This window comes from Ensifer sp. PDNC004 (assembly GCF_016919405.1).
In the GTDB taxonomy this organism is placed as follows: Bacteria; Pseudomonadota; Alphaproteobacteria; order Rhizobiales; family Rhizobiaceae; genus Ensifer.
Genome location: NZ_CP070353.1, coordinates 2,852,501 through 2,909,736, shown reverse-complemented (window position 1 = coordinate 2,909,736; position 57,236 = coordinate 2,852,501). Strand labels below are relative to the sequence as shown.

At 63.4% G+C, this 57,236-nt stretch carries 52 protein-coding genes (2 of these 52 running past the window's edge); 27 read left to right on the top strand and 25 right to left on the bottom strand.

Annotation, left to right across the window (positions count from 1 at the left end):
• From JVX98_RS22440 to JVX98_RS22400, 9 genes are all read left to right on the top strand, one after another.
• Positions 1-1,382, top strand: partial view of a UxaA family hydrolase gene (locus JVX98_RS22440; RefSeq protein WP_205237450.1) — the 3' portion only. Its footprint begins 124 nt before the window's first position; the window shows 1,382 of its 1,506 coding nt (coding positions 125-1,506); its start codon lies off the left edge, out of view; the stop codon is at positions 1,380-1,382.
• A gap of 34 nt (positions 1,383-1,416) precedes the next feature.
• Positions 1,417-2,436, top strand: coding sequence for an aldo/keto reductase (locus JVX98_RS22435; protein ID WP_205237449.1), 1,020 nt, complete (start codon positions 1,417-1,419; stop codon positions 2,434-2,436).
• 167 nt (positions 2,437-2,603) lie between these two features.
• Positions 2,604-3,593, top strand: coding sequence for an ABC transporter substrate-binding protein (locus JVX98_RS22430; protein WP_205237448.1), 990 nt, complete (start codon positions 2,604-2,606; stop codon positions 3,591-3,593).
• A 94-nt stretch (positions 3,594-3,687) separates the two neighbouring features.
• The gene (locus JVX98_RS22425; RefSeq protein ID WP_205237447.1) at positions 3,688-5,241 is read left to right on the top strand and encodes a sugar ABC transporter ATP-binding protein; all 1,554 of its coding nucleotides are present in this window, start codon (positions 3,688-3,690) and stop codon (positions 5,239-5,241) included.
• An 82-nt stretch (positions 5,242-5,323) separates the two neighbouring features.
• Entirely contained in the window at positions 5,324-6,301 is a 978-nt protein-coding gene (locus JVX98_RS22420; protein ID WP_043624277.1) for an ABC transporter permease, read from the top strand.
• Between the two features lie 26 nt (positions 6,302-6,327).
• Positions 6,328-7,350, top strand: a complete 1,023-nt coding sequence (locus JVX98_RS22415) for a zinc-binding alcohol dehydrogenase family protein (protein ID WP_205237446.1) — start codon at positions 6,328-6,330, stop codon at positions 7,348-7,350.
• A 333-nt stretch (positions 7,351-7,683) separates the two neighbouring features.
• Complete coding sequence (gene phaZ / locus JVX98_RS22410; protein ID WP_205237445.1) at positions 7,684-8,958, top strand: polyhydroxyalkanoate depolymerase; 1,275 nt, start codon at positions 7,684-7,686, stop codon at positions 8,956-8,958.
• A 146-nt stretch (positions 8,959-9,104) separates the two neighbouring features.
• Positions 9,105-9,524: a DUF2852 domain-containing protein gene (locus tag JVX98_RS22405; protein ID WP_043624293.1), complete on the top strand. Its 420-nt coding sequence runs from the start codon at positions 9,105-9,107 to the stop codon at positions 9,522-9,524.
• Between the two features lie 110 nt (positions 9,525-9,634).
• Positions 9,635-10,387 carry a M48 family metallopeptidase gene (locus JVX98_RS22400; protein ID WP_205237444.1) on the top strand — a complete coding sequence of 251 codons (753 nt, stop codon included), beginning with the start codon at positions 9,635-9,637 and terminating at the stop codon, positions 10,385-10,387.
• 25 nt (positions 10,388-10,412) lie between these two features.
• Here JVX98_RS22400 and JVX98_RS22395 read toward each other — a convergent pair whose 3' ends face one another.
• Positions 10,413-10,607: a YqaE/Pmp3 family membrane protein gene (locus JVX98_RS22395; RefSeq protein ID WP_034801662.1), complete on the bottom strand. Its 195-nt coding sequence runs from the start codon at positions 10,605-10,607 to the stop codon at positions 10,413-10,415.
• A 156-nt stretch (positions 10,608-10,763) separates the two neighbouring features.
• Here JVX98_RS22395 and JVX98_RS22390 point away from each other — a divergent pair, with 156 nt between their 5' ends.
• The 5 genes from JVX98_RS22390 to JVX98_RS22370 all read left to right on the top strand — a co-directional run bounded on the left by JVX98_RS22390 (position 10,764) and on the right by JVX98_RS22370 (position 15,962).
• Positions 10,764-11,438, top strand: coding sequence for a phosphoribosylanthranilate isomerase (locus tag JVX98_RS22390; protein WP_192451503.1), 675 nt, complete (start codon positions 10,764-10,766; stop codon positions 11,436-11,438).
• On the top strand, positions 11,435-12,655 hold the full coding sequence (gene trpB / locus JVX98_RS22385; protein ID WP_034801666.1) for a tryptophan synthase subunit beta: 1,221 nt from the start codon (positions 11,435-11,437) through the stop codon (positions 12,653-12,655). Before JVX98_RS22390 ends, trpB begins: the two co-directional genes overlap by 4 nt.
• A gap of 4 nt (positions 12,656-12,659) precedes the next feature.
• Positions 12,660-13,499 carry a tryptophan synthase subunit alpha gene (gene trpA, locus JVX98_RS22380; RefSeq protein ID WP_192451504.1) on the top strand — a complete coding sequence of 280 codons (840 nt, stop codon included), beginning with the start codon at positions 12,660-12,662 and terminating at the stop codon, positions 13,497-13,499.
• 50 nt (positions 13,500-13,549) lie between these two features.
• A complete protein-coding gene (gene accD / locus JVX98_RS22375; RefSeq protein WP_192451505.1) occupies positions 13,550-14,464 on the top strand; it encodes an acetyl-CoA carboxylase, carboxyltransferase subunit beta in 915 nt (304 codons plus the stop codon).
• A gap of 154 nt (positions 14,465-14,618) precedes the next feature.
• Positions 14,619-15,962, top strand: coding sequence for a folylpolyglutamate synthase/dihydrofolate synthase family protein (locus JVX98_RS22370; protein WP_043624311.1), 1,344 nt, complete (start codon positions 14,619-14,621; stop codon positions 15,960-15,962).
• 93 nt (positions 15,963-16,055) lie between these two features.
• On the opposite strand, the gene trxA is transcribed toward JVX98_RS22370, so the two are convergent.
• The 12 genes from trxA to chvI form a co-directional block, all read right to left on the bottom strand.
• Positions 16,056-16,379 carry a thioredoxin gene (gene trxA / locus JVX98_RS22365; RefSeq protein ID WP_034801674.1) on the bottom strand — a complete coding sequence of 108 codons (324 nt, stop codon included), beginning with the start codon at positions 16,377-16,379 and terminating at the stop codon, positions 16,056-16,058.
• An 86-nt stretch (positions 16,380-16,465) separates the two neighbouring features.
• On the bottom strand, positions 16,466-20,032 hold the full coding sequence (addA, locus tag JVX98_RS22360; protein WP_205237443.1) for a double-strand break repair helicase AddA: 3,567 nt from the start codon (positions 20,030-20,032) through the stop codon (positions 16,466-16,468).
• Positions 20,022-23,204 carry a double-strand break repair protein AddB gene (addB, locus tag JVX98_RS22355; RefSeq protein WP_246764933.1) on the bottom strand — a complete coding sequence of 1,061 codons (3,183 nt, stop codon included), beginning with the start codon at positions 23,202-23,204 and terminating at the stop codon, positions 20,022-20,024. The genes addA and addB overlap by 11 nt, the downstream gene beginning before the upstream one ends.
• 2 nt (positions 23,205-23,206) lie before the next feature.
• The gene (locus JVX98_RS22350) at positions 23,207-23,938 is read right to left on the bottom strand and encodes a nucleotidyltransferase family protein (protein ID WP_205237441.1); all 732 of its coding nucleotides are present in this window, start codon (positions 23,936-23,938) and stop codon (positions 23,207-23,209) included.
• Positions 23,939-23,948: 10 nt separating this feature from the next.
• On the bottom strand, positions 23,949-25,460 hold the full coding sequence (tsaE, locus tag JVX98_RS22345) for a tRNA (adenosine(37)-N6)-threonylcarbamoyltransferase complex ATPase subunit type 1 TsaE (RefSeq protein ID WP_205237440.1): 1,512 nt from the start codon (positions 25,458-25,460) through the stop codon (positions 23,949-23,951).
• Positions 25,460-27,940, bottom strand: a complete 2,481-nt coding sequence (locus JVX98_RS22340; protein WP_205237439.1) for a PAS domain-containing sensor histidine kinase — start codon at positions 27,938-27,940, stop codon at positions 25,460-25,462. The genes tsaE and JVX98_RS22340 overlap by 1 nt, the downstream gene beginning before the upstream one ends.
• A 306-nt stretch (positions 27,941-28,246) precedes the next feature.
• Positions 28,247-29,647, bottom strand: a complete 1,401-nt coding sequence (gene ahcY, locus JVX98_RS22335) for an adenosylhomocysteinase (RefSeq protein WP_034801698.1) — start codon at positions 29,645-29,647, stop codon at positions 28,247-28,249.
• 166 nt (positions 29,648-29,813) lie between these two features.
• On the bottom strand, positions 29,814-30,104 hold the full coding sequence (locus JVX98_RS22330) for an HPr family phosphocarrier protein (protein ID WP_043624332.1): 291 nt from the start codon (positions 30,102-30,104) through the stop codon (positions 29,814-29,816).
• Positions 30,104-30,505 carry a PTS sugar transporter subunit IIA gene (locus tag JVX98_RS22325; protein ID WP_034801684.1) on the bottom strand — a complete coding sequence of 134 codons (402 nt, stop codon included), beginning with the start codon at positions 30,503-30,505 and terminating at the stop codon, positions 30,104-30,106. The genes JVX98_RS22330 and JVX98_RS22325 overlap by 1 nt, the downstream gene beginning before the upstream one ends.
• A 156-nt stretch (positions 30,506-30,661) precedes the next feature.
• Positions 30,662-31,120 carry an HPr kinase/phosphorylase gene (locus JVX98_RS22320; RefSeq protein WP_205237438.1) on the bottom strand — a complete coding sequence of 153 codons (459 nt, stop codon included), beginning with the start codon at positions 31,118-31,120 and terminating at the stop codon, positions 30,662-30,664.
• Complete coding sequence (locus JVX98_RS22315; RefSeq protein ID WP_246765060.1) at positions 31,117-32,850, bottom strand: sensor histidine kinase; 1,734 nt, start codon at positions 32,848-32,850, stop codon at positions 31,117-31,119. Before JVX98_RS22315 ends, JVX98_RS22320 begins: the two co-directional genes overlap by 4 nt.
• A gap of 239 nt (positions 32,851-33,089) precedes the next feature.
• A complete protein-coding gene (gene chvI, locus JVX98_RS22310) occupies positions 33,090-33,815 on the bottom strand; it encodes a two-component system response regulator ChvI (protein ID WP_043626797.1) in 726 nt (241 codons plus the stop codon).
• 323 nt (positions 33,816-34,138) lie between these two features.
• Between chvI and JVX98_RS22305 the strand changes: the two genes are divergently transcribed.
• From JVX98_RS22305 to JVX98_RS22285, 5 genes are all read left to right on the top strand, one after another.
• Complete coding sequence (locus JVX98_RS22305; RefSeq protein WP_192451514.1) at positions 34,139-35,749, top strand: phosphoenolpyruvate carboxykinase; 1,611 nt, start codon at positions 34,139-34,141, stop codon at positions 35,747-35,749.
• A gap of 203 nt (positions 35,750-35,952) precedes the next feature.
• On the top strand, positions 35,953-36,387 hold the full coding sequence (gene arfB, locus JVX98_RS22300) for an alternative ribosome rescue aminoacyl-tRNA hydrolase ArfB (protein WP_192451515.1): 435 nt from the start codon (positions 35,953-35,955) through the stop codon (positions 36,385-36,387).
• A gap of 78 nt (positions 36,388-36,465) precedes the next feature.
• On the top strand, positions 36,466-36,939 hold the full coding sequence (gene lysM, locus JVX98_RS22295) for a peptidoglycan-binding protein LysM (RefSeq protein WP_205237436.1): 474 nt from the start codon (positions 36,466-36,468) through the stop codon (positions 36,937-36,939).
• 2 nt (positions 36,940-36,941) lie between these two features.
• On the top strand, positions 36,942-37,379 hold the full coding sequence (locus JVX98_RS22290) for a hypothetical protein (RefSeq protein WP_246764932.1): 438 nt from the start codon (positions 36,942-36,944) through the stop codon (positions 37,377-37,379).
• A gap of 12 nt (positions 37,380-37,391) precedes the next feature.
• Positions 37,392-38,003 (top strand): alpha-ketoglutarate-dependent dioxygenase AlkB, encoded by a 612-nt coding sequence (locus tag JVX98_RS22285; RefSeq protein ID WP_205237435.1) that lies wholly within the window; start codon positions 37,392-37,394, stop codon positions 38,001-38,003.
• A gap of 15 nt (positions 38,004-38,018) precedes the next feature.
• Here JVX98_RS22285 and coaA read toward each other — a convergent pair whose 3' ends face one another.
• The 7 genes from coaA to hisB are packed head-to-tail and all read right to left on the bottom strand — an operon-like array spanning position 38,019 to position 42,646.
• On the bottom strand, positions 38,019-39,011 hold the full coding sequence (gene coaA, locus JVX98_RS22280; protein WP_192451518.1) for a type I pantothenate kinase: 993 nt from the start codon (positions 39,009-39,011) through the stop codon (positions 38,019-38,021).
• Complete coding sequence (locus tag JVX98_RS22275; protein ID WP_205237434.1) at positions 39,008-39,331, bottom strand: phosphoribosyl-ATP diphosphatase; 324 nt, start codon at positions 39,329-39,331, stop codon at positions 39,008-39,010. Before JVX98_RS22275 ends, coaA begins: the two co-directional genes overlap by 4 nt.
• Before the next feature lie 15 nt (positions 39,332-39,346).
• Entirely contained in the window at positions 39,347-40,123 is a 777-nt protein-coding gene (gene hisF / locus JVX98_RS22270) for an imidazole glycerol phosphate synthase subunit HisF (RefSeq protein ID WP_205237433.1), read from the bottom strand.
• A gap of 3 nt (positions 40,124-40,126) precedes the next feature.
• Positions 40,127-40,864, bottom strand: coding sequence for a 1-(5-phosphoribosyl)-5-[(5-phosphoribosylamino)methylideneamino]imidazole-4-carboxamide isomerase (hisA, locus tag JVX98_RS22265; RefSeq protein WP_192451521.1), 738 nt, complete (start codon positions 40,862-40,864; stop codon positions 40,127-40,129).
• Positions 40,865-40,892: 28 nt separating this feature from the next.
• Positions 40,893-41,543: an imidazole glycerol phosphate synthase subunit HisH gene (gene hisH, locus JVX98_RS22260; protein WP_205237432.1), complete on the bottom strand. Its 651-nt coding sequence runs from the start codon at positions 41,541-41,543 to the stop codon at positions 40,893-40,895.
• Positions 41,543-42,013: a DUF2628 domain-containing protein gene (locus JVX98_RS22255; RefSeq protein ID WP_205237431.1), complete on the bottom strand. Its 471-nt coding sequence runs from the start codon at positions 42,011-42,013 to the stop codon at positions 41,543-41,545. The genes hisH and JVX98_RS22255 overlap by 1 nt, the downstream gene beginning before the upstream one ends.
• Before the next feature lie 24 nt (positions 42,014-42,037).
• Positions 42,038-42,646 carry an imidazoleglycerol-phosphate dehydratase HisB gene (gene hisB, locus JVX98_RS22250; RefSeq protein WP_205237430.1) on the bottom strand — a complete coding sequence of 203 codons (609 nt, stop codon included), beginning with the start codon at positions 42,644-42,646 and terminating at the stop codon, positions 42,038-42,040.
• Between the two features lie 227 nt (positions 42,647-42,873).
• On the opposite strand from hisB, the gene hslV reads away from it, so the two are divergent.
• The 5 genes from hslV (at position 42,874) to JVX98_RS22225 (ending at position 47,856) form a co-directional block, all read left to right on the top strand.
• A complete protein-coding gene (gene hslV / locus JVX98_RS22245; RefSeq protein ID WP_051659613.1) occupies positions 42,874-43,431 on the top strand; it encodes an ATP-dependent protease subunit HslV in 558 nt (185 codons plus the stop codon).
• Positions 43,421-43,945: a GNAT family N-acetyltransferase gene (locus JVX98_RS22240; RefSeq protein ID WP_192451523.1), complete on the top strand. Its 525-nt coding sequence runs from the start codon at positions 43,421-43,423 to the stop codon at positions 43,943-43,945. The genes hslV and JVX98_RS22240 overlap by 11 nt, the downstream gene beginning before the upstream one ends.
• The gene (gene hslU / locus JVX98_RS22235; protein ID WP_043616115.1) at positions 43,942-45,249 is read left to right on the top strand and encodes an ATP-dependent protease ATPase subunit HslU; all 1,308 of its coding nucleotides are present in this window, start codon (positions 43,942-43,944) and stop codon (positions 45,247-45,249) included. The genes JVX98_RS22240 and hslU overlap by 4 nt, the downstream gene beginning before the upstream one ends.
• A 194-nt stretch (positions 45,250-45,443) precedes the next feature.
• Positions 45,444-46,388, top strand: coding sequence for a DUF1402 family protein (locus tag JVX98_RS22230; protein WP_192451524.1), 945 nt, complete (start codon positions 45,444-45,446; stop codon positions 46,386-46,388).
• Positions 46,389-46,461: 73 nt separating this feature from the next.
• Positions 46,462-47,856 (top strand): cytochrome P450, encoded by a 1,395-nt coding sequence (locus JVX98_RS22225; protein WP_205237429.1) that lies wholly within the window; start codon positions 46,462-46,464, stop codon positions 47,854-47,856.
• Here JVX98_RS22225 and JVX98_RS22220 read toward each other — a convergent pair.
• A complete protein-coding gene (locus tag JVX98_RS22220; RefSeq protein ID WP_205237428.1) occupies positions 47,810-48,439 on the bottom strand; it encodes a hypothetical protein in 630 nt (209 codons plus the stop codon). The genes JVX98_RS22225 and JVX98_RS22220 overlap by 47 nt on opposite strands.
• Before the next feature lie 150 nt (positions 48,440-48,589).
• On the opposite strand from JVX98_RS22220, the gene JVX98_RS22215 reads away from it, so the two are divergent.
• Complete coding sequence (locus tag JVX98_RS22215; RefSeq protein ID WP_205237427.1) at positions 48,590-50,593, top strand: hydantoinase/oxoprolinase N-terminal domain-containing protein; 2,004 nt, start codon at positions 48,590-48,592, stop codon at positions 50,591-50,593.
• A 205-nt stretch (positions 50,594-50,798) separates the two neighbouring features.
• Positions 50,799-52,970, top strand: coding sequence for a malate synthase G (locus JVX98_RS22210; protein WP_205237426.1), 2,172 nt, complete (start codon positions 50,799-50,801; stop codon positions 52,968-52,970).
• 128 nt (positions 52,971-53,098) lie between these two features.
• Here JVX98_RS22210 and JVX98_RS22205 read toward each other — a convergent pair whose 3' ends face one another.
• Positions 53,099-53,788: a L,D-transpeptidase gene (locus JVX98_RS22205; protein WP_192451529.1), complete on the bottom strand. Its 690-nt coding sequence runs from the start codon at positions 53,786-53,788 to the stop codon at positions 53,099-53,101.
• A 182-nt stretch (positions 53,789-53,970) separates the two neighbouring features.
• On the opposite strand from JVX98_RS22205, the gene JVX98_RS22200 reads away from it, so the two are divergent.
• Positions 53,971-54,495 (top strand): MmcB family DNA repair protein, encoded by a 525-nt coding sequence (locus JVX98_RS22200; RefSeq protein WP_205237425.1) that lies wholly within the window; start codon positions 53,971-53,973, stop codon positions 54,493-54,495.
• Between the two features lie 57 nt (positions 54,496-54,552).
• On the opposite strand, the gene JVX98_RS22195 is transcribed toward JVX98_RS22200, so the two are convergent.
• From JVX98_RS22195 to hrpB, 3 genes are all read right to left on the bottom strand, one after another.
• A complete protein-coding gene (locus JVX98_RS22195) occupies positions 54,553-55,137 on the bottom strand; it encodes an ActR/PrrA/RegA family redox response regulator transcription factor (protein ID WP_034802128.1) in 585 nt (194 codons plus the stop codon).
• An 82-nt stretch (positions 55,138-55,219) separates the two neighbouring features.
• Positions 55,220-56,527: an ActS/PrrB/RegB family redox-sensitive histidine kinase gene (locus JVX98_RS22190; protein WP_205237424.1), complete on the bottom strand. Its 1,308-nt coding sequence runs from the start codon at positions 56,525-56,527 to the stop codon at positions 55,220-55,222.
• Positions 56,528-56,561: 34 nt separating this feature from the next.
• Positions 56,562-57,236: the 3' portion of an ATP-dependent helicase HrpB gene (gene hrpB, locus JVX98_RS22185; protein WP_246764931.1), read on the bottom strand. 1,785 nt of this gene lie beyond the right edge of the window; the window shows 675 of its 2,460 coding nt (coding positions 1,786-2,460); its start codon lies beyond the right edge, outside the window; the stop codon is at positions 56,562-56,564.

Genomic DNA, 57,236 nt, shown 5'->3' with positions numbered 1-57,236 from the left:
ACAAGATCGCCATCCGCGCCATCCGCGCCGGCGAACCGGTCGTCAAATATGCCCAGGCGATCGGCCGGGCGACCGCCGATATCGCGCCGGGTGACCACGTGCACGCCCATAACATCGCCTTCGACAAGGACCGCCTGGCGATCAGCCCTCAAGGGGCGCCCGAAGCGGCAAGCGATGCCGACAGGGCGCGCACCTTCATGGGCTATCGAAGAGGTGACGGCCGGGCGGCGACGCGAAACTACATCGGGGTCGTCGCCAGCGTGAACTGTTCCACCACCGTCTGTCGCGCCATCGCCGAGGAGGCGAACAGGCGCATCTTGCCGAGGTACGAAGGCATCGATGGTTTCGTGCCGATCGTGCACGATCAGGGCTGTGGCATGTCCTCGACCGGCGACGGCATGGCCAATCTGCACCGCACGCTCGCCGGCTACGCCCGCCATGTCAATTTCGGCGGCGTGCTGATGGTCGGCCTCGGCTGCGAGGTCAACCAGTTGACGCTCTATGGTCAAAGCGGCGCCGGCGCGGAGAAGCGCCATTTCAACATCCAGGAAGCCGGCGGCTCGCGTCGTTCCGTCGAAAAGGCGCTGGCCATCCTCGAGGAAATCGCTACCGAAGTCGGCAAGGAACGTCGCGTCGCTATCCCGGTCAGCGAGATCATCGTCGGTCTGCAATGTGGAGGGTCGGACGGGCTTTCGGGCATCACCGCTAACCCGGCGTTGGGTGCTGCGGTCGACATCCTTGCGGCCGCCGGCGGCACGGCGATCCTCTCCGAAACTTCGGAAATTTATGGCGCCGAGCACCTGTTGCGCAGCCGTGCCGTCAACGACGCGGTCGCGGTGAAACTCGATGGGCTGATTGCCTGGTGGGAGAACTATGTGGCGCTGCATGGCGCTTCGCTCGACAACAATCCTTCGCCGGGCAACAAACGGGGCGGCTTGACCACCATCCTTGAAAAATCACTCGGCGCCGTCGCCAAGGGCGGTCGCTCGCCGCTGAAGGCGGTCTACCGTTATGCCGAGCGGGTGACAGAGCACGGGCTCGTTTTTATGGATACCCCCGGCTACGACCCGGTATCGGCCACCGGCCAGGTCGCCGGTGGCGCCAATGTCATTGCCTTTACCACCGGCCGCGGCAGTTGTTTCGGCTGTCGCCCCGCGCCGTCGATCAAGCTCACCAGCAACACGGCGCTCTACCGGGCGATGGAAGAGGACATGGATATCGATTGCGGCGTGATCGCTTCGGGGGAGGCGAGCATAGCCGGGCTCGGCCGCGAGATCTTCGACCTGATCGTCGAGACCGCCTCGGGCCGCAAGACCAAGAGTGAGCTTTTCGGCTACGGCGATAATGAGTTCGTGCCCTGGCATTTGGGCGCAACGCTCTAAATACCTAAGGCATCCTGGGAGGAGGAAACGGGGAATGCAGACGAGACGGATCGGTCGAACCGACCTATCGGTGACCGAGTTTAGCTTCGGCGCCGCCGGTCTCGGCGGACTCTACCGCGAATGCACCCGCGACTCCGCGATCGCGACTCTGGACGCTGCCTGGCAGTCGGGTATGCGCTACTTCGATGTCGCGCCTTTCTACGGCCTCGGTCTCGCCGAGCGTCGTGTCGGCGACTTCCTGAGCGACAAGCCGCGTGATCAGTTCGTGCTTTCCACAAAGGTTGGTCGTCTCCTGCATCCGGTGCCGGAAGACAAGGTGCCGGACTATTCCTACGTGAATCCGCTCAATTTCGACGTCACCTACGACTACAGCTATGACGGCATCATGCGCTCGGTCGAGTTCAGCTATGCCCGGCTCGGGCTCAATCGCATCGACATCCTCTATGTGCACGATATCGGCGTCTACACCCATGGAGCCGCTCGCAATGCGATCTACCTGCGGCAATTGCTGGAGGGCGGCCTCAAGGCGTTGGAGGCGCTGAAATCCTCGGGAACGATCGCGGCCTATGGCCTCGGCGTCAACGAGGTGCCGGTCTGTCTCGACGTCCTGCGTCAGGCCGATCTCGACTGCATCCTGCTCGCCGGGCGTTACACGCTGCTCGACCGGTCCGCTGTCGCTGAACTGCTGCCGCTCTGCGAGAAGAAACAGACTTCGCTCGTCGTCGGTGGGGTGTTCAACTCGGGCATCCTGGCGACGGGACCGGTCGAAGGTGCGCATTTCGACTACATGCCGGCGACGGACGATATCCGGCAAAAGGTTGCCGCTATGGACGCGGTTGCGCGCGGCATGAATGTGCCGCTTGCCGCACCTGCCATGCAGTTTCCACTAGCCAGTCAGCAGGTCGCCTCGGTGCTACTCGGTACCGCCAAGCCGCAGAGCCTGGCGCGCAACATGGCGCTCGCCGAGTACCGGTTTTCCGCCGCCGATTTCGCGGCTTTTGAACCGTTCACACTGGTCGCACCGGAGCTCGGAGACGAGCCGGTTCGCGTCTAACGGACGGCGCCAAAATGCCGTCCGAAATGCTGTTCCGGCAGCTTGCCAAGCCGGGATTGTCGTATTAGCATTCCAATATGTTTTTTATCGATAAAAGGTCGATGAGCCAGCACCTGCGATCGATCTCCAAGAAGTGGAACACGGTGCACCAAGAGGAGAAACCTGGGATGAGCATTCTGAAAAGCAGCCTGACCCGCCGCGCCTTTACCGCCTTGGCCGGCGCCGCGATGATCGCCGGCATGTCGCCGGTCGCCTCCTTCGCACAGGACGTGACGATCCCGATCATCGTCAAGGATACCACGTCCTTCTATTGGCAGATCGTGCTCGCTGGTGCCCGCGCCGCCGGCAAGGATCTCGGCGTCAACGTGCCGGAACTCGGCGCTCAGGCCGAATCCGACATCAATGGCCAGATCAGCATTCTCGAGAACGCGGTTGCCGGCGCACCAGCTGCCGTCGTCATCTCGCCGACGGAGTTCAAGGCGCTCGGCAAGCCGATCGACGAAGCGGCCAAGGCCGTGCCGATCATCGGTATCGATTCCGCAGCTGACTCCAAGGCCTTCTCGTCGTTCCTCACCACCGACAACGTCCAGGGCGGTCGCATCGCCGCCGATGGTCTTGCCGCAGCGGTCAAGGAAATGACCGGCAAGGAAGAGGGCGAAATCGCCATCATCACCAACCTTCCGGGCGTCGGCTCGCTCGACCAGCGCCGTGAAGGCTTCCTCGATCAGATCAAGACCAAGTATCCGGGCTTCAAAGTCGTTGCGGATAAGTATGCGGACGGCCAGGCAACCACTGGCCTCAACATGATGACCGACCTGATCACAGCCAACCCCAATCTGGTTGGTGTCTTCGCATCCAACCTGATCATGGCGCAGGGCGTTGGCCAGGCGATTGCCGAAAACAAGCTCGGCGACAAGATCAAGGTGATCGGCTTCGACAGCGACGACAAGACGGTCGGCTTCCTCAAGGAAGGCGTTCTGGCCGGCCTCGTCGTTCAGGATCCCTACCGCATGGGCTATGATGGCATAAAGACGGCGCTCGCCGTCTCGAAGAAGGAGAAGGTCGAGGCGAATGTCGATACCGGTGCCAATCTGGTGACCAAGGCCAACATGGCGGAGCCGAAGATCGACGCTCTCTTGAACCCGAAGGTCAAGTGACGACGGCTGCGGCGGGCGTTGGGCCTGCCGCACCCGCTTGCGGCCGGAACGAGGACCGGCCGCAAGCGATCTCTGCGATGGGAGGAATGCGCAGATGACCGACATGCAAGAGCCACGCGACATCAGGACCGAAGGACTGCATGTGGCGACACGCCACCCGGTTCCGAAAGGCGAGCCTATCCTGGAGCTGCGCGCCCTGCAGAAGAAGTATGGCGCCGTCGAAGCCTTGAAGCCTGCATCGCTGACCTTTCTGTCCGGTGAAATTCACGCGATCGTCGGTGAGAACGGTGCCGGCAAGTCGACGCTGATCAAGCTTCTGACCGGCGTCATCAAACGCACGTCCGGCGAAATCTTTTGGTGCGGAAAACCCGTTCAGCTCGGTACGCCGCAGGAGGCGATCGAGCGCGGTATCAATGCCGTGCATCAAGAGGTCGTGCTTTGCGCTCACCTGTCGGTCGCGGCCAATATGTTTCTCGGCGACGAGATCAATCGCAACGGCCTGATGCGCAAGCGCGCGATGACCGATGCGGCACAAAGCGTGCTGGATGATCTCGGCTTCAACCTGCCGGCCGGTGCCGTGCTTGGAAGCTTGACGATTGGGCAGCAGCAGCTCGTCGCCACGGCGCGTGCCGCCATGCGCGGCACGCAGTTTCTGATCTTCGATGAGCCGACCGCCTATCTCACCCGACAGGAATCGGCACAGCTCTTCCGGCTGATCCGAAGGCTGCAGGCCGAAGGCGTGACCATCGTCTATATCAGCCACCGCATGGAGGAAGTCTTCGAGCTTGCCGACCGTGTCTCGGTGCTGCGTGACGGCACTCATGTCGGCACCCGCAAGATCGGTGAGACCAACGAGGCGGAGCTGATCGCGCTGATGATCAATCGCACGATCGAGCAGATCTATCACAAGGAACATTTTCCGCCGGGCGCGGCCATCATCGAGACGCGCAACTTGAGCGGCCCCGGCTTCCAGGATGTGTCGCTGACAGTGCACGCCGGCGAGATCGTCGGCCTCTACGGGCTCATCGGCGCGGGACGCAGCGAGTTTGCGCTCGGCCTTTATGGCCGGCACCGGCCAACGGGTGGAGAGGTCTACTGGCAGGGCCGTAAGGTGGAGATCGCCAGCGAACGTAAGGCCATGGACCTCGGCATCGCGCTTGCGCCCGAAAGCCGACGTGACCAGGGCCTCTGCCTCAACTTGCCGATCGGCCTCAACATCAATCTGCCGGTTTTCAACCGGCTGACGCGCGGCCTGACGATCAACGGCCAGCAGGAGCGGGAAAACGCGGACCGGCAGATCCGCGACCTGAAGATCAAGACGCCGTCACGCCGCGTGCTGGCCTCCGCCATGTCCGGCGGCAACCAGCAGAAGATCGTCATCGGCAAGTGGTTGAGCCACGGCGCCAAGCTTTTCATCTTTGACGAGCCGACGGTCGGCGTCGATGTCGGCACCAAGGCGGAAATCTATCGCCTGTTCGCACGGCTTTTGGAGAACGGGGCGGGCATCATCTTGATCTCGTCCTATCTGCCGGAGGTCTACGAACTGGCGGACCGGCTGCATGTGTTCCGGCGCGGACGGCTGGTCGCCAGCCACGACTATCGTGCTGCCAGCCATGAGGAAGTGCTGACACAGGCGATTGGCGTTTGATCACACAGAGCGGGATGAGCATGAGCGGTTTTCCGCCCCCATCCGGCTTCAAGAAGTTTTAGGGGACGCAGGGAGGAAGACGATGAGTGCGGAGACGGCGGAGAGCGGTGCAAGTGCTGCACCAAGGAAAGGTGTGAGCATCCTTTTTGGTCTTACTCTACTCGGTTTGCTTCTGTTGCTCTGGGCGGCGCTGGGCTTCGCGACCAACAGCTTCTGGACGCCCAACAACATCAGCAACCTGCTGCGCCAGGGGGCGATGACGGCGATCCTGGCAGTTGGCCAGACCTTCGTCATCATCACGGCAGGCATCGATCTGTCGGTCGGTGCCGTGGTCGGCTTTACCAGTGTTATCGTCGCCTGGCTGCTGGCCGCCGGCGTTCCGCTCTGGATTGCCATCATCCTGACGCTCGCCTTCGGTGTCCTGATCGGCGCCTTCCATGCCTTCGGCATCGTGCGCATGGGTCTGCCGCCCTTCATCATCACGTTGGCAACGCTTACGTCGCTGCGCGGTATCGGCCTCCTGATCACCAATGGCTCGACCATCTCGATCACCAATGAGGCCTTCACCAATTTCTCGCGGGCGGATTTCCTGGGCGTTCCCAGCCTGTTCTGGATGGTGATCGTGGTGGCGATCCCGGCCTATGTCTTCCTGCATTTGAGCCGTTTCGGTCGCTATCTCTTTGCTGTCGGCTCCAACAGCGAGGCGGCGCGTCTTTCCGGCGTCAATGTGCATCGCACGATCTATCTCGCCTATATCCTGTCGTCGACCTGCGCCGCCTTCGTCGGCCTGCTGCTTGCCTCGCGCATCGGCATCGGCAACGCCACCCAGGCCGAAGGCTGGGAACTTCAGGCGATCGCCTCGTCGGTCATCGGCGGCACCAGCCTGTTCGGGGCGGTCGGCTCGGTGCATGGGCCGCTGCTCGGCGCGTTCATCCTCGCGACGATCAACAACGGCGCCAACCTCTTGAACGTCAACTCGTTCTGGCAGCGCATCATCACCGGGGTTTTGATCATCGTTATCGTCTATTTCGACCAATTGCGTCGCCGCAGCGCCCGCTAGGCGCTGCCGTATTCGAGAGAATTGCCATGAAAGCCGTGCTCTGCCCGCAACCCGGTCGGCTGGAGGTCGTCGACCGCACGCCAATCGAAACCGTGCCGGACGGTTGGGTCCACCTCGCCGTCAGCCATGTCGGCATCTGCGGTACGGACTACCATATCTTCGCCGGAAAACATCCTTTCCTCGAATATCCGCGGGTCATGGGCCATGAGATTTCGGCAACGGTGATGGCCGGCGGGAAAGGGACGACGATGGCGCCCGGCACGCCGGTCGTGGTCAACCCCTATCTCGCCTGTGGTGCTTGCGTTGCCTGCCGAAAGGGCAAGCCCAATTGCTGCACGGCCATCAAGGTACTCGGCGTCCATACCGACGGCGCGTTCTGCGAGGAGATCGTCGTGCCGGAGGGCAACCTTTATCCGGCGCAGGGCCTTTCGCCGGAGGCGGCCGCCACTGTCGAGTTCCTGGCGATAGGCGCCCACGCGGTCCGCCGTGCATCGACGGATGCCGGGTCGCGGGCGCTGGTCATCGGTGCCGGACCGATCGGTCTCGGCACCGCGATCTTTTCCCGCATCGCCGGCCATGACGTGGTGCTCGCCGACACCAGCGCGGAGCGGCTGGACTTTGCCGCCCGCAAACTCGGCTTTGCCAAGGGCATCGTCGTGGATACCGATACGGCGGCGCGCGTTGTCGCGGCGACGGATGGAGACGGTTTCGATGTCGTCTTCGACGCGACCGGGCATGGCGGCTCGATGCAGGCGGCCTTCGCCCACGTCGCCCACGGTGGCACCCTGGTCTTCGTCAGTGTCGTCAAGGACGATATCCGCTTCTCCGATCCAGAGTTCCACAAGCGCGAGATGACGCTGGTCGGCAGCCGCAACGCGACCCGGCAGGATTTCGACCATGTCGTCGCATCGATCGCGTCCGGCCTGGTACCGGTGGAGGCGCTGATCACGCACCGCACCACGCTGGACGGCGCGGTTGCCGATCTGCCGCGATGGGCGGAGGAAAAGACGGGCCTGGTGAAGGCTGTCATTCAAGTGACGGCCGCCTGAGTGATGGCGGGTTTGCTGCATCGCCACAGGGATGCGCACCCCATCTTTGCCGCTGAGAGGCGCCAATTATCCCAGAAAAGGCCAGGCATTGCGGCTCGACGCACGAAAATAGCGGAAAACGGCCAGTTTCGAGCAAGCTCGTTTGCAAATCCTCAGGAATCCGGATTCATTCTGGCTTCAGGCCTTGTATCGAGGCGAGACGGGTATATTTGTTGCACTGCACAAGAAAAGTGGTAGTCTGGCAGCGATTGCGGACACCAAGACAAACAATCGCAAGCTTGCGTCCGACCGGGAGCGGCGTTGTCGTTGATTGAACCAAGGGGTACGCTTCCCATGTTCTACCAGCTCTATGAACTGAACCACGCAATGATGGCGCCGTGGCGCACGGCAGCCGACGCCATGCGGCTCGCGTTCAGCAATCCGATGAACCCCGTCTCGCACACCTATTTCGGTCGCGCCGCCGCAGCCGGTCTTGAAGTGTTCGAGCGCTCCACCCGCCGTTATGGCAAGCCGGAGTTCGGTCTTCCCGAGACGGTCGTCGATGGTCAATCCGTTTCGATCTACGAACGCATCGTCTGGCGTGCGCCCTTCTGCAACCTCATTCATTTCGAGCGTGCAGTGCCCAAGGGGCGCACCCCCGATCCGAAGGTGCTCATCGTCGCGCCGATGTCCGGCCACTATGCGACGCTGTTGCGTGGCACGGTGGAAGCCCAGCTCCCGCATTCCGACATCTACATCACCGACTGGATCGATGCCCGCATGGTGCCGCTCAGCGAAGGCACCTTCGATCTCGACGATTACATCGACTACGTCATCCAGATGCTGCATTTCCTCGGGCCTGACACCCATGTGATCGGCGTCTGTCAGCCCGCGGTGCCGGTGCTTGCTGCCGTCGCATTGATGGAAGCTGCCGATGATCCGCTGTCGCCGGCGACGATGACGCTGATGGGCGGCCCGATCGACACCCGCATCAACCCGACCGGCGTCAACCAGCTCGCGGAAGAGCGTTCGATCGAATGGTTCCGTGACAATGTCATCATGCCGGTGCCGTGGCCGCAACCGGGTTTCATGCGCATGGTCTATCCGGGATTCCTGCAGCTCTCGGGCTTCATGTCGATGAACCTCGACCGGCACCTGATCGCCCATAAGGAGTTCTTCGCCCACCTGGTGAAGAACGATGGTGACGCCGCCGAAAAGCACCGCGACTTCTACGACGAATATCTCGCGGTCATGGACCTGACGGCTGAATTCTACCTGCAGACGGTGCAGGTGGTGTTCATACAGCATGCGCTTCCGAAGGGCGAGATGATGCATCGCGGCAAGCGCGTCGACACGACGGCGATCAAGAAGGTGGCGCTCCTGACGGTCGAAGGCGAGAACGACGATATCTCCGGTGTCGGCCAGACCCAGGCGGCGCAGACGATCTGCACCAACATCCCCGACCACATGCGCCTGCATTACATGCAGCCGGATGTCGGCCACTACGGCGTCTTCAACGGCTCGCGCTTCCGCCGCGAAATCGCGCCGCGCATCGTCGCTTTCCACCGCGAGCACGCGCGCCACGCAAAACCGGTGAAGCAGCTGATCAAGGGCGGCAAGTCGGCCTGATCTCGGCGGCGCGGCCGTTTTGACCGCATAGAGTCAAGGGTTTGTCCGATTCCGGGGGAGGGCGTCTTGCAGAGCCAAGAGCGCCTTCCCACATCGTTTTCATCGGGCCGCATGGGCGGCCCGGATGATTGCGAGGAATCCTGAAGATGAACCAATCTGCAATGATCCGTCCGGATTGGACGCCCGCGACCATCGCCCTGATGGTGCTTGGCTTCGTGGTCTTCTGGCCGCTCGGCCTGGCCATGCTCGCCTACATTCTCTTTGGCGAAAAGCTCAAGACGTTCAAGAAAGACGCAAACGATACGGTGGATGGCATGTGCTCGGCTTTCAAGCGCGGCGGCCGCCGTTCCAACTGGACGCATCGCACCGGCAACGTCGCCTTCGACGACTGGCGCGAAGCTGAACTTACCCGTCTCGACGAGGAACGCCGCAAGCTCGACGAGATGCGCGAAGAATTCGACAGCTATGCGCGCGAGCTTCGCCGCGCCAAGGACCAGGAAGAGTTCGACCGCTTCATGCGTGACCGCAAGAACGGCGGCTCGGGCCCGATTGTCGAAGCCCACTGACCTGACGAAACCGCTTCCGGCGTTTCACATGAAACGCCGGATCACTTTTGGCATGCACCCCAACCTGTGAACTGTAGGCGAAAGCCCCGCGAATCGGTTAGAAAGCCTGCATGTTCCCTTCCTTCAAGCGGCGCATTCAACCTGCACCACCCGCAACGACGCGGCAGATCGAGGTCGCCGGCAAGTCCCTGCCGCTGACGATCAAGCAGAACGCGCGCGCGACGCGCATGACGCTGCGCATCGAGCCGGGCGGCCGGGCTCTGAAGATGACCGTGCCGCAGGGCCTCCCCGAGCGAGAGGTCAACGCCTTCCTGACACGACACCAGGGCTGGCTGATGACCAAGCTCGCGCGCTTCTCTGGCGAGAGCCAGATCGAGGAGGGCGGTTCCATCCTCATTCGCGGCGTCTCCCACCGCATCGAGCGCACCGGCAAGATCCGCGGGCTCACGGAAGCGATCGTGATCGATGACGAACCGGTGCTGCGCGTCAGCGGCGGCGAGGAACACCTCAACCGGCGCATCGTCGATTTCCTGAAGAAGGAAGCCCGCCAGGACCTCGACCGGTTGGTGGCGATCTACACCGGCCGTATCGGCCGACGGGCAAAGTCGCTGTCGCTCAAGGACACGCGCAGCCGCTGGGGATCATGCTCGGCCGACGGGGCGTTGAGTTTCTCCTGGCGCATCGTCATGGCGCCGCCAAGGGTCATCGCCTATCTCGCGGCGCATGAAGTGGCGCATCTGCAGGAAATGAACCACGGCCCGAACTTCTGGGCGCTCTGCGGCAGATTGTGCCCCGATACGGAGGACGCCAAGCGCTGGCTCCGCCGCAACGGCACGATGCTTCACGCGATCGACTTCGATTGAATCCTGGAGGGCGATGAGCGGCTCGTTATGCGCGGTGGCGCAGCGCTTCGCGGATCTTCTCGTCGGTCTTGTATTGGCTGAGGGCATAGACCGACCAGATCGCCGCCGGTACCCAGCCGATCAGCGTCAGTTGCAGGATCAGGCAAATGAGGCCGGCAAAGGGGCGGCCGATGGTAAAAAACTGCAGCCAGGGCAGGATAAGCGCGAGCAACAGGCGCATCAGTCTCTCCGTTGTGGTAAAATGCATATGGTAAAAGCGCGCCTGCCGCGCAAGGGGCGCACACCCGGCGAAGGACGGGTGCAGGGGCGCTGAGTGACCGCTTTTGCGTCGGTTTTTGGCTCGACTCGCGCGGCATTTCATGCAAGGTCGCTTCTCATGAAAACCCAAGTGAAGATATGCGGGCTGAAGACCGCGGAAGCGGCGGAGCGTGCTGTCGCGCTCGGCGCATCCCATGTCGGCTTCATCTTTTTCCCGAAGAGCCCCAGGAACATCGAGCCCGACGATGCCGGCCGCATCGCCGACAGGATTCGCGGCCAGGCGAAGATTGTCGCCGTCACCGTCAATGCCGACAATGACGAGCTCGATGAAATCGTTTCGGCGCTCAACCCGGATATCCTGCAGCTTCATGGCAGCGAGGACGCGGATCGACTGCTGACGGTCAAGGCAATGTATGGCCTTCCCGTCATGAAGGCCTTTTCGGTGCGCGAAGCATCGGACCTTGAAAAGATCGATGCCTATATAGGCATCGCCGATCGCTTCCTCTTCGATGCCAAGCCGCCAAAAGGGTCCGAATTGCCCGGTGGCAACGGCGTTTCCTTTGACTGGAAGCTGCTCGATGCGCTTGACGGAAGCGTCGATTACATGCTTTCCGGTGGTCTTAACGCCGATAACATTGGCGAGGCCATGGCGCAGACCAGCGCGCGTGCCATCGATATCTCCTCCGGCGTCGAGAGCGCGCCGGGCGTCAAGGATCTGAAGCTCATGGAATCGTTTTTCAATGCCGTTCGCCAGGCAGAGGCGGACATGCCACGGTCAGGGAGCAGGACGTGAACCAGGCGCCAAAGTTGAATTCCTTCCGGGGTGGCCCGGACGAGGACGGCCGTTTCGGTATCTTCGGCGGCCGCTTCGTGGCCGAAACTCTGATGCCGCTGATCCTCGATCTCCAGAACGAGTGGGACAACGCGAAGAACGATCCGGCCTTCAAGGCGGAGCTGGAACATCTCGGCGCGCATTATATCGGCCGCCCGAGCCCGCTCTACTTCGCTGAACGGCTGACGGCGGAGCTTGGCGGCGCCAAGATCTACTTCAAGCGCGAAGAGCTGAACCACACCGGTTCCCACAAGATCAACAATTGCATTGGCCAGATCCTGCTCGCCAAGCGCATGGGCAAGACGCGCATCATCGCTGAGACCGGCGCCGGCCAGCATGGCGTGGCCTCGGCAACCGTCGCCGCCCGCTTCGGCCTGCCTTGCGTCGTCTACATGGGTGCGACCGACGTCGAGCGCCAGGCGCCGAACGTTTTCCGCATGAAGCTCCTGGGCGCCGAGGTAAAGCCGGTAACCGCCGGCAGCGGCACGCTCAAGGACGCCATGAATGAAGCGCTGCGTGACTGGGTCACCAATGTCGACAACACCTACTACCTGATCGGCACGGCTGCCGGCCCGCATCCCTATCCGGAGATGGTCCGCGATTTCCAGGCCGTCATCGGCCAGGAAGCCAAGGAGCAGATGCTCGCTGCCGAAGGCCGGCTGCCGGATCTCGTCATTGCCGCCGTTGGTGGTGGCTCCAACGCGATCGGCATCTTCCATCCGTTCCTCGATGACGAGAGCGTCAAGATCGTCGGCGTCGAAGCCGGCGGCAAGGGCATTGAAGGCGACGAGCATTGCGCCTCGATCACCGCCGGTTCGCCGGGCGTGCTGCACGGCAACCGCACCTATCTGCTGCAGGACGGCGACGGACAGATCAAGGAAGGCCATTCGATTTCGGCCGGCCTCGATTATCCCGGCATCGGTCCGGAGCACGCCTGGCTCAACGATGTCGGCCGCGTCGAATACGTGCCGATCATGGACCACGAAGCGCTCGAAGCCTTCCAGACGCTGACCCGTCTCGAGGGCATCATCCCGGCGCTCGAGCCGTCGCATGCGCTTGCCGAGGTGATCAAGCGCGCGCCGAAGATGGGCAAGGACGAGATCATCCTGATGAACCTCTCCGGCCGTGGCGACAAGGACATCTTCACCGTCGGCAAGTTACTGGGAATGGGGCAGTAAGATCATGACCGCACGCATGGACAAGCGATTTGCCGATGTCGCGGCCGAAGGACGTCCGGTCCTCGTCACCTATTTCATGGGCGGCGATCCGGATTTCGAGACGTCGGTCTCGATCATGAAGGCGCTGCCGAAGGCCGGCGCCGACGTCATCGAACTCGGCATGCCGTTCTCTGACCCGATGGCCGACGGCCCGGCGATCCAGTTGGCTGGCCAGCGCTCGCTGAAGGGCGGCCAGACGCTTGAAAAGACGCTCGAAATCGCCCGCCGCTTCCGCGAGGACGACGAGCGCACCCCGATCGTGCTGATGGGCTATTACAACCCGATCTATATCTACGGCGTCGACCGCTTCCTGACGGATGCGCTTTCAGCCGGGATCGACGGCCTGATCGTCGTCGACCTGCCGCCGGAAATGGACGACGAGCTCTGCATCCCGGCGCTGGAAAAGGGCATCAACTTCATTCGCCTGGCGACGCCGACCACGGACGACCGTCGCCTGCCGAAGGTGCTCGAAAACACCTCCGGTTTCGTCTACTACGTGTCGATGAACGGCATCACTGGATCGGCTCTGCCCGATCCGTCGTTGATCGGTGGCGCCGTCGGGCGTATCAAGGCACACACCAATCTGCCCGTTTGCGTCGGTTTCGGCGTCAAGACGGCGGAACATGCAAGGGCCATCGGAGCATCTGCCGATGGTGTGGTCGTCGGTACGGCGATCGTCAACCAGATCGCGTCGAGCCTGACCGAAGAGGGCAAGGCGACCGATGCGACGGTTCCGGGTGTCGAAGCGCTGGTGAGAGGGCTCTCGGCAGGCGTGCGGTCCGCACGTCTCGCAGCAGCCGAATAATTGCCTATATTAGCGCGCACAACCCGAAGGAAATCTTCAGGAGTTACTAAGTGAACTGGATCACAAACTACGTTCGGCCGAAGATCAACTCGATGCTGGGCCGCCGGGAAGTTCCGGAAAATCTCTGGATCAAGTGCCCGGAAACCGGCGAGATGGTGTTCCACCGCGATCTCGAGGAAAACAAGTGGGTCATCCCGCAGTCCGGCTTCCACATGAAGATGCCGGCCAAGGCGCGGTTGAAGGACCTGTTCGACGGCGGCATCTTTGAAGCGCTTCCGCAGCCTAAGGTTGCCCAGGATCCGCTGAAGTTCCGCGATTCCAAGAAGTACTCGGACCGTCTGCGCGACAGCCGTGCCAAGACCGAACTTGAAGACACGATCGTTGCCGGTCTCGGCCGCGTCCAGGGCGTCAAGCTCGTCGCCGTCGTGCACGAATTCAACTTCATTGGCGGCTCGCTCGGCATGGCTGCCGGCGAGGCGATCATCAAGGCCTTCGAACGGGCAATTTCCGAGAAGTGCCCGCTGGTCATCTTCCCGGCTTCCGGCGGCGCGCGCATGCAGGAAGGCATCCTGTCGCTGATGCAGCTGCCGCGCACCACGGTTGCCGTCAACATGCTCAAGGAAGCGGGCCTTCCCTATATCGTCGTGCTCACCAACCCGACCACCGGTGGCGTTACCGCATCCTACGCGATGCTCGGCGACATTCACATGGCCGAGCCGGGCGCTGAAATCGGCTTTGCCGGCAAGCGCGTGATCGAGCAGACGCTGCGCGAGAAGCTGCCGGAAGGTTTCCAGACGTCGGAATACCTGCTGGAGCATGGCATGGTCGACATGGTCGTCAAGCGCCATGATCTGCCGTCGACGCTCGCCCGGGTTCTGAAGATCCTGATGAAGAAGCCGGCGGAAGCCTCGAAGCTCAACGGCGGCACGCAGCCGGCCGCCTTGCCGGTCGCTGCCAGCGCCTGAAGCGCTGCGTCGGCTGAACTGTATAGAACAAAATGATGCATCTCCGCGATTTCTTGTGAGCGGGGATGCTGCAACTCAGGGCGTTACAGCGATCGGTAGACGGCCTATAGGGCGCGCCCTGTAGCAGCCGAGCGTGTCGGGGCGGGGTTAAGAGATGGCAGCGGTGGAAGCCAGCGAAGCGGGCTATGAGATCGAAAAACTTCTCGCCCTTCACCCCAAGGGCTTCGACTTGTCGCTGGACAGGATCACCCGGCTTCTCGCAGCTCTCGGCAATCCCCAGGACCGCCTGCCGCCGGTGATCCATGTCGCCGGTACCAACGGCAAAGGCTCGGCAACCGCGTTTTCTCGGGCGATCCTGGAAGCAGCCGGCCTCAGTGTTCACGTCCATACCTCGCCACATCTCGTCAACTGGCACGAGCGCTATCGCCTGGGCGTCAAGGGCGGCAAGGGGAAGCTCGTCAGCGATCCCGTTCTCGCCGATGCCGTGCGTCGCGTTGCTGAAGCCAATGGCGGCGAGAAGATCACCGTCTTCGAGATCCTGACCGCCGTTACCTTCGTGCTCTTTGCCGAGCATCCGGCCGATGTAGCGATCATCGAGGTCGGCCTTGGCGGTCGTTTCGATGCGACCAACGTCATTGCCCGTCCGGCCGTTTCGGTCGTCATGCCGATCTCGCTCGACCATCAGGCCTATCTCGGCGATCGGGTGGAGCTGATTGCCGCCGAAAAGGCAGGCATCATGAAGCGTGGTTGCCCTGTGGTGATCGGCCAGCAGGAGGAAGAGGCCGCCCGGGATGTGCTGGTCTCGACCGCCGAGCGCCTCGGCTGCCCGATGTTCGTCTACGGCCAGGATTTCATGGCGCATGAGGAGTTCGGTCGCCTCGTCTATCAGGACGAAGGCGGGCTCGCCGACCTGCCGCTGCCGAAGCTGCCGGGCCGCCACCAGTATGCCAATGCCGCAGCGGCGATCCGCGCGGTACGGGCCGCCGGTTTCGATGTGTCAGAAGCGGCGATCGAGCGTGGTCTTGCGGGCGTCGAATGGCCCGGACGCCTGCAGCGGCTGACCAGCGGCAAACTCACGCATTACGGTCCGGTTGGCGCGGAAATCTGGGTCGATGGCGGCCACAATCCCGGTGCCGGCCAGGTGATCGCCGAGGCGATGGCAACCTTCGAGGAGCGCGAATCGCGACCCTTGTTCCTGATCATCGGCATGATCAACACCAAGGAGCCGATCGGCTACTTCCGCGCCTTCCTTGATCTCGCTGAACAGGTCTTCACCGTTCCGATCCGCGGCTCCGATGCTGGGCTTGATCCGGTGGCGCTTGCCAGCGACGCCGCATCGGTCGGCTTCGAGGCGTCCGCGGTCTCGTCCGTCGCCGAGGCGCTGACGATCATCTCCAATCTGGTCGACGAAGACCCGGCGCCGCCGCGCATCCTGATCGGCGGCTCGCTCTATCTGGTGGGCGACGTGCTTGCCGACAACGGCACGCCGCCGAAGTGATCAAGGTCTGGCTCAGCCAGCCCGTTTCCGGATTGAAGACAAGAAAAAAGCCCGGCATGCCGGGCTTTTAATATTCTCAGCGGTGAATCCGCCTTATGCGACCGCCGTGGAGATCCACGAGGACAGAGCCGTCTTCGGAGCGGCGCCAACCTTGATGTCGGCCACTTCGCCGGCCTTGAACATGGCGAGCGTCGGGATCGAGCGAACGCCGTACTGGGCGGCCAGTTCCGGGTTTTCGTCGATGTTGAGCTTGGCAACCTTGACCTTGCCGGCGAGTTCGTTCGAGATTTCCTCGAGGCTCGGCGCGATCATCTTGCACGGGCCGCACCATTCAGCCCAGAAATCGACAACCACCGGCTCGGCGGAGTTCAGCACTTCCTGCTGAAAATTGGACGTATCGACCTTTACAGTAGCCATAGGCTGCTCCTTGCGTTCGGAATGTCAGTATCCAGATGTTGTGTCTCATGTGAGAAGGCACCGCTGGATTTTCAATATCGGGTATCTCACTTTGTCGCGAGGTCTTCAAGGCTCCTGTCGAGCGCTTGATCGGGAACGACGTGGATTGCCGGCCCCTCGGTGAAGATCAGCACGCATCGAAACGCATGCGCCGGATAAAGCGGCTGCAGGAGCGCCCGGTAGATTGCAAGCTGCGCCGTATAGGCGAAGGGAATGTCGCCAGGCGATGGCGGCACCTGCCGATTGGTCTTGAAGTCGGCAATCGTCACGACGCCATCGCCGACGGCCAGCCGATCGATCCGGCCGGAAACCGCGTGCTCGCGCTTGCCGAGCGTCAGCGTGCCCATGACCGAAACCTCGGCCCGGCTGCTCGCCGAGAACACTGCGCCGAGATCCGGATGGGCGAGCACCGTTTCGATGCTGGCGATCAGTGCGGCGCGCTGTGCCGGCGGCCAGCTGGGCACGGATCGTTCGAGATAGCGTTCGGCCGCGGCCCGGCGATCGTCTCCCGCCATCGAGGGCAGAACCTGCAGCAGGCGGTGCAGGATGGCGCCCCGCAGCATCGAGAGATTTGCCGGCGCCTTTTCCGAGAAAAGAGCCGAGCCGACGAGCGCATCGCCGTCATCCTCGTCGACCGCAATGCCGACGCCGGAAGGGGTGAGCGGGCGCGGTAGCCGCTTTTGCGGCGGCAACGGCGTCGAAAGCGCCTTCGGCAGCGTGGTGGTGGGACGGCCGGAATCGGCCGAGCGTGCATCGCCGGAGGGTAGATCGCGCTCAAGCTGTTTGTCGCGCCAGGCATGGCCGGACCATTCCTCGCCGCCGGCATGGAAGCTGGTCGGGTAGCCGCGGCTGCTTTCATCTCCGGCAAGGCTCGCCTGCACCATGGCATGCCATGTATCGGCAACGGCCCGCTGGCCGCGATAACCGCAGACGATCAGGCGGTCGGCGGCGCGGGTCATGCCGACATAGAGCAGGCGACGATATTCCTCCTCTGCCAGCGTCTTCAGGCGCTCGCCGTCGGCGCTGATGAGCGAGTTCGATTCCGCGCCCGGCGCGCGCCACACCGGAAGCGGCAGGACGGTGCCATCCCTCTGGGTCAGTTCCAGAAAGCGGAGAGAGGGCACATGCTGGTTGCTGAACGCCGCCCCGCCACCATCGGCGAGGAAGACGACCGGCGCTTCCAGGCCCTTGGCCGCGTGCACGGTCATGATCCGGACTTCGTCGCGTTCCTTGTCCTGCTCGCGCTTGACCGTCGGTGCTTCCATTTCCAGCGTCGAGACGAAGGCTTGCAGGCCGGGCAGGCCGCTTCGCTCCTGGTCGAGCGCGAAGGTCAGGAACTCGTCGAGAATGTCGCTGACCTCGGTGCCAAGGCGCGCGAGAAAGGCGGCGCGGCCGCCATGCATGCCGAGGACGCGGGCATAGAAGTCATGCGGCGCCAGTTGGCTTGCGAGCGCCATGTAGGATTTCAGCGTTCGCGCCGTCTGGTGAAACAGGATGCCGTCATCGGCTTCGTGCTGCAGCCGCTGCCAAAGGCTTTCGCCCTCGCCGCGCCGGGCCGCGAGTTCGAACAGCGCGTCCTCGCCGAGGTTGAACAGCGGGCTCTTCATCAGCGCTGCCAGCGACAGGTCGTCCTGCGGCAAAAGCACGAACCGCCCGAGGGCGAGCAGGTCCTGCACGGCAATATGCTTGGTGAGCACCAACCGGTCGGCGCCGGCGACGGGAATGTTGTTGCGGCGCTTGAGCGCTCTCGTCAGCGCGTTGACAAAGGCGTCGCGTTTGCGAACCAGCACGATGACGTCGCCCGGACGCATCGGCCGGCGAACTCCCTTCTCGACGATCGTCTCCTTGCCGATCCAGCTTTCCAGCGTGGCCGCGATCCGGCGGGCGAGGATATTGACCGGCGCGCTCTCCGGTGTCGCGTCGAAGGCGGCGGTCCATTCCTCGTCCGTATCCACCGGTTCGGCGGCGATCACGTCCCAGATGTCGACGGCGCCGGGATGGCCGATGCGGTTCGAAGCATGCACCACCGGCTCGCTGCGGGCGCTGAGGCCCCGCGCATGCGCCGGATTGGCAAAGACGGCGTCGACGGCCGACAGCACGTCGACGGTCGAGCGGAAGGAGAGCTGCAGGCGGATCGGCTCGAAAGCCTTGCCGCCGTCGCGCACCCGCCGTTCGGTCTCCTGGCTCTCGCGCGAAAAACGCTCCGGACGCGCACCCTGGAACGAGTAGATCGACTGTTTCTCGTCACCGACGGCAAACATCGTGCGGGCCGCACCGCGTGCGCTCTCGCCCGAGAAGAAATCCGAAGCCAGCGCTTGGATGATCGTCCACTGCGCCGGGCTGGTGTCCTGCGCCTCGTCGACGAGGATATGGTCGATGCCCTGATCGAGCTTGTAGTGCACCCAGGCGCTGACATCGCCGCGGGCAAAGAGTGCTGCCGTTCGGTTGATCAGGTCCTCGAAATCGAGCTGGCTGCGCCGCCGCTTCAGTTCTTCATAGTCGGCATTCAGGCGCTCGGCGAGCGTCAACGCCGCCAGCGTCGCCTCGAACATCCGGAGGATGCTGATGTGATCGATGCTGGCGACGACATGGCGGTAGGCCTCGTCCAAGAGGTCGATGAGATCGGGGGCAGCCTGCTGCATCGCCTTGTTGAGAAAGGCGGATTGCGCCCGCGGCTTGCCGGTGCCGGTGAAGAACAGATGACGCAGGCCGTCATAGCGCGCGCCGAGGTCCGTCATCTTCGAAACGGTCCGCAGTCCCTCCGCGAAGTCGAGCACCTTCGTGCCGCCGACGCTGGCGGCGAGCGAGAAGTACCGCTCAAGCGCCGCGCCGTTCAGACCCGCCAAGGGCCAGATCGTCGCCATGGCGCTGTCGACGCTTTCCCCCGGGACTAGCTTCAACGCCCGGCGCAGCTCGGCCTCCGTGCCGCCGAGCCCGTCGGCGTGTTCGAGGAAGACCTGGATCGCGGTTCGGTTTCCGACGATTGCGGCCAGCAGTTTTTCCAGGCCGGTATCGTCGGCGATGTCGAGTACGGTGGCAAAGGCGTGGGCAAGCGCCGGATCGTCCTTGGCCGCAGTCGCGGTCAGCAGCAGCCGGCGCGCATCGGCCAGCAGAACCGCAGCCGCGCGATCGTCGAGAACTGAGAAATGGCCGGCGACGTTGGCCTCCAGCGGGAACTGGTGCAGCAGCGCCTCGCAAAAGGCGTGGATCGTCTGGATCTTCAGGCCGCCCGGGGTCTCCAGCGCGCGTGCGAACAGGCGGCGCGCCTCCTGCAGCTTCAAACGCCCAGGCCGTTCGCCCTCGATCGCCTCGATCCGCTTTTCCAGCGTCGCGTCGTCGAGCGTTACCCATTCGGCCAGCCGTTCGAAGACGCGGTTCGACATTTCGGACGCCGCCGCCTTGGTATAGGTGAGGCAGAGGATCGCCGATGGGCGGCAGCCGGCAAGCAGCAGCCGGATCACCCGCTGGGTCAGCACATGGGTCTTGCCGGAGCCGGCATTGGCCGACACCCAGGCGGAGCGGTCCGGGTCCGAGGCCAGCGACTGCCGGCGCGAGGTCCAGTCGAGCCAGCCTTGCGGCGTCGCCTGCTCGGGGCCGAGGCTGTCATCCCTCATCGCCATCCTCCTCTTCGCTGTCGGCCGCCGACCATTCGGCTACGCGCGCCAAATGGTCGTATTCGCCGCCATAATCGCGCTCCTTTTGAACAATCACGCGCGAGGCAAAGCCATGTTTTCCGGAGAGCAGCGCAGCCAGCAGCTTCCTGAGTTCGGCAAGCGACTCGTCCGCAAGCTGATCGGCCGACTTCGTCTCCTTCGACTTGCTGCCTTCGTTGTTGACCGGTTCCGATTTGAAGCGCGCGCCGGGCTTGAGCCGGACATAGAGCAGTGACTGCGGATGGCTGGGCGGCATGTCCTTGAAGGCGCCGGCCTTGAGCGCGGCCGCTTCCAGCGCGAGCTGCGGGTCGAGCAGCACGCGCGCCTCCTTGGTCGATGGGCTGGAGCCGGTCTTGTAGTCGATGATCTCGACGCTGCCGTCGGTTAGCGTATCGAGCCGGTCGGCAATGCCGGTCAGCCGCATGTCGGCGACGCCGAGTTCCATCGATGCCGCGACTTCTGTGCGCGATCGGCGGATGAAGCGTGCGCGTTCGCGCTCCCATTTGATGAAGGCCAGACCGACGGCCGCGAAGCGTGGACGCCAGATCGTGTCGATATGGGTGGGCAGTCGCGCCTCGTTAAAAGCCTCGTTCAGCAGCCGGTGCATGATTTCTTCGGCCGACGGCGACATCAGATCGACGCCGGAGCGCACGAAACGCTCGACGATCTGGTGGTAGAGCGTGCCGCGCTCGGCCGGGCCGGGGTCGCTGTTGAATGGCAGCAGCGGGTGCAACCGAAGAATGCGTCGCGCATAGATCGCATAGGGGTCGCGCCGCAGTCGTGACACTTCGCTGAAGGAGTATTTGCGCGGCTGCAGGTCTGCCGGTGGCTTGGGGGCAGGGCGCTCGGCCAGCGGCTGGCGGCCGCCATCGTCCAGCATGCGGGCCCAGGCGAGATAGTCGGCGCCATTGGCATGCAGCACTTGCGTCAGCCGCTCGCCGCCGAGCGCCAGCAGCCGCTGCAGCCAGCGCGAGGCGACAGTCGGTGCAGCGCCCTGGCGCATCGAGCGGGTGAAGATCAGCCGCCGTGTGCCGCAGGCCATCTGGAAGTCGTGCGCAAGCTGGCCGATGCGTCGTTCGGGCGGCTCGAGACCGATGCCGGTCTTCATGGTGCGCGACAGGAAGGGATCGTTGGCGGTCTGGCCCGGCCAGTTGCCCTCGTTCAGGCCGCCGAGAACCACCAGGTCCATGCTCTGCAGGCGCGATTCCAACGCGCCGAAGATGAACACCCGCGGATGGCGCATGGAGCGCGGTTTGACCGAGGCGCTGGCCGACAGTGCCTCGACGACATCGCACCATTGCGGCCCGTCCGCAGTCATCTGGCCGTCGGTTTCGATGATGCCGCGAAGGAGGGTTGCGAGCGTATCGGCGGCCTCTCCGGACCAAAGCCCCCCGAGGTCGCCACGCTCGTCGGCTGAGGCTGCTTCCAGGGCCTCGCCGGTGCGCATCGCCCAGTCGGCAAAGGTAAATTCGTCCGAGAACACGCGGCTGCCGTCCCGGCTGCGCGTAAGCGCGGAGGCGAGCGGTGCCACCGCGAGACTGATCTTCGCCGCCACGTCGCGGGCGGCCTGAAGCGCGTCATCACCGATTCCGATGCGCCATTCCGGCGGGTGGCGATCGGCCCTGTGCCGGACGATCGCCACGTCGAGCACAGCTTCGAGGGCCAGCAGATCGACCGTCGCGGTGCTGCCGCGCAGTGCCATGCGTTCCAGCGCGTCGGCCCCTTCGCGCATCCTGTCGCGGGAAAGCCCGAAGCGGGCCAGCGGATGCTTGAGCAGCGCGACGAACGGCACGGGATCGCCGGGACGCAGGCATGCTTCCAGCAGCAGCCGCAGCAGGCTGCCCTGTGGCGTCGCGATGAGAGGCGTACCGGCGGAATCGTCGGCCTCGATGCCGAAGCGGGCAAGCTCGGCGCCGACCCGCCGTGCGAGATTGCGGTCCGGCGTGATCAGCGCCGCCTGGCTCTCGTCGCTGCCTTCGAGCGCGAGCCGCAAGGCGACCGCGATCGCGGCCGCTTCCTCGCGTTCGTTGGCGGTTTCGATGAGGGCTGCATCCTGGAAGGCTTGCTGCAGCAACGCGGGATCCAGTTCGCTACGCATCTCGGTCCAGGCATTGGTCGCCTTGGCCGGCAGAAGTGCGTGCGACAGGATCTCGGCCCGGAAGTCGAGATCGACCTCGGCGCTGGCCAAGGTGATTACGTCGGGCCGCAGAACGGCCATGCGCTTTAGCAGCCGGTAGAAGCCGTATTGCGGGTGGCTGCGGCTTACCGGGTCCGGCCTGCCGTCAAGGGCGGCATCAGCGACGATCATGTCCCATTCGGCCTCGCTCATAGTCTGGTCGAGGCCAGGCAGTACGATCGTGCCATTGGGCAGCTTCTGCACGGCGGCAATAAGTGCTGCCGTTGCGGGAATGGAGCCGGTCGAGCCGGCAATGATGATCGGGCCTTCGATCTTGCCGCCGGCGATGCGCTGCGTCTCGGCCTGCAGGATGGCGTTGCGGTGGCGCGCGGGCGAGGATTGTTTCAGCTCCTCGAGCCGCTCCGGCCAGTAGCTACGGGCGATCTTCAGGAATTCGAGCGTCAGCTGCCACCAGAGCGCGTGTTCGCCGGCATCGAGCTTGTCGAGCTTGTCCCAGTTGAGCTCTTCCGTCTCCATCGCGTCGATGAGGTCGGCAAGGTTGCGCGCAAGCCAGATCGCATCGGCTGGACTTGCCGGCGCTATCAGCGGGCTCTCCGCATGAATGTCGAGCACCACCTTCGGCAGCCGGTTGCGCCAGGCGAGGATCAGCCGGCCAAGCTCGATCAGGCGTGCGGTGCCGGGAAGGGGCGGAGCCAGGTCGAGGATCGCCGGCACCTCGGCATCGAAGAAGCCGCTGTCGTCTTCGGTCTCGCCGAGCGCCTTGATGGTGGGCAGGATGGTGGAGCGGCCGCCGAGCAGGTCGACGAACTCGGACCGGAGTACACGGGCCGAGCGCCGCGTCGGCACGAAGATCGTCACGCCCGCGAGCGGCAGGGGATCGGCCGGGTCGTAGCGGAAGTCCGGGGTCAGGCTACCGTCACAAAGCTTTTCGGCGAGCGTCTTCAGGAAGGGGAGGCCGGGCGGGATAGTGAAGACGTTGGACCGGCGGCCACGCACGCTCATCCCTCCGGCTGGTGGCGGCGGATCGCCGCCTCCGCTTCGTCGATCGCCTCGGGCGTTCCGACCGTCATCCAGTGACCATCGAGCAGCAGGCCGTAAAGACGGCCCTCTTCGGCGGCGCGATCGAAATAGATGTTGAGATTGAAGGCGTCGTCGGGCGCGTCGGCAAAGAGCCGGGAATGCAGCGCGATTGCGCCGGCATAGACGACCGGGTTCGGCAGGCCTTCGGCGTAGCGCGTGAGCTTGCCGTCGTCACCCAGCGAGAAATCCCGCTTGCCGTTGTGTCCGGTCGTATCCTCGTCGCGCACGCACAGGAGCAGCATATCCATGCGCTCCGCGTCGAAGGCGGCGGCGAGGCGCGTCAGGTTGCTCGGCTTGCCCTTGGGCTCGCCGACCCAGAAGAGATCGGCATTCATCACCAGAACCGGACCTTCCGGCAGCAGTTTCAGCCCCTTGGCAAGGCCGCCGCCGGAATTCATCAGTGCCTCGCGCTCGTCCGAGATCACGATCTCCGGGGCACTGCGTCGGCCGAGGTGGCCCTCCATCTGGTCGGCGAAGTGGTGAACGTTGACCACGGCCGTACTGACGCCGGCCTCCACCAGGAGGTCCAGGACGTAGTCGATCATCGGCTTGCCGGCGATCTCGACGAGCGGCTTCGGCATCGTGTTGGTGATCGGACGAAGACGGGTGCCGAGGCCTGCGGCGAGCACCATCGCATTGCTGATCGACATTGATTCTCTGTCAGTTCGCTGATTCGGAAACGAGGATTCCGGTCTTCATACACCAGTCGTGCAAGGGTTTCAGCGATTCATGTGAAAGCGCCGCCTTAAGATAGGCGAAAGTGCGCGGCATGTGCTTCATGTAGCCGGGCTTGCCGTCGCGCTGCATCAGCCGCACCCAGATGCCGACGAGCTTGCAGTTGCGCTGCGCCGACATCAGGTGCCAGTCGCGAAGGAACATTGCCTCGTCGAAGCTACCACCCGCGCGCCGTTCGGCGAGATAGGTCTCCATCATCCGGCTTGCGAGCGAAGGCGGGATGGTGACGCGGGCATCCTGAACCAAGGACGCGACGTCATAGGCGGTCGGACCGATCATTGCGTCCTGGAAATCGATGAGGCCGATCCGGTCCAGACCTTCGCGTTCCCCGCGCCAGATGATGTTCGGCGAGTGAAAATCGCGCAGCAGCAGGTTCGTTTCGGATGTCTGTAGGAGGTCGATCAGGCCGTCCCAGATCTCTCCATATTCGCGCTTCTCGTCGTCGCTTGCCGGCGCGCCGCGTTTCCAGGGCAGATACCAATCGGTCAAAAGCCGTGTCTCGATCTTCATCGCCGCCCGGTCGAAATCCGGAATGCGGTGGATCACAGTCGGCTCGACGCTGATCTCGGCCTCGGAGCGTTCCGCGTGCAGGCGGGCAAGCAGCCGCGCGCTCTCGATGTAGCGTTCGTCGATTGGTTCTCCGTCCGCATCGAGAACGCCCTCCGAGCCGAGGTCTTCGATCAGGAGGATGCCCTGGTCGAGATCGCGGGCGTAGATTTCGGGCGCTGCAAAGCCACGGGCAATAAGAATCTGGTCGATGGCAACGAAGGGAACGACATCCTCGGCGATGTGCGCCAGTTGCTGATAGTACTTTCCGTCCTGAAGGATCGGGCCCGACTTGTGCCGCGGAGAATCCATCAGAATCCGGCTAACGGAACCATCCGCCGGGTAAATGCGCTCATAGGCCCGGATCGAGGCGTCGCCGCTGAGGTGGCGGCGCCGCGCTTTCGAATGTCCGTTCGTATCGAGAAACGCGCGGTTCGCCAGCGTCCGGGCGATGCGCTGCAGCGTGTCGTCAGGCGCCGAAATTTCGACGCGTCGCCCGTCTTTCTCGTGGGTAATGGCCAGCGTAATGCGGCTTGAGGGCAGGGCGTCGTCCGCCCGTTCCGGCCATTCGACCAGGCAGATGCCCTGCGACAGGGCTTCATCGAAGCCCAGTTCCTCGAGTTCGCTGGAATCGGCCAGCCGGTAAAGGTCGTAGTGCGCGACGGGTATGCGCAGGTCGTAGCTCTGGACTAGGGTGAAGGTCGGGCTCGGCACTTCCAGGCCGTCGTCATCGGCGACGGCTCTGAGAAACGCGCGTGCCAAAGTGGATTTGCCGGCGCCGAGATCGCCCGAAAGGGCAACGCAGTCGCCAGGTTTCAGGGCGAGCGCCAGGTCTTCACCAAGCTCGATCGTTGCCGCCTCGTCTGCAAGATGGCGTTCGATCGCCGGCATTATTCGGCCGCGACGGTGGACGGCACGTCGGCCGAGGGAATGCGGCAGGTCACTTCCGTGCCTTCGCCTTCCTTGCTGCGGATCGCGACAGTGCCGTGATGCAGGCTGACGAAGCTCTCGACGATCGAAAGCCCGAGCCCGGCGCCGCCGCGTTGGCCATGGCTTTCGAAGCGGTTGAAGACGGTGTCGAGCACGTCCTGCGGAATGCCGGGGCCGCTGTCGGAGACCGAGAAGATGAAGTCGCTGCCCTCGCGGCGGCAGGCCAGTTCGATGACGCTGCCATCGGGCGCGAAGTTAGCGGCATTGGTGAGCAGCTTGACGAAGATCTGCTTCAGGCGCTGCTGATCGGCGACCATCCGGCCGAGATTGTCCGGTGCTGCGATCCGGAGCGTGACGCCACTCTCGATCAGCCGGTCGGCCATCTGATGGGCGATGTCGTCGAGGAAGTCCGTCAGGCTGATGTCGGCGAGGTCGAGCTGGACGATGCCGGCATCGACGGTCGCAAGATCGAGGATGTCGTTGACAATCGTCAGAAGCAGCGACGAGGACGTGGCGATATGGTCGACATACTCTGCCTGGCGCTCGTTGAGGTCGCCGAAAGCCGGCGTCTTCAAGAGATCGGCAAAACCGATGATGTTGGTGAGCGGCGAGCGCAGTTCATAGGAGACGTGGTGGACGAAGTCGTTCTTCAACGCATCGGCCTTGCGTAGCGCCTCGTTCTTTTCGGTGAGCGCGCGCTCGACCCGGACGCTGTCGGTAATGTTGACGAAGGTCAGCATCGTCTGGGCGTTCGGCAGCGGAATGACGGCGTAGTCGAGGATCAGCCCGGTTCGAAGTTCGAGGATGCCGCGGCTGGAGGGCCGCTCGTCGTCGAAGCTGGTGATGATGTGGGTGAAACGCTTCCAGCCGTCGGGCTGGTCGTAGGAGATCAGGCAGGCCTGCTCGATCGCCTTGATATGCGTACCGGGTTTGGCTTCAGCCTCGCTGATGCCCCAGATCGCCCGGAAGGCCGGGTTGGAGAGGCGGATGCGGCCGTCAGGCCCGAACACCGCCACGCCTTCGGCAAGATGGTCGATGGTTTCGCCCTGGACCTGGACGAGCGTGTTGTAGCGCGTTTCGAGATCGACCTTCTCGGTCAGGTTCTCGAACACCCAGGTAACGCCACCCTGCGGACGGGCCGTGGCAAAGACGCGCAGCGTCTGTCCGTTCGGCAGGTGCCAGAGATCGCTCTGCGTATCGAGCGCCTGATAGACCGACAGCGCGTTTGCCTTCCACTGTTTCCAGTTGAGCTGTTCCGGCAGCTGGCCGCCGGCGCGCAGCCGGTCGAGCACTTCGCCGTTGTCGGGTTTACGCTCGAGGAAGCCGACATCGAGGTTCCACAGGCGCTGGAAGGCCTGGTTGTAGAACTGCAGACGCTGGTTGCCGTCGAAGATCGCGACGGGCGTCGCCAGATGGTCGAGCGTTTCCGCATGGCTCTTGAGCGTGCGGTTGAGCTCTTCGCGCACGGCCTCGATGCCCGAAATATCGACTGCGATACCGGCCGAACCAGCAGCGCTGCGGGCGTCGACGACGTCGAAGAAGGTGCGGTTGCCGCGAACGACGGTCGAGACCTTGTCGTGGAAAGGCGTATCGAAGGTCGAGACCGACCGGATCTTTTCACGCGCGACCGTCGCAAGCAGTTCGCGCTTCTCCGCGACGGCGGTGGCGACATCGGGCGCCTCGACGGCGTCGGCATAGGCTTCGTTGACCCAGACGAGCGCGCCGTCGGTGCCGCGCTGCCAGACAGGCAGGTCGATGGCATCGAGGAGCGTGTGGAAGGAGCGAAGCGCGGCATTGAGCCGGTCGTGTTCGAGCTTCAACTCGGCGAGCTCCGCCCGCATGTTGTTGAGCGCGATGAAGCGCACGAAGGCGCGGCCGCCGGAAACGCGTCCCTGGGCCTCCAGCACCTCGTTGCGCTGTGTTTCAATGACGAGATCGAAGCTGCGGGCCTGGGTGCGAAGCGCCTCGATCGATTTTTCCAGCTCGCCGGCGGACTGCGCCTTGACCCAGCGGCCGAAGGCCAGAAAGTCGCGATCGTCGGAAGGCGCGCCGGTTTCCGCCGGCAGCTGGCCGAGCAGTTCGGCGCGTTCAAGCAGTCCGTCCCAGATGACGATCCGGCGGTTCTTGTCGGCGACCAGTGCCTGGTAGCGCGAGAGGCGTTGGTTGGCGTCGGAAAGGTCGGACCTAAGCTCGCGGTTTTCGGCCTCGATGTTGCCGCGCTGGCGGATCAGCCAGATCGCCGAGATCATCGCAGCGGAAATGACGCCGATCAGCACGGAAAAGGTGACGACTTCCGACGAGCCGAAGATGCCGGCCTTTTGCGGGACGACCTGAGCCAGTGCGTCCGTGGCGGTGAAAAGCGTGGTGCCGGCCAAAAGGCGGCGCAGGAATTTCGGACCCTTGCGGCGGATGGCCGGAAAATCTGTCTGGTCTTTGTTCATGGCGCTGCCATCCCCGTCTGTCCGAAGGGTGCTGCCGGCCTTGCTGCGCCTTGCACAGTTCCACCGGGGCCCTGTTCAAGGGTCCGCGTCAGTTCCGATTGCATCCCCGGTCTGTCTCCGTCTGTTTGCCGCTAATTCGACAAGACATCCCATCCGCGATGCCCAAGGTCCGCACCGGCATCACGAATCAATGGGTTAGAGCATACTTCCTAGTCGAATCGTCGGGAAGGGAGAGGCCCAAAAAAGCGGCCGCGCTCTCTTGTCAAGAACGCGGCCACAAGATGTTGTGGATTGCCCGGGTAAGGATTAGTACCGGTAGTGCTCAGCCTTGAACGGGCCTTGCGTCTTCACGCCGATGTAGTCGGCCTGCTCTTCGGAAAGTTCCGAAAGCTTGGCGCCGAGCTTCTTGAGGTGCAGGCGAGCGACCTTCTCGTCGAGCGCCTTCGGCAGGACGTAGACTTCGTTCTTGTACTTCTCACCCTTGGTGAAGAGCTCGATCTGGGCCAGGACCTGGTTGGAGAACGAGGCCGACATCACGAAGGACGGGTGACCGGTGGCGTTGCCGAGGTTAAGCAGGCGACCTTCCGACAGAAGGATCATGCGGTTGCCCTTCGGGAACTCGATCATGTCGACCTGCGGCTTGATGTTCGTCCACTTGAGGTTACGCAGCGCCGAGACCTGGATCTCGTTGTCGAAGTGGCCGATATTGCCGACGATCGCCATGTCCTTCATCTCGCGCATGTGGTCCATGCGGATGACGTCCTTGTTGCCGGTCGTCGTGATGAAGATGTCGGCCGAAGAAACGACGTCTTCGAGCTGAACGACTTCGAAACCGTCCATGGCAGCCTGGAGCGCGCAGATCGGGTCGATTTCCGTGACCTTGACGCGGGCGCCGGCGCCCGAGAGCGAGGCAGCCGAACCCTTGCCGACGTCGCCGTAACCGCAGACAACGGCGACCTTGCCGGCCATCATCACGTCGGTGCCGCGACGGATACCGTCAACCAGCGATTCCTTGCAGCCGTACTTGTTGTCGAACTTCGACTTGGTGACGCTGTCGTTGACGTTGATCGCCGGGAACGGCAGCAGGCCCTTGGCCTGGAGCTGGTACAGACGGTTGACGCCGGTGGTGGTTTCTTCGGTCACGCCCTTGATCGCGTCGCGCTGCTTGGTGAACCAGCCCGGCGAAGCTGCAAGGCGCTTCTTGATCTGTGCGACGAGGATTTCTTCTTCTTCCGAACCCGGGTTCGAAAGCACGTCCTCGCCGGCTTCGGCGCGGGCGCCGAGCAGGATGTACATGGTGGCGTCGCCACCGTCGTCGAGGATCATGTTGGAAACGCCGCCGTCGGCCCACTGGAAGATCTTGTCCGTGTAGGTCCAGTATTCTTCGAGCGTTTCACCCTTGACGGCGAAGACCGGAACGCCGCTGGCCGCGATTGCGGCTGCGGCGTGGTCCTGGGTCGAGAAGATGTTGCAGGAGGCCCAGCGCACGTCGGCGCCCAGCGCAACCAGCGTCTCGATGAGGACGGCGGTCTGGATGGTCATGTGCAGCGAGCCGGTGATGCGCGCGCCCTTCAGCGGCTTCGAAGCGCCGAACTCTTCGCGGCAGGCCATCAGGCCCGGCATTTCCGTTTCGGCGATCGCAATTTCCTTGCGTCCGAAATCGGCGAGTCCGATGTCGGCGACGATGTAGTCCTGAGTGGTGGTCATGGAGTTCTCCGGGCTGATCTCTTCAAGCCGCGCGGCCTTGGCCATCTCCGCGGCGCGATTATGCCTCCCACGCCTATACGACGCGGTGAGAGTGCGACCGATCTATCAGGATTCAGGGTGAAGAGCAACCGCGATATAAAGAAGTCTTTATATCTTTATATTGCTGTCAGATTTCTTCGCCGAACTTGTCGGCGACCAGAGCGTCAAGCGCATTCAGCGCCTCTTCGGCCTGTGCACCGCTGGCGGTCACGCAAACGCTGCAGCCGGTGCTGGCGGCCAACATCATCAGCCCCATGATCGAGGTTCCGCCAACGGTCATGCCGTCCTTGGAGACGGTGATCTCGGCGTCATAGGCCTCGACCGTCTGCACGAACTTCGCTGATGCCCGCGCGTGCAGGCCTCGCTTGTTGATGATCAGCAGTTCGCGCGTCAGCGACATGTCGGGGCGGTGATCCATTATTTCCCACTCAGGACGCGGCTGGCGACGTTGATGTATTTCCGCCCGGCCTCCGAGGCCTCGACCAGTGCCTTGTCCATGTCGCTCTCGCCGCGAACGCCGGCGAGCTTGATCAGCATCGGCAGGTTGACGCCGGCGATCACTTCGACGGTGCCGCTGCGCATCACCGAGATGGCGAGGTTGGAGGGGGTCCCGCCGAACATGTCGGTGAGGATGATGACACCGTTGCCTTCGTCGACATTGGTGACCGCGTCGAGGATATCCTGCCGACGCTGGTCCATGTCGTCCTCGGGGCCGATGCAGACGGTCTCTATAGCTTTTTGCGGACCGACAACATGCTCAAGCGCATGTCGAAATTCCTCAGCCAGCTTGCCATGGGTGACAAGCACAAGTCCGATCATGGGTATCTTCGCTCCAACTGCACACGCAATTCACTGATGGCCAGATATCGCAATGCAGCAATTTCGTCCACCTGTTGGGGAGGGCATCTTGGCAAGGAAAAGGGGAAGTGCAAGCCAAAAATGCCGAAAAACCGGTCGCGCTGACGGTAAATCGGGCTAGAAACCTATTTTTTCAGCGATGAGCGCCTGCAAAATATTGAGAACCTGCGCACCATCTTCAACGGGAACGCGAACAATCGGCAATGCTCGCCCGAGTGGCAGGGGCAATGTCTCGTCATCAGGCGGTAGGCGCGGGTCGAATGGGGCGCTGACGGGCAGCAAGGCCCAGTCCATCACCGCGCTGGGCACGGTTTCGATCGTGCCGATGCCGGCGCCGCGGATTTCGATAAGGCCGTGAATGGAGGGCGGGCAGCGCGCCACGATCCGGTCGTGTTCGTGCGCAAGATCGACCCGGTCATCGGCGACCAGCGCTGCAAAATGTCCGGCCTGCCGGGCGGCCGTGATGCAGGCGATCGCCAGTCTGGATTTGCCGGAGCCGGACGGGCCGGTAATCAGGAAGCCGCGCGTCCCGAGCACGATTGCAGTGCCGTGGACATTGGCGCGGGCTGTTGTCACGCGTGCGGCTCGGCGGGAAGGGACAGGATGAAGCGGGCGCCGGCGATACGGCCATCCGGTCCGGCGATGTTTTCGGCCTTGAGCGTGCCGCCATGGGCTTCGGCGATCTGCCTGGAGATCGACAGCCCGAGGCCGGAATTCTGGCCAAAGTCCTCGCCTTCCGGACGGTCGGTATAGAAGCGCTCGAAAATGCGGTCGATGTCTTCGGCCTGGATGCCGGGACCATTGTCCTCGATATAGACGAGGCAGCGTGAGCGCGAGCGCGTCAGGCGCACGACGATCCGCCCGCCGTCCTCAGGCACGAAGGACCGGGCGTTTTCGATCAGGTTGGTAATGATCTGGCCGATGCGCAGGTCGTAGCCGCTGACGGCAAAGCGCGCCTTGGGGCTGTCCTTTCGGTCGATGACGAAATCGAGCAGCACCGACTTCTTCTTGCTGCGGACCTGGCGCGAGATATCGACGAGGTCGCCGAGAAGTTTTTCGAGATCGATCGTCTTGGCGTCGCTGCGGGCAAGTTCCGCGTCGAGACGCGACGCGTCGGAGATATCGCTGATCAGACGGTCGAGGCGCCGGACGTCGTGCTGGATGACGTCCATCAGCCGCTTCTTCGATTCGTCGGTCCGCGCCAAGGGCAGCGTTTCGACGGCGCTACGCAGCGAGGTGAGGGGGTTTTTCAGCTCGTGGCTGACGTCGGCGGCAAAGTTCTCGATCGCGGCGATCCGGTCGTAGAGCGCGGTGGTCATTTCGCGCAGCGCGACCGAAAGATTGCCGATTTCGTCCTGGCGCGAGGAGAAGTCGGGAATTTCCTCGCGCTCCTTGGCGCCGCCGCGGCGCACGCGCACGGCGGCTGCAGCCAGGCGCCGCAGCGGATTGGCGATCGTTGACGACAGAAGCAGCGACAGGATGATGTTGACGAGGGCCGCGACGCCGAAGACGCGGATGATGGCGAGACGCTCGGCCTGGACGATCTTGTCGATGTCGCCGGCCTGGGTCGAAAGCAACAACACGCCGAGAACGGCGCGGAAGCGCTGGACGGGCACCGCCACGGAGACGATGAGCTCGCCCTTCTCGGTAACGCGTTCGACATAGCCGCGCACGCCCGTCAGCGCATTGGTGACCTCGGGATAGATCGAGCCGTTGCCACCCGGCGGTTCCTTGTAGAGCGGCAGGTTGCCCGGCTGCAAAAGCTTGTTCAGCCAGCTGTTGAGCTTTTCGCCGATGCCCGTCGATTCCGGCTCGATCGGCGGCAGGTCGAAGCGCAGCACCTGGCCGCCGCTATAGAGATGGCGCGAATCGAGCAGCAGGTCGGCATCCGCGTCGAACAGGCGGGCGCGGGTGCGCGTCGGCGAGATCAGCCGGCGCAGAACCGGCGCGACACGTTCCTGGATGATCGGGAAGTCGAGATCCTCGTCGCTCGGCAGCGGCGTGATGCTCTGGCCGGCTTGCAGTTCCAGCAGCTTTTCGGGATCGATAGTGATCGAATTGGTATCGACGGAAGCGGAAGCCGAGATCGCGCCGGCGATGATTTCGCCCTGGGTCAAGAGGCTTTCGACGCGCGCATCGATCAGCCCCTCGCGGAACTGGTTGAGGTACATGATGCCGCCGACCAGAACGACGAGCGCCACCAGGTTGAAGAAAACGATACGGCGGGTGAGGCTCGAGAAGACGGCATTGCCGAAGAGACGACGAATGAGCGTGAAGGGATGCGCCCAGCGGCGCTGGCCCTTCAGTGCCTGGGCACGCCCGTCATTGTCTTCAATGTCGCCCTGCAAGACTTCTACCAAATGTCCCGCTCCCGCGCGGACTGTCCTTCATAATCGTTCGATGGCGGCGGCGCTGCCGGCCGGTTGCGCCGCCTTCCATGGTTTTGATCCGAAGACGGCGGAGATCGTGTCGAGCCTCACAGGAGGCCATCACCATCGCGCCGCTTCAAATGCGCCACTCTGGGCGCGATGGCAAGCCCCGTGGCTCAGGCACTTTCCCGGAAACGATAGCCGACACCGTAAAGCGTCTCGATCATGTCGAAGTCGTTGTCGACCATCTTGAACTTCTTGCGCAGCCGCTTGATGTGGCTGTCGATGGTGCGGTCGTCGACATAGACCTGTTCGTCATAGGCCGCGTCCATCAGTGCGTCGCGGCTCTTGACCACGCCCGGGCGCTGCGCCAGCGAATGAAGAATAAGGAATTCCGTCACCGTCAGCGTCACCGGCTCGCTCTTCCAGGTGCAGGTATGGCGCTCCTGGTCCATCACCAGCTGCCCACGCTCGAGCGAGCGCGACGGCGCGTCGGTTGCCTTGACGGTATTGTTCGTGTTGGCGGCCGCCGCTTCGCGGTTGGCGGCGCGGCGCAGGATCGCCTTGACGCGTTCGACCAGCAGGCGCTGCGAGAACGGCTTGGTGATGAAGTCGTCGGCGCCCATCTTCAGGCCGAAGAGTTCGTCGATCTCTTCATCCTTGGAAGTGAGGAAGATCACCGGCAGGTCCGACTTCTGCCTCAGGCGGCGCAGCAATTCCATGCCGTCCATGCGCGGCATCTTGATGTCGAAGATCGCAAGCTGCGGCGGCCGGGCGAGCAGGCCTTCGAGCGCGGAAGCGCCGTCGGTATAGGTCTCGACCTTGTAGCCCTCCGCCTCCAGGGCGATGGATACGGACGTCAGGATATTCCGGTCATCATCGACAAGCGCGATGGTCTGCATCGTGTTCAACTCCGTCTTTTGAGGTGCCGGTCCCGTCCCCGAAACTCCGGCATTCGCGAGTCACGGGTGCGTTAGTGAGTATAAAGGTGGAACAAATTGTGGCGAAGCCCAAAAAGCACCTGTCGTAACGATAGGATAGGTCCCGTCAGATCGGTGTTCGGGATGTCGATTTCAACCGATTAAAAAAACGATAATTTTCTTTAAATCGATTAATATACTGAAATCATTATTCTTTTTTTGACGTCGCCTTGTTTTTGAGCGAGCATGCAAGTAAGGTCCGGCGAAATTCAACGCCAATGGCCAAACACGAAGGAAGCTTGACCATGGAGCAACTCGGCACTCGCAATCTCGCGAACGGCTTGGAAAAACTCGGCTTTATCGACCTGGATACGGTTCGGTACAACCTCGAAGCCGCAGAGCTTTATGGGGAAGCTCTTCGCCGCGGCGAGGCCGAACTGACGGCACACGGTGCGCTCGTCGCCCGTACCGGCCAGCACACCGGTCGCTCGCCGAAGGACAAGTTCGTCGTTCGCGATGCGAACACCGACGACCAGATCTGGTGGGACAACAACAAGCCGATGTCGCCGGAGCATTTTGCTCTGCTGCGCAAGGACATGCTCGAGCATGCCAAGGGCATGTCGCTCTACGTGCAGGACCTGGTTGGCGGCGCCGATGCCGACAACGCGCTCCCGACGCGCGTCGTGACCGAGTACGCCTGGCATTCGCTGTTCATCCGCAACCTGCTGATTCGTCCGGCCCGCGAAGCGCTCGGCGCCTTCCTGCCGAAGCTGACGATCATCGATCTGCCGAGCTTCAAGGCTGATCCGGAGCGCTACGGCTGCCGCACCGAGACGGTCATCGCCTGCGATTTCACCAACGGCCTGATCCTCATCGGCGGCACGTCCTATGCCGGCGAGATGAAGAAGTCGGTCTTCACCGTCCTCAACTACCTGCTGCCGAAGAAGGGCGTCATGCCGATGCACTGCTCGGCAAACGTCGGCCCGGCCGGCGACACCGCGATCTTCTTCGGCCTTTCCGGCACCGGCAAGACGACGCTTTCGGCCGACCCGACCCGCACGCTGATCGGCGACGACGAGCACGGCTGGGGCGAGCAGGGCGTCTTCAACTTCGAAGGCGGTTGCTACGCCAAGGCGATCCGCCTGTCGGAAGCGGCCGAGCCGGAAATCTACGCCACGACCCGCCGCTTCGGCACGGTCATGGAAAACGTCGTGCTCGACGAGCGCCGCGTGCCTGATTTCGACGACGGTTCGCTGACGGAAAATACCCGTTGCGCCTATCCGCTCGACTTCATCCCGAACGCCAGCGACACCGGCACCGCACCGCAGCCGCGCACCATCATCATGCTGACGGCCGACGCCTTCGGCGTGATGCCGCCGATCGCCAAGCTGACGCCGGAACAGGCGATGTACCACTTCCTGTCCGGCTACACCGCCAAGGTTGCGGGCACCGAAAAGGGCGTTACCGAGCCGGAAGCCACTTTCTCGACCTGCTTCGGCGCGCCGTTCATGCCGCGCCATCCGTCGGAATACGGCAACCTCTTGAAGGATCTGATCGCCAAGAACGGCGTCACTTGCTGGCTGGTCAACACCGGCTGGACCGGCGGCGCCTACGGCACCGGCAGCCGCATGCCGATCAAGGTGACGCGTGCTCTGCTCGCGGCCGCCCTTGACGGCTCGCTGAACGCTTCGGAACTGCGCACCGACGCCAACTTCGGCTTTGCCGTTCCGGTCTCGGTCCCGGGCGTCGACGACGGCATCCTCGACCCGCGCTCGACCTGGGCCGACGGTGCAGCCTATGACGCGCAGGCTCGCCGCCTTGTCGACATGTTCATCACGAACTTCGCCAAGTTCGAGAGCCATGTGGACGGCAGCGTCCGCGACGCTGCTCCGGGCACCAAGATCGCCGCCGAATAAACATTGTCGGCTATGATTCACGTGAAACCCGGTCCTTGTGGCCGGGTTTTTCGCGTTTGTGCCTGCTGTATTTCCCCTCGAAAGCTCTTCGATCAAAGGGGAGCCAAAGTGCTGTGGCGACCTTTGCGCCTCTGATGAGCCGCGCGGCGCCGCAGTGTTTTCAACGGGTTCGCTCTGTGCCATAGATCGGGCCGAGGTGAATCATGGCCAGCGACCCGCTCTACATAAACGACAATATCGTGATTGCCGGCTGGGAGCTGACGGAGCAATTCGTGCTGGCCGGCGGTCCGGGCGGGCAGAACGTCAACAAGGTGTCGACCGCCGTTCAGCTGTTCTTCAACGTCCAGGCGTCTCCGGCGCTTTCCGATCGCATCAAGGCCAATGCCCTGAAGATCGCCGGCAAGCGCGCCTCAAAAGAGGGCGTGCTGATGATCGAGGCGAGCCGCTTTCGCAGCCAGGAGCGCAACCGTGAGGACGCGCGCGAGCGGCTGAAGGAGCTGATCCTCAAGGCCGCCGAGCCCCCGCCGCCGCCGCGCAAGAAGACCAGGCCGACGCGCGGCTCCGTCGAGCGGCGTCTCAAGGAGAAGTCCGGGCGCGGGGAGATCAAGAAGCTCAGGGGCCGGCCTGGAGGCGATTGATTCTTTTTGCGGCTCCCTTGCCTTTTGGCCGGCAGCGCCCTCTCTTATCGAGCAGTGTTTTCGCTAAAGGAGATATTCATGGGTCTTTTCAGCTTTATCAAGAACGCCGGCAAGAAGCTTGGCATCGGCGGCGACGACGATGCTCCGGATGCCGAAAGCGTTCAGAAGGAACTTGCATCCCACGATCTCGGCACGAAGGACGTGCAGGTCGAAGTGGCCGGTGACAAGGTCGTGCTGAAGGGTGTCGTGAAGGACCAGAGCGTCTTCGAAAAGGCCGTCGTCGCCGTCGGCAACACGCTCGGCGTGTCCGCGGTCGAGGCCTCCGAACTCAAGGTCGCCGATGCCGGCGCAGCACCTGCCGCAGCAAAGGCGCCCGTCTTCTATACGGTCAAGAAGGGCGATAACCTCTGGAAGATCGCCGAGGCGCAGTACGGCAAGGGCAAGGGCGCCAAGCATACGGTGATCTTCGAAGCCAACAAGCCGATGCTGACCCATCCGGACAAGATCTATCCGGGCCAGGTTCTGCGCATTCCGGATCTGGATGCGGCCTGAGCGTGTCCTTCAGGCGGTCTCTTGCAATTGCCGCGCTGGCGAGCCTCTGGCTTGCCGGCGTTTCTCTGGCGCAGCCTTTCCGTGAACCCGCCAAGGGCAGCACCGAGCGTGCCGCCATCCTCGACGCGATCCGTCCCGCGGTCGAGGCCGAGATGCACGGTCCGGTCGAATTCGTCGTTACCACCATGCGTGCCGCGCCCAACTGGGCCTTCATGCAGGTCGAGCCGCAGCGTCCCGGTGGCGGATCGATCGAGCTGTCGCAAACCGGGTTGCGTGACGAGGCCGACATGATGGATGGTCTGACGGTGTTCGCACTCGTCAGTTTTCATAACGGCCGCTGGAACCTCGTCGATCACGTCGTCGGGCCGACGGATGTCGCCTATGCCGGCTGGCCGCTGCGCTATGGCGTTCCGGCGGCACTTCTCGGCCTGGAACAATAAGGACTGCCTCTCATGCAGGTGCTCCCGAAAGGGATCAGACATATTCCGGGCTATCTCGATCGTGCCCGGCAGGAGCAACTGGTGGAGACCATTCGGTCCGTCGTTGCCGAAGCGCCGCTCTTCGTGCCGGAAATGCCGAAGACCGGCAAGCCCATGTCGGTGCGCATGACCAATTGCGGCGCGCTCGGGTGGGTCACGGATCGCGATCGGGGCTATCGTTACCAGGCTCAGCATCCGGTGACCGGCCGTCCCTGGCCGGTCATGCCGGATATCCTGCTCGATATCTGGAATGCGGTTTCCGCCAGCAGCAAGGCGCCCGAGGCCTGCCTGGTAAACTTTTATTCCGAAGAGGCCCGCATGGGGCTGCACCAGGATCGCGACGAGCGCGACCTTGAAACCGCCGTCGTCTCGATCTCGCTAGGCGACAGCTGCCTCTTCCGCGTCGGCGGCAACACGCGCGGCGGCCAGACAATGTCTTTCCGGCTGGAAAGCGGCGATGTCGTGGTGCTGGGTGGGGAAGGGCGGCTCGCCTTCCATGGCGTCGACCGCATCTATCCGAGCACGTCGACGCTGCTGAAGAATGGCGGGCGGGTCAATCTTACGCTCCGCCGCGTCAATCCCTGAGGATGCACCGAAAGCTTAGAGCTTCCTGAGCGCCACCTTTTCGGTAAGATGGTTCGGGCCCTTTTGCAGGATCAGGTCGGCGCGCGGGCGCGTCGGCAGGATGTTCTGGTGCAGGTTCTTCAGGTTGATGTTGTGCCACAATCCCTCGGCGATGGCCCGGGCTGCATCCTCGCTGATCGTGGCGTAGCGGTGGAAGTAGGATTCGGGGTTCTTGAAGGCGGTTTCGCGCAGCCGCATGAAGCGGTTGACGTACCAGCTGTGGATCAGGCTTTCCTCGGCATCGATATAGATCGAGAAATCGAAGAAATCCGAGACCATCGGCACGATCTTGCCGTCGGCCGGCAGGTTGCGCGACTGCAGAACATTGATGCCTTCGAAGATCAAAATATCCGGGCGGTCGATCACCGTGTACTGATCCGGCAGCACATCATAGGTCAGGTGCGAGTAGCTGGGCGCCTTGACGTTCGGCTGGCCCGCCTTGATCGCCGACAGGAAGCGCAGCAGTGCGCCGACGTCGTAGCTCTCCGGAAAGCCCTTGCGGTCCATCATGTTTTCGCGCTGGAGCACGGCGTTCGGATAGAGGAAGCCGTCTGTCGTCACCAGGTCGACCTTCGGGCTCGACGGCCAACGCGCTAGAAGCTGTGCCAGGATACGGGCCGTGGTCGATTTGCCGACGGCGACCGATCCGGCGATGCCGATGACGAAGGGGGTCTTCGTCTCGGACATGCTGAGGAAGCGCTTGCGCTGCTCGAACAGCATCTGCGACGACTCCACATGGGTCGAAAGCAGGCGTGACAGCGACAGGTAGATCTGCCGCACCTCGCCGAGATCGACCGGGTCGTTCAGCGAGCGCAGCCGCTGTACCTCGTCGGCCGTCAGCGTCAGCGGCGTATCGGCGCGAAACCGCGACCATTCCTCGGCGGTAAAGAAGTGATACGGCGAATAGTCCCGCTTCTGCAGATTGTCCGGCAGGTCGGCCGCTTCGATGTCTTTCGCCGCTGTCGTCATGGGGTCTGCCGATTTGCCTTTTCCTGCAGGCCGGATTCGTTTGTCCGCCGCTGAAGTTCGTTGAGCACATCCTGCAACGGAACGTCGGCGATCTTCAATACGACCATTAGATGATAGATGAGATCGGCGCTTTCGGCGACGAGATTCGCGCGGTCGTTGCTGATCGCGGCGATCACCGTCTCGACCGCTTCCTCGCCGAGTTTCTTGGCCGCCTTCGGCTGGCCGCCGGCGACCAGCTTTGCCGTCCAGGATTGGTCCGGGGCCGCCTGCGCGCGTGTCGCGACGATGGCCTCGAGGTCGGAAAGTGTGAAATCTGCCATGGAAGATCCTGAAGCTCAGTCGAGGCGCATGGCGATGCCATGCTCGGCCATATAGCGCTTGGTTTCGCCAATGCTATAGGTGCCGAAATGGAAGATGGAGGCGGCGAGAACGGCGGTTGCATGACCGTCCCTGATGCCGGCGACCATGTGGTCGAGCGTGCCGACGCCGCCGGACGCAATCACCGGCGCGCGCACCGCATCGGCAACGGCGCGGGTCAGCGCGATGTCGTAGCCGCTCTTGGTGCCGTCGCGATCCATCGAGGTCAGAAGGATCTCGCCGGCGCCGAGATCGACCACCCGGCGGGCAAAATCGATCGCGTCGATGCCGGTCGGCTGGCGTCCGCCATGGGTGAAGATCTCCCAGCGATCCGCTCCGCCGTCCGTCGAGACCTTCTTGGCGTCGATGGCAACGACGATGCACTGGTTGCCGAACTTGTCTGCCGCTTCCGCGACGAATTCCGGGTTCTTCACGGCGGCCGTGTTGATCGACACCTTGTCGGCGCCGGCCAGAAGCAGCTTGCGGATGTCAGAAACCTGGCGAACGCCGCCGCCGACGGTCAGCGGCATGAAGCATTGTTCGGCGGTACGGGCGATGACGTCGAAGATCGTCTCGCGATTGTCCGAGGACGCAGTGATGTCGAGGAAGCAGAGTTCGTCGGCGCCGGCAGCGTCATAGGCGCGTGCCGCCTCCACCGGGTCGCCGGCGTCGATCAGGTCGACGAAGTTGACACCCTTGACGACACGGCCGTCCTTGACGTCGAGGCAGGGGATAACGCGGGCTTTAAGCGTCATGGTTCAAGCCTTTCTCGCGGCGCGGATCAGGTCCAGCGCCTCCTGCGGGTCGATACGGCCGTCGTAGAGCGCGCGGCCGGAGATGGCGCCTTCGAGCTTGCGTGCGTCCGGTTCGACCATGCGGCGGATATCGTCCATCGAGGCAAGGCCGCCGGACGCGATGACAGGAATGGAAACCGCGTCCGCCAGTTCCAGCGTCGAGGCCCAGTTGATGCCGGTCAGGATGCCGTCGCGGTCGATGTCGGTATAGATGATCGCCGAAACGCCAGCGCCCTCGAACTTCTTGGCAAGCTCGATCACGCCGAGTTCGGATGCCTCGGCCCAGCCTTCGACGGCCACCTTGCCGCCCTTCGCGTCGATGCCGACCGCGACCTTGCCCGGGAACTTGGCGCAGGCTTCGATGACGAGCGCCGGATCACGAACGGCGACGGTGCCGAGGATGACGCGGGCAAGCCCGCGCGACAGCCAGTTTTCGATATGGTCGAGTGTGCGAATGCCGCCGCCAAGCTGCACCGGGTTCTTGGTCGCCTTGAGGATGGCGTCGACGGCGGCACCGTTGACCGTCTCGCCGGCAAAGGCGCCGTTCAAGTCGACGACGTGCAGCCATTCAAAGCCCTGGTCTTCGAAGGCAAGGGCCTGGGCCGCCGGGTCGGGATTGTAAACCGTCGCCTGGTCCATGTCGCCAAGCTTCAGGCGCACGCATTGCCCGTCTTTCAGGTCGATCGCGGGAAAAAGGATCATGGGTCTGTCCAATCAGTCGTGCGAAAGCTCAGGGCTTCCAGCGCAGGAAATTCGAGATGAGGGCGAGGCCGAGCGCCTGGCTCTTTTCCGGGTGGAACTGTGAGCCGGCCTTGTTGCCATTGGCGACGAAGGCCGTGACCGGTCCGCCATAGTCGGCCTCGGCGACCACGTCGGCCGCGTTCTCGGCGGCCAGATGGTACGAATGCACAAAATAGGCGTGCAGACCGGCTTCGCCAACACGGATGCCGTCAAACAGCGGATGCTCGCGCTTGAGCTTCAGCGTGTTCCAGCCGATCTGCGGGATCTTCAACATCGTGTCGGCGGGCGTCATTTCGACGACATCGCCGGGGATCCAGCCGAAACCATGGGTGATGGTCTTCTCAAGCCCGCGCGACGACATCAGCTGCATGCCGACGCAGATGCCGAGGAACGGCCGGCCAGCCTGTTCGACCGCCTCTGTCAACGCTTGCTCCATGCCGTCGACGGCGGCCAGGCCGCGGCGGCAATCGGCATAGGCCCCGACGCCCGGAAGCACGATGCGGTCGGCGCTCGCCACCCGCTCCGGCTTGTCGGTAAGGTCGATCTCGGCTGCAATGCCGGCTTCGCGGGCGGCCCGTTCAAAGGCCTTGGTGGCCGAGCGCAGGTTGCCCGAGCCGTAATCGATAATGGCGACGCGCATCAGCGTTCTCCGTAGGAATCAAAAAGGCCGAGGCCAGGGCCGCCACTTGAGGGCTTGCGCACGGTCCAGTCGGCCGGGGAAGGGGCGGCGGGCTTGGTTTCGTTCGAAGCCAGGCTCGTGAAATAGATCTCTTCGGCCGCTTCGAGATTGGGCGCCGGCACGATGGAGCGTAGCGTCCAGTCACGGGCCGTCAGGCTGCGCGCCACCAGAACCGGTCCTTCGAGCGCCACCACCAGCCGAAGCGCGAGGTGCGCCAGGAGAGACGGCAGGAAGCCGCTCTCATGGTTCGACAGGAATATTAACGAGATCTGGAGAACAGCAACTGCGATGCCGATTGCCCATTGGCGCTTGGCCAGAAGCCAGAGCGCCGGGAAAAGGAAGGCCCACCAGGAAAAGCCGTCGGCGACGAAGCGTGCCCGCTCGTCGTTGGCGCGCGCACCCGGCGGGGTGAGGATCATGTAAGAAGCCATGAGTCAAAGCCAGTGACTGGCCGCTTAGGCAAGGGTCCCCTTGGTCGAGGGAACGCGGCCGGCCTGGCGCGGGTCGATTTCTGTTGCGGTGCGAAGCACGCGGGCGACGGACTTGAAGCAGGTCTCGGCGATATGATGGTTGTTGGCGCCGTGGATGTTCTGGATATGCAGCGTGATCCCGGCGTGCTGGGCGAGCGCCTGGAAGAATTCGCGCACGAGTTCCGTGTCGAAGGTGCCGATCTTCGGCGACGTGAAGGTCACGTTCCAGACGAGGAACGGCCGGCCGGAAACGTCCACCGCCGCGCGCGTCATCGTCTCGTCCATCGCGAGGTCGAGCGAGGCGTAGCGGGTGATGCCGCGCCGGTCGCCGAGCGCCTTGGCAATCGCCTGGCCGATGGCAATGCCGGTGTCTTCGACCGTATGGTGATCGTCGACATGCAGGTCGCCGTCCGTCTTGATCTCCATGTCGATGAGCGAATGTCGGGCGAGCTGGTCCAGCATATGGTCGAAGAAACCGACGCCGGTCGAAATCTTGGAGATTCCGGTGCCGTCGATGTTGACCGATACGGATACCGCGGTTTCGTTGGTCTTTCGCGAAACCTCTGCGGTGCGGCTGGACGTGGCTTCTGCCATCGGGCTCTCCTGTATACGCTGACGCGGCTCCTTATCAGGCAAAAGCTGAAATATCCAGAACTTGAACGGTCGATTCGAATCATCCGGTGCCAGCCGCCGAACGAAGATTGCGCCGGCGGCCTGTTGCCATTTGCAAACCTGTCTGCCGTACTTACATAGGCCTCAAGCAACCAGGCTCGAGTCACGAGCCGCAATGCCCCGCGTATCAGGGGCCCACGGGTAATTTGATGAGCGAACACAATCCCTACGGAACGATGCATGCGACGACCATCATCACGGTACGCAAGGATGGCAAGGTGGTGATGGCTGGCGACGGCCAGGTGAGCCTTGGCCAGACCGTGATGAAGAGCAACGCGCGCAAGGTGCGGCGGCTTGCCAAGGGCGACGTGATTGCCGGTTTTGCCGGCGCCACCGCCGATGCCTTCACGTTGCTGGAACGGCTCGAAGCCAAGCTCGAGCAGTATCCCGACCAGCTGATGCGCGCTGCTGTCGAGCTCGCCAAGGACTGGCGCACCAACAAGTATCTGCGCAATCTCGAAGCGATGATGCTGGTTGCCGACAAGTCGATCACGCTGGCGATCACCGGCAATGGCGACGTTCTCGAACCCGAGCACGGCACGATCGCCATCGGATCGGGCGGCAACTACGCCTTTGCCGCCGCCCGCGCCCTGATGGACAGCGACAAGTCGGCCGAAGACATCGCCCGCCGGGCGCTGCAGATCGCCGGCGACATCTGCGTCTACACCAACCACAATATCGTCGTGGAGACACTGGATGCCCAATGAGCCCGCGCATGTCAGTTTCGTGCCGGTGGCCGATAGCCACCTGCCGCTGCTGCATGCCTGGCTAAGCGAGCCGCATGTGCGGCAATGGTGGGGCGACCCGGACAAGGAAGTGGAGCTGATCCGCGAAGGCTGTGCGTCGGGAGAAGTGGAAGGCTTCATCTTCCACGTGGCCGGCAAGCCGGCGGGCTACATCCAGTCCTGGGTGCCGGCCCAGTACCCGGACGACGAGCCCTGGGCGAAGGACATGCCGGCCGATGTGCCCGGCATCGACATCTTCATCGGCCCGGCGGAACTGACGGGCAGGGGCGTCGCCTCGCTCGCGGTCCGGGCCTTTGCCGGGCGGCTCTTTGCCGCCGGCGCCCCCCGCGTCGTGATCGACCCCGACGCCGGCAACCGAAGGGCTGTCAGCGCCTACACCAAGGCCGGCTTCGTGCCTTACGCAGAATGGATTGATACGTCCGGCCGCACCCTCCTGATGGAGCTGACGCGGACCGAGTTTGAGAGGACTACATGAGTACGTTTTCACCCAGGGAAATCGTGTCGGAACTCGACCGTTTCATCATCGGCCAGAACGACGCCAAGCGCGCCGTGGCGATCGCGCTTCGCAACCGCTGGCGCCGCCAGCAGCTCGGCGATGAGCTGCGCGACGAGGTGATGCCGAAGAACATCCTGATGATCGGACCGACCGGTGTCGGCAAGACCGAGATCTCCAGGCGGCTTGCCAAGCTCGCCGGCGCGCCCTTCGTCAAGGTCGAGGCGACCAAGTTCACCGAGGTCGGCTATGTCGGCCGCGACGTCGAGCAGATCATCCGTGACCTCGTCGAAGTCGGCATCGGTCTCGTGCGCGAAAAGCGCCGCGTCGAAGTCAAGGCCAAGGCCCACCAGAATGCCGAGGAGCGTGTGCTCGACGCGTTGGTCGGCGCCACTGCATCGCCGGCAACGCGCGACAGTTTCCGCAAGAAGCTGCGGGCCAACGAGCTCGACGACAAGGAAATCGAGATCGACATCGCCGAGACCGGCGCACCGGGCGGCGGCTTCGAGATCCCGGGCATGCCGGGCGCAAATATCGGCGTGCTCAATCTTTCGGAGATGTTCGGCAAGGCGCTCGGCGGCCGCACCAAGAAGGTCAAGACGACCGTCAAGGCTTCCTATGCCATGCTGATCGACGACGAGTCCGACAAGCTGCTCGACAACGAGCAGATCCAGCGCGAGGCCATGAAGGCAGTTGAGGACGACGGCATCGTCTTCCTCGACGAAATCGACAAGATCGCCTCGCGGGAAGGCGGCATGGGCGCCGGCGTGTCGCGTGAAGGCGTGCAGCGAGACCTGTTGCCGCTCGTCGAAGGCACGACGGTCGCCACCAAATACGGGCCGGTCAAGACCGACCACATCCTCTTCATCGCGTCCGGCGCCTTCCATGTGGCAAAGCCGTCGGACCTGCTGCCGGAATTGCAGGGCCGCCTGCCGATCCGCGTCGAGCTGCGCGCGCTGACCAAGGAAGACTTCCGCCGCATCCTGACGGAAACCGAGGCGAGCCTCATCCGCCAGTACAAGGCGCTGCTGGACACGGAAGAGGTCAAGCTCGACTTCACGGACGACGCGATCGACGCGCTTGCAGATGTGGCCGTGCAGTTGAACGCCACGGTCGAGAACATCGGTGCCCGCCGGCTGCAGACCGTGATGGAGCGTGTGCTGGACGAGATCTCGTTCAATGCACCCGACCGTGCCGGCCACGAGGTGACGATCGACGCCGAATATGTGCGCAAGCATGTCGGCGACCTCGCCGCCAACACCGACCTGTCGCGCTACATCCTGTGACATTTCGGTCGTAGGGCCATGCAAACGCCCGCAACCCTGAATACGCAGGCCGCCTGTCTCTCGACAGGCGGCCGCATTTTTTCTAACACGGATGCGGTTACCGATCGTGGTCCGGGCATCTTTCCGACATGATCTTGGCGTAGGAGCGCCCCGCCGACCGAGGCAGCCTCCACCAGTCACAGGAAGAAGAGATCGTGCGTTTCACCGCCTGCATGCTCGCTATCGCCACGTTTTGCCTGACCGCAAGCCAGTCATTCGCCGCGACCGACGTTCCGCCGGGCAACCGCAACGTCGAGCAACCGGCGATCCCCGGCGCATCCGTGCGCCGCACCAAGGCCGGCCGCACGTCCTTTGACGCCAAGTTCGACAAGGTCCGCGATCTCCTGGCGACCGACAAGCAGCTGATCAGCAAGATCAAGTCCGTGTCGCGCGCCTATGGCATCGCGCCGATCCACATGGTCGGCGCCATCGTCGGCGAGCACACCTACAATGTCGACGCCTATGACCGGCTGCAGTCCTATTACGTCAAGGCGGCGGCCTATGCCGGCAACAGCTTCCAGTTCGGCTATGATGGCGAGACGGTCGCCGAATTCGTGGCTCGCCCGCAATTTTCCGAATGCGGCGCCAAGAAGGGCGCCTATGCGCTGTGGAGTTGCCGCGAGCGGGTCTGGGACAACGACTTCCGTGGCAAGTCGGTGGGCGGCAAGTCCTACCCGAACAACCGGTTCAGCGCCGTCTTCTTCCAGCCGTTCTTCGCCGGCCAGACCTTTGGCCTCGGTCAGATCAACCCGCTGACCGCGCTGATGTTGACCGATATCGTCGCGAAGACCTCGGGCTATGAGCGTCTGGACGAGAACAACGCCGCGGGCGTCTATGAGGCAATCATGGATCCGGACGTGTCGCTCGCCTATATGGCGGCCTCGATCCGCCACTCGATCGATGCCTACAAGTCGATCGCCGGCGTCGACATCTCCACCAACCCAGGCGTCACCGCGACGCTCTACAATGTCGGCAATCCCGATGGCCGCGCGGCCGCACTCGCCGCCAAGATCCAGAACGGTCAGGCGCAATGGCCGGAGGAGAACTATTACGGCTGGCTCGTCAACGACAAGCTGTCGGAACTCGAAAGCCTGCTGTGATTCACGTGAAGCACTTTCCTTGATTGCGCCGTAAAAACCTGAAATCCTGGGGCAATCGAGAAAGGCAATCACCATGGACATGCGTCCGGAGCCGTTCGAACCACCGGCTCCCGTTCCCCGTGTCGGCATTCCTTCCTACCTGAAGATCCTCAGGACCGTGCTGCGCAATCCGCTCGAACTGTGGGGCGAGCCGTCCTACACCTTGCCCTGGATCGAGACGAAGTTCGTCACCCAGCGCACCCTGATCGTCAACGATCCCGGTCTTATCCGCCACATCCTCGTCGATAACGTCGCCAACTACGAAATGTCGAAAGTGCGGCGGCTCATCCTCAGGCCGATCCTGCGCGACGGGCTGCTGACGGCGGAAGGTGAGGTCTGGAAGCGTTCACGCAAGGCCATGGCGCCGGTGTTCACGCCGCGCCACGCCAAGGGTTTCGCCGGGCAGATGCTGCGCAGTTCGGAAGCGTTCGTCGAGCGCTATGCTGGAGCCAAGAAGGCACCCTTTACCACCAATGTCGCGAACGACATGACGGAGCTGACCTTCGATATCCTGGCCGAAACGCTGTTTTCCGGCGAGGTCGCCGTTGAGCGCGAAGGCTTCGTCCAGAGCGTCGAGGAACTGCTGCACCGGATGGGCCGTGTCGATCCGATGGACATTCTGCTGGCTCCCGAATGGGTCCCGCGTCCGACCCGCATCGGCGGCAGGAAAGTGATGAACCGGTTTCGTTCGATCGTCTCGGAGACTATGGCGCTTCGCCGCCGCAAGATGGTGGAGGACCCGAAGGGCACGCCGCAGGATTTCCTGACGCTGCTTTTGGAGATCGAAGGCAGCCAGGGACTTTCGACCGCCGAGATCGAAGACAACATCCTGACCTTCATCGGTGCCGGGCACGAGACCACCGCCCGGGCACTTGCCTGGACGCTCTACTGCGTTGCCAATACGCCCGCCTATCGCGAGACGATGGAGGCAGAGATCGATGCTGTGATCGCAGGTGGTGCCGAGCCGGTCGAGTGGCTCGGCCTGATGCCGCATGTTCTCGCCGCCTTCGAGGAGGCAATGCGGCTCTATCCGCCAGCGCCGTCGATCAACCGTGCTGCGATCGAGGAGGACCAATGGACCTCGCAGTCAGGTGAACGCGTCCGTATACCTAAGGGTATCGCCGTGCTGATCATGCCCTGGACGCTGCATCGCCACGTTCTCTATTGGGAGAAGCCGCGCGCTTTCATGCCCGAGCGTTTCCTCCCGGAAAACCGCGAAAAGCTGCACCGCTACCAGTATCTGCCCTTCGGCGCCGGGCCGCGCGTCTGCATCGGCGCGACCTTCGCACTGCAGGAGGCGGTGATCGCGCTCGCGGTGATGATGCACCGCTACCGCTTCGATCCGACCGCGGAGACCAATCCCTGGCCGGTGCAGCGGCTCACTACTCAACCGCGGGGCGGGTTGCCGATGAGGGTTTCGGTTCGCTGAAGGTCTTGCCGGGGATCGGTGACTGTACCGAACGCACCGGAGAATCCGCCGGCTTCGGCTGCTGCAGCATCTTCGACGGTTTCTTGATCGTCTTGATCTGGGCGCAGGTCGCGTCGCCGACATTGTCGCAGGGTTTGTAGACGACGATCTCGCTGCCGGCGCCATCGTCCCAGACCGCCTGGATCGTCAGCGTCTGCGCCGTTTTGGCGGGTAGCGAGATATAGACATACTCAGCTGTCTCGTCGCCAGGCAGATTGAAAGGCAGCTGCGGATTGCACTTGGCCAGCGGGAAGCGTTGGTCGAGCGCGTCCGAATTGATCGAATAGCGGATTTCCGATAGCCGGCAATGCATCGTCTGCAATGCGGTGAAATAGATCAGTTGCCGCTCGTCATAGTCGCGAAACTGGATCCAGCCGGTCTGCTTGTTGGCATCGAGCATCGCCTTGTAAATCGCGACTTCGGGAAGCTGCGGCTTGTATTCTTCCTCGTCCGTGTCCTGGGCGTGCGCCGCGCCAGTCGTAAGGCCAAGGGAAATGGCTGAAAGCAGCCAAACAAGGGCGAGTGGACGGCGGCGTTGGTGCATGCGCTATGTCTCCGGCCTGCCTTTGTGTCGCTCGACAGATCATCGATGTCTGCGGCACGATGGTTTTCCCTTGAAATATGTCATATCACCGCATCGATCCCCATTGAACCCGGGGCCTCTGCGCCCCGCGCGAATTCCGGACTGCGCGAATTGACCTCCCATTTTCTTCTCGGCATCGACACCGGCGGGACCTACACCGACGCCGCCCTCTTCTCGGAGACGCAAGGGGTGGTCGCCAAGGCCAAGGCGCTGACGACCCGTCACGACCTCGCGGTCGGCATTTCCGGTGCGGTCGAGGCGGTGCTCGATCAGGCCAAGGTGCCGGTTTCGGCAATCAGCATGGTCTCGCTGTCGACGACGCTTGCCACCAATGCGCTGGTCGAGGGGCAGGGCGGTCGCGCCGGCCTCGTCATGATCGGTTTCGGCCCCGAGGATCTGAAGCGCGACGGTTTGCAGGAAGCGCTCGGCTCCGACCCGGTGATCTTCCTGCCGGGCGGGCACAATGTGCATGGCGGTGAGACGCCGCTTGACATGAGCGAGCTCGATGCCGTCCTGCCGACGCTTGCTGATCAGGTCTCCTCCTTCGCTGTTGCCGGCTATTTCGCCGTGCGCAATCCGGATCATGAAAAGCGCGTGCGCGATCGCATTCGCGAGGTCTCGCACCTGCCGGTCACCTGCAGCCACGAACTGTCCTCGAAGCTCGGCGGGCCGCGCCGAGCCCTGACGACGCTGCTCAACGCCCGTCTGGTCTCGATGATCGACCGGCTGATCGGCTCCTGCGAAGGGTTCCTCAAGGCGCGCGGCATCGACGTGCCGATGATGGTGGTGCGCGGTGACGGTGCGCTGATTTCGGCCGAGGAGGCGCGACTGCGCCCGATCGAAACCATTCTTTCCGGCCCGGCGGCGAGCCTCGTCGGCGCAAGGCATCTGACCGGCCTCGACAATGCCGTGGTCTCCGACATCGGCGGAACGACGACCGACGTCGCCGTGCTCGACGGCGGGCGACCGCGGCTCGACGCCGAAGGGGCCGTTGTCGGCGGCTTTCGCACCATGGTCGAGGCGGTGGCGATGCGGACCTACGGTCTCGGCGGCGATTCGGAAGTGCGCATCAACGATCGCGGCCTCAAGGCGAAGATCGACCTCGGCCCGCGCCGGCTGATGCCGCTCAGCCTTGCCGCAGCGCTCCACGGCGACGCGGTCATCGCCGTTCTTGAAAGACAGATGCGCGCCCAGCACACCGGACGCAACAATGGACGCTTTGCCGTCCGCACCGGCCTTCCGGATCATCTTGCAAGCGGCCTGCAGTCACAGGAGCAGGCGCTCTACGAGCGCATCGATAGCATCCCCGTGTCGCTGGAAACGCTGCTGGTCTCGACGCCGCAGAAGGCAACGCTCGACCGCCTGGTGGCCCGCGGGCTCGTCCATATCTGCGGCCTCACGCCGTCCGACGCCATGCACGTGCTCGGCCGGCAGTCGCAATGGAACCTGGAAGCGGCCGAACTCGGCATCCAGCTTGCCGCCCGCACCCGCGACGGCTCCGGCCAGCCGATCGCTTCTTCTCCGGAGGCGATGGCGCAGATGATCGTCGACCGCCTGACGCGGCAATCCTCCGAAGTCATCCTGCAGGCCTGCCTTGGCGAGGACGGTGCCGGCGCGATCGATCCCGCCGTGTCTCAGGCCGTCGATCGTGCGCTGACCCGGACGCCGGGCATCGTGCGCTTTTCGCTCGGTCTTGACCGCCCACTCGTCGGGCTTGGTGCTTCGGCGCCGGTTTATTACCCGGCTATCGCCGAGATGCTCGGAACCGAAGCCGCCATTCCCGAGGAGGCCGGCGTCGCCAATGCCGTCGGCGCCGTGGTCGGCCAGGTGAGCGCCACGGTCACCGTTTTCGTGACGATGCCGGAGGAGGGCATCTTCGTCGTCAACGGTGCCGGGGCCAGCGAACGTTTTCTCGATCAGGAAAAGGCGTTTGATGCCGCGCGCCGGCGGGCCGAGACGACGGCACTGGAAATGGCGCGCACCAATGGTGCCGATGAACCCGCTTCTTTGTTGCGCGAGGAAATCGATGCGCCGGAGGTCGAGGGCAACCGTAAGCTCGTCGAGGCCCGGTTCATTGCGTCCGCCAGCGGTCGTCCGCGCATCGCGCACAGCTGATCTTTTCCATTTCGGAAACAATTCTTCGCATCCTTGCAGAATTGACAGGGAATGAATTGATGAGAAACTGCGGCCGTTTCACGCGCGTATTGCGCATGGGCTGGTCCGCGACCCGCTTCAGGCGCAAGATCAACATGTTGGGGCGTTTTCATCGCATCCGTTCGGATCGGTGGCGCTCCTTACGTCTATTTCAAGGAGTTGGCAGATGGACCGCATTGAGACCTATGGATTGAAGATTGATGCGGGCCTCCATCGCTTCCTGGTGGAAGAGGCGATGCCGGGAACCGGCGTCGAGGCCGAACATTTCTTCGAGCAGCTTTCCGCCCTCGTGCACGACCTGGCCCCGAAGAACCGGGCTCTGCTCGCCAAGCGCGACGACCTGCAGGCCAAGCTGGACGCCTGGTACAAGCAGAACGGCGCGCCGAGCGACATGGAGACCTATCAGACCTTCCTGCGCGATATCGGCTATCTGCTGCCCGAGGGTGGCGCGTTCAGCGTTTCGACTGCCAATGTCGATCCGGAAATTGCAACCATCGCCGGCCCGCAGCTCGTCGTTCCCGTCATGAATGCGCGCTATGCGCTGAACGCCGCCAATGCGCGCTGGGGTTCGCTCTATGACGCGCTCTACGGCACGGATGCGATCTCGGACGCCGATGGCGCCGAAAAGGGCCGCGGCTACAATCCGAAGCGCGGCGCCAAGGTCATTGCCTGGGCGCGCGATTTCCTCGATGCCAGCGCGCCGCTGGAAAAGGGCAACTGGGCCGACGTCACGTCGCTCAAGGTCGCCGGCAATGCGCTGACGGTCGGCCTCAAGGACGGTTCGAGGACGACGCTTCGCAACCCCGCCCAGTTCGTGGGCCACAGTGGTTCGGAAGGCGGGCGCTTCGAGATCGTTCTCCGGCACAACAATCTGCATGCGATCGTCGTCCTCGACGCGTCCACGCCGATCGGCAAGGAAGATCCGGCCGGCATCGCCGACGTCATTCTCGAATCGGCGATCACCACGATCATGGACTGCGAGGATTCGGTTGCGGCCGTCGACGCCGAAGACAAGGTCGTCGTCTACCGCAACTGGCTGGGCCTGATGAAGGGCGACCTCGAAGAAGAAGTCGCCAAGGGCGGCAAGACCTTCATCCGTCGCCTCAATCCCGATCGCATCCACACAGCCACCGCCGGCGGCACTTTGTCTCTGCCGGGGCGCTCGCTGATGCTGGTTCGCAACGTCGGCCACCTCATGACGAATCCGGCTATCCTTGATCGAGACGGCAACGAAGTGCCCGAAGGCATCATGGATGCCATGGTCACCGCGCTGATTGCCCTGCACGATGTCGGCAAGGGGGGGCGCCGCATGAACTCCCGCGAGGGGTCCATGTATGTCGTCAAGCCGAAGATGCATGGCCCCGAGGAAGTCGCCTTCGCCAGCGAGATTTTCGGCCGTGTCGAAAAGGCGCTCGGCATGCCCGCCAACACCATGAAGATGGGCATCATGGACGAGGAACGCCGCACCACGGTCAACCTCAAGGAATGCATCCGCGCTGCCCGCGAGCGCGTCGTCTTCATCAACACTGGTTTCCTCGATCGCACCGGCGACGAAATGCACACCTCGATGGAAGCGGGCCCGATGATCCGCAAGGGCGACATGAAGCAGGCGGCCTGGATCGGCGCCTACGAAAACTGGAACGTCGACGTCGGGCTTGAATGCGGCCTGTCCGGCCACGCCCAGATCGGCAAGGGCATGTGGGCGATGCCCGACCTGATGGCAGCGATGCTGGAACAGAAGATCGCCCAGCCGAAGGCCGGCGCCAACACCGCCTGGGTTCCGTCGCCGACCGCAGCGACGCTGCATGCCACGCACTACCATCGCGTCAATGTCGCAGAGGTCCAGGCGAGCCTGAAGAGCCGCGCCCGCGCCAAGCTCTCCGATATCCTGTCGGTGCCGGTCGCCGTCCGTCCGAACTGGACGCCGGAGGAAATCCAGCGCGAACTCGACAACAACGCGCAAGGCATCCTCGGCTACGTCGTTCGCTGGGTCGACCAGGGCGTTGGCTGCTCGAAGGTCCCCGACATCAACAATGTCGGCCTGATGGAAGACCGCGCGACGCTGCGCATTTCCGCCCAGCACATGGCCAACTGGCTGCACCACGGCGTCGTCACCGAGGCCCAGGTCGTCGAGACGATGAAGCGCATGGCGGCTGTCGTCGATGGCCAGAACGCCGACGATCCGCTTTATGTCGCGATGGCCGGCAACTTCGACGGCTCGATCGCCTTCCAGGCGGCCGTCGAACTCGTCCTCAAGGGCCGCGAACAGCCGAACGGCTACACCGAGCCGGTCCTGCACCGTCGCCGCCTGGAGCTGAAGGCGCTGAGCGCCGCCTAAGCAACTTCTGGGAAGGCCGATCGAACCTGGCTGGCCGGCCGCTCTTGCGTCGATAAATGCAGACACTGAAAAAGAAAAAGGCCGCCGAGATGATTGGCGGCCTTTCGATTTCAGTCGATCGGACTTGTTTACTGCTGGACGACGACGCGGGCGCTCTTGCCGGGGCGAACGCGCGAATAGAGGTCGATGATGTCCTGGTTGATCAGGCGGATGCAGCCGGACGAGGCTGCGGTACCGATCGAGGACCACTCCGGCGTGCCGTGCAGGCGGAACAGGGTGTCCTTGCCCTGGTCATTGAAGAGGTAGAGCGCGCGGGCGCCAAGCGGGTTCTTGAGGCCGGGGCCCATGCCATCTTCGACATACTTGGCGACTTCCGGCTTGCGTTCCGCCATTTCCTTCGGCGGATGCCACATCGGCCATTCCTGCTTCCAGGCGATATAGGCTTCGCCTTCCCATGCAAAACCGGCCTTGCCGACGCCGATGCCGTAACGAACGGCCTTGCCGCCGGGCAGCACGTAATAGAGGAAGCGATTCGGCGTGTTGACGACGATCGTTCCGGGGCGCTCGCTGGTGGCGTAATCGACGATCTGGCGATGGAAACGAGTATCGACCTTGCTGATCGGGATGGCCGGCAGCGCGTAACCGTGGTCCTCAACTGCGCCATAATCGCCGTTAAAGATCTGATTCGTAGCAACCTGTACCGTTGCGGGCGCGGGTTCGTTCGCAGCCGTTTTGGGCTTGGACGAGGTCGTCGAGCAGCCGGCAACGGCGAGTGTCGCCGCGAGGCTGCACAAGAGGAAGGCATTGCGGAAGCGCATGGGAGTCTCTTAAAAAGAAGCGAAGTAAAACTGGGTCGCCGCGACCAACAGTGACTACGGTTATTTTCGATTAGTTTGAGCTATGCAAGAGATTGCGCGGCCACAATTTGGCTGAAAAGTGCAAATTCCATGACCCTTGTTTTTTTGCAACAAAATGACCGGCCCAAAGGGACACTGGACGCATGACGATCCTCTCCATCCATGGCGACAACCCCTTGATCGACGGCCGCCAATCGAATCGCGCGATGATGGTGCGCCGCGGCGTGCAGCGGCTTTTCGCCGATCTGCGCCATTCCGTCCTGCCGGAACTAACCTTGGCGAGTGGGCGGCGCGCCGATCTGATCTCCTTGTCGATGAAGGGCGAGATCTGGATCGTCGAGATCAAAACCTCGATCGAGGACTTTCGCGTCGACCGCAAATGGCCGGATTACCGCCAGCATTGCGACCGGCTGTTCTTCGCCACCCATGCCGGCGTGCCGCTCGATATCTTCCCGGAGGACTGCGGGCTGCTGCTGTCTGATGGTTATGAAGGCCACATCGTTCGCGAGGCGCCCGAGCACAAGCTGCCGCCGGCGACGCGCAAGTCGATGCTCCAGCTTTTTGCCCGTACGGCGGCGCAACGGTTGATGCTCGCGGAATGGGCGGCAGAGCGCAACGGCGAACTTGGCGATTCGATTGGCGACATCCTCTCCGGCGGTCGCGACTGAGCCTGGAGGGGAGACGACCGAAGCAGCGGTTTTGCGCCGGTCGCGGGAGCCGGTTGCTTACTTCGGCGCGCGCTTGGCGAGAATGCGCTGCAGCGTGCGGCGGTGCATGTTGAGCCGGCGTGCCGTTTCCGAGACATTGCGCTCGCACATCTCATAAACGCGCTGAATATGCTCCCAGCGGACGCGATCGGCCGACATCGGGTTTTCCGGCGGCTCGACGCGCTCGCCCTGGCGCTGCACGAGTGCCGCAAAGATGTCGTCGGCGTCGGCAGGCTTGGCGAGATAGTCGACCGCACCGAGCTTCACCGCATTCACGGCAGTGGCGATGTTGCCGTAGCCGGTCAGCATGATCATGCGCGTGTCGTCGCGCCGTCCGCGGATCGCCTCGATCACGTCGAGGCCGCTGCCATCGCCGAGCCTGAGGTCGATCACCGCGTATTTCGGCGGGTTGCCCTTGGCCTTGGCAATGCCTTCCGCGACCGATTCGGCGATGTCGACCGAAAAGCCACGGGCTTCCATGGCGCGGGCCAACCGTCTGAGAAAGGGCGCGTCGTCATCGACCAGGAGCAGGGTGCGGTCCGGCCCGATCAGTTCGGCGTCCTGTGCGGTGGTGCTGGGCGAAGCTGTCGATTTGTCGGTCATTCTCGCAATCCTTGAGCGAAAACAGAACGCTTTCGCCGAGATTATAGGTTTCTTCTGCTGTCGTTCAATAAACTGCGAAATGTCATTTCGCCAGTTTCGTATCCATCAGGGCGCGCGGCCATTCGACGCTGACCCGGGCGCCCGGGCTGTCCGGCCCGCCATTCTCGAAGCGCAGGCGCGCGCCCGAACGCTCGAGCAGCGTCTTGGCGATGAAGAGCCCGAGGCCAAGGCCGCCGGCGCTGTCATCCTTCTGCCGGCGCGTCACATAGGGTTCGCCGATCCGCTGCAGAATATCGGGAGCAAAACCGTCACCATCGTCGGCGATCGTGACGCGAACCCGATCCGCGGTGTGCTCGACGGTTACGGTCACTTGTTTCTTGGCGTAGTCGACGGCGTTTTCCAAGAGGTTGCCGAGCCCGTAGAGAATGCCGGCATTGCGGTTGCCGACCGGCTCGGCGGCACGGTCGCCCTTTTCGATGAGCTCGATGTGGATGCCGAACTCGCGATGCGGCGCCATCACCTCCTCTATCAGTGACGACAGCGGCAAAAGCCGCATGTGCTCCTCGCTCTCGGAGGACAGGGTCGTCAGCCGCTTCAGAATATCGCGGCAGCGTTCGCTCTGGCTGCGCAGCAGATGCACGTCCTCGCCGAAGCGCGGATCGTCGCCGAGTTCGCGTTCCATCTCCTTGGCAACGACGCTGATCGTCGCAAGCGGTGTACCGAGCTCGTGGGCCGCAGCGGCCGCAAGCCCATCGAGCTGCGACAGGTGCTTTTCCCGCTGCAGCACCAGTTCGGTCGCCGTCAGCGCCTCCGACAGCTCACTCGCTTCCAGAGACACGCGGTAGGTATAAAAGGCGGCAAAGGCGGTCATCGAGACGATCGCAAACCAGATGCCGGCGGTCAGCACCCGCGGCATCAGGAGAACCGTGCCCGGATACCAGGGCAGCGGAAAGGGCGAGAAGGCGAGTGCGGTGATGGCGATCACCGCAAAACCGGCGAGGATGATGCTGTGCGATTTCGGCTGCGACGCCGAGGAAATGATGACCGGTACGCAGAGCAGCGGCGCGAAGGGATTGGTGAGCCCGCCGGTGATGAACAGCAGCCCGGTGATCTGCGCGAGATCGAGGCCGAGAAGCGCGAAGGCGGCTGGCGGCTGCAGCCGGTGCGTCGGCGGATAGCGCAGTGTGACATAGGCGTTGACCAGCGCCAGGCTCGCGATCAGCACCAGGCAAGAAATCAAGGGCAGCGGAAACTGCAGCCAGAAGGCGGTGATGAGGACGGCGATCGACTGGCCGCCGACGGCCAACCAGCGCAGTCGCACAAGCGTCTGCAGACGCAGGCTGCGGTTGCTGGTCTGGTCGTTGTTGTGTTCGAGCGCAACAGTGGTCATTCGTGCCTGCATTCCAATTATCGATGCTTTCGTCTCATGTACCACGGGGCTTGGCCCGTGTCGTCGGCGACGCGTTGGCCGGATCCTCGGGCCAGGGGTGCTTCGGATAGCGCCCGCGCATGTCAGCGCGCACGTCGCGCCAGGAGCCCGCCCAGAAGCCGGGCAGGTCGCGCGTCGTCTGGATCGGCCGATGGCCAGGCGAGATCAGTTCGAGCAGCAGCGGCAGCCGCCCGTCGCCGATCGCCGGATGGGTCTTCAGGCCGAAGAGTTCCTGCACCCGGATCGACAGCAGCGGCTCGTCGCCGTCGTAGTGGATCGGGTGCCGCTGCCCGGTCGGCGCTTCGAAATGTGTCGGGGCGAGCTTGCCGAGTTCGCGTTGCCGCTCATGCGGGATGAGGGAGAGCAGACCGTCGGAGAGATTCGATGCCTTGATGTCGGCAATCGCGGTCACGCCGTGCTGGAAAGGCACGAACCAATCGTCGAGACGGTCGAGCAGCGCTTGATCGGAAACATCCGGCCACGGGTCGCCGATCGAACGATTGAGGAAGCCGATGCGGTCGCGCATCTGCATCGCCTCCTTGGAGAAGGGGAGAACGGCGAGCCCGAGTTGGCGCACGCCGTCGGCGAGCGCGCGCGCCGCCGACGAGCCGGTCGGTCGTGCAAGCGGCGCTTCCTCGAAGATGATGGCGCCGATCCGCGTCACCCGCCG

Bases quoted from the DNA above. Each gene is read 5' to 3' on its own strand.
- hslV (WP_051659613.1), top strand. From the start codon at position 42,874: ATGAGCGAACACAATCCCTACGGAACGATGCATGCGACGACCATCATC.
- JVX98_RS22390 (WP_192451503.1), top strand. From the start codon at position 10,764: ATGAAAACCCAAGTGAAGATATGCGGGCTGAAGACCGCGGAAGCGGCG.
- JVX98_RS22430 (WP_205237448.1), top strand. From the start codon at position 2,604: ATGAGCATTCTGAAAAGCAGCCTGACCCGCCGCGCCTTTACCGCCTTG.
- JVX98_RS22200 (WP_205237425.1), top strand. From the start codon at position 53,971: ATGACGATCCTCTCCATCCATGGCGACAACCCCTTGATCGACGGCCGC.
- phaZ (WP_205237445.1), top strand. From the start codon at position 7,684: ATGTTCTACCAGCTCTATGAACTGAACCACGCAATGATGGCGCCGTGG.
- chvI (WP_043626797.1), bottom strand. From the start codon at position 33,815: ATGCAGACCATCGCGCTTGTCGATGATGACCGGAATATCCTGACGTCC.
- hslU (WP_043616115.1), top strand. From the start codon at position 43,942: ATGAGTACGTTTTCACCCAGGGAAATCGTGTCGGAACTCGACCGTTTC.
- JVX98_RS22255 (WP_205237431.1), bottom strand. From the start codon at position 42,013: ATGGCTTCTTACATGATCCTCACCCCGCCGGGTGCGCGCGCCAACGAC.
- hisH (WP_205237432.1), bottom strand. From the start codon at position 41,543: ATGCGCGTCGCCATTATCGATTACGGCTCGGGCAACCTGCGCTCGGCC.
- JVX98_RS22285 (WP_205237435.1), top strand. From the start codon at position 37,392: ATGCAGGTGCTCCCGAAAGGGATCAGACATATTCCGGGCTATCTCGAT.
- JVX98_RS22340 (WP_205237439.1), bottom strand. From the start codon at position 27,940: ATGAACAAAGACCAGACAGATTTTCCGGCCATCCGCCGCAAGGGTCCG.
- JVX98_RS22425 (WP_205237447.1), top strand. From the start codon at position 3,688: ATGACCGACATGCAAGAGCCACGCGACATCAGGACCGAAGGACTGCAT.
- hisA (WP_192451521.1), bottom strand. From the start codon at position 40,864: ATGATCCTTTTTCCCGCGATCGACCTGAAAGACGGGCAATGCGTGCGC.
- JVX98_RS22370 (WP_043624311.1), top strand. From the start codon at position 14,619: ATGGCAGCGGTGGAAGCCAGCGAAGCGGGCTATGAGATCGAAAAACTT.
- JVX98_RS22220 (WP_205237428.1), bottom strand. From the start codon at position 48,439: ATGCACCAACGCCGCCGTCCACTCGCCCTTGTTTGGCTGCTTTCAGCC.
- JVX98_RS22195 (WP_034802128.1), bottom strand. From the start codon at position 55,137: ATGACCGACAAATCGACAGCTTCGCCCAGCACCACCGCACAGGACGCC.
- JVX98_RS22350 (WP_205237441.1), bottom strand. From the start codon at position 23,938: ATGTCGATCAGCAATGCGATGGTGCTCGCCGCAGGCCTCGGCACCCGT.
- JVX98_RS22305 (WP_192451514.1), top strand. From the start codon at position 34,139: ATGGAGCAACTCGGCACTCGCAATCTCGCGAACGGCTTGGAAAAACTC.
- trpA (WP_192451504.1), top strand. From the start codon at position 12,660: ATGACCGCACGCATGGACAAGCGATTTGCCGATGTCGCGGCCGAAGGA.
- JVX98_RS22415 (WP_205237446.1), top strand. From the start codon at position 6,328: ATGAAAGCCGTGCTCTGCCCGCAACCCGGTCGGCTGGAGGTCGTCGAC.
- lysM (WP_205237436.1), top strand. From the start codon at position 36,466: ATGGGTCTTTTCAGCTTTATCAAGAACGCCGGCAAGAAGCTTGGCATC.
- JVX98_RS22395 (WP_034801662.1), bottom strand. From the start codon at position 10,607: ATGCGCCTGTTGCTCGCGCTTATCCTGCCCTGGCTGCAGTTTTTTACC.
- tsaE (WP_205237440.1), bottom strand. From the start codon at position 25,460: ATGCCGGCGATCGAACGCCATCTTGCAGACGAGGCGGCAACGATCGAG.
- hisF (WP_205237433.1), bottom strand. From the start codon at position 40,123: ATGACGCTTAAAGCCCGCGTTATCCCCTGCCTCGACGTCAAGGACGGC.
- coaA (WP_192451518.1), bottom strand. From the start codon at position 39,011: ATGACGACAGCGGCGAAAGACATCGAAGCGGCCGACCTGCCGGACAAT.
- ahcY (WP_034801698.1), bottom strand. From the start codon at position 29,647: ATGACCACCACTCAGGACTACATCGTCGCCGACATCGGACTCGCCGAT.
- JVX98_RS22435 (WP_205237449.1), top strand. From the start codon at position 1,417: ATGCAGACGAGACGGATCGGTCGAACCGACCTATCGGTGACCGAGTTT.
- JVX98_RS22325 (WP_034801684.1), bottom strand. From the start codon at position 30,505: ATGATCGGACTTGTGCTTGTCACCCATGGCAAGCTGGCTGAGGAATTT.
- JVX98_RS22210 (WP_205237426.1), top strand. From the start codon at position 50,799: ATGGACCGCATTGAGACCTATGGATTGAAGATTGATGCGGGCCTCCAT.
- JVX98_RS22405 (WP_043624293.1), top strand. From the start codon at position 9,105: ATGAACCAATCTGCAATGATCCGTCCGGATTGGACGCCCGCGACCATC.
- arfB (WP_192451515.1), top strand. From the start codon at position 35,953: ATGGCCAGCGACCCGCTCTACATAAACGACAATATCGTGATTGCCGGC.
- JVX98_RS22400 (WP_205237444.1), top strand. From the start codon at position 9,635: ATGTTCCCTTCCTTCAAGCGGCGCATTCAACCTGCACCACCCGCAACG.
- JVX98_RS22205 (WP_192451529.1), bottom strand. From the start codon at position 53,788: ATGCGCTTCCGCAATGCCTTCCTCTTGTGCAGCCTCGCGGCGACACTC.
- JVX98_RS22240 (WP_192451523.1), top strand. From the start codon at position 43,421: ATGCCCAATGAGCCCGCGCATGTCAGTTTCGTGCCGGTGGCCGATAGC.
- JVX98_RS22275 (WP_205237434.1), bottom strand. From the start codon at position 39,331: ATGGCAGATTTCACACTTTCCGACCTCGAGGCCATCGTCGCGACACGC.
- JVX98_RS22225 (WP_205237429.1), top strand. From the start codon at position 46,462: ATGGACATGCGTCCGGAGCCGTTCGAACCACCGGCTCCCGTTCCCCGT.
- trxA (WP_034801674.1), bottom strand. From the start codon at position 16,379: ATGGCTACTGTAAAGGTCGATACGTCCAATTTTCAGCAGGAAGTGCTG.
- hisB (WP_205237430.1), bottom strand. From the start codon at position 42,646: ATGGCAGAAGCCACGTCCAGCCGCACCGCAGAGGTTTCGCGAAAGACC.
- addA (WP_205237443.1), bottom strand. From the start codon at position 20,032: ATGAGGGATGACAGCCTCGGCCCCGAGCAGGCGACGCCGCAAGGCTGG.
- JVX98_RS22330 (WP_043624332.1), bottom strand. From the start codon at position 30,104: ATGGATCACCGCCCCGACATGTCGCTGACGCGCGAACTGCTGATCATC.
- JVX98_RS22420 (WP_043624277.1), top strand. From the start codon at position 5,324: ATGAGTGCGGAGACGGCGGAGAGCGGTGCAAGTGCTGCACCAAGGAAA.
- JVX98_RS22190 (WP_205237424.1), bottom strand. From the start codon at position 56,527: ATGACCACTGTTGCGCTCGAACACAACAACGACCAGACCAGCAACCGC.